This window comes from Amycolatopsis oliviviridis, from assembly GCF_014654365.1.
Lineage (GTDB): Bacteria > Actinomycetota > Actinomycetes > Mycobacteriales > Pseudonocardiaceae > Amycolatopsis > Amycolatopsis oliviviridis.
In genome coordinates this window covers 340,206-396,711 of sequence record NZ_BNAY01000004.1, presented here as the reverse complement: position 1 = coordinate 396,711, position 56,506 = coordinate 340,206, and the positions used below count along the sequence as shown (strand labels likewise).

Genomic DNA, 56,506 nt, shown 5'->3' with positions numbered 1-56,506 from the left:
CGTGCGCGGTGCCGACGGTCTTCGCGAAGCGTTCCTCGAAACGGCGGCACGCGGGGCCGGCACCGGCCAGCCAGCCGGACCGGAACACCTCCGCCACGGCGGCGAGTTCTTCGTCGCCGACGGTCGGTTGACCGAGGACCACAGGTTCCTGCGTAGACATACCTCTCCCATTGCGTGGGGACCCGGCGAAGTGTATAGACGCCATTCGGCCGATCTCGGGCGGGCTGGATCCACCCAGGTCAAACCACGGACACCACCGGACGCCCTAATCTGGCGGCATGCGATTCGGCGTTCTGGGGGCGACGGAGGTGCGCCGCGAAGACGGCACCGCCGTCGCGGTCGGCGGGCCCAGGGTCCGGACGCTGTTCGCGTTGCTCGCGCTGGAGGCGGGCCGGGTCGTCCCGGCGGAACGGCTCATCGACGGCCTCTACGGCGAGCAGCCACCCGAAGGGGTGACGAACGCGCTGCAATCCCAGGTCTCGCGGCTGCGCGGCGCGCTGAAGGATCTCGCACCCGTCGAGTTCAGCCCGGCGGGTTACCGGCTGGCCGTGGACCCCGGCGACGTCGACGTGCACCGCTTCGAACGGCTCGCTGCCGAAGGTCGGCGCACTCTCGCGGCGGGAGACGCCGCGAAGGCGTCTGACCTGCTTCGCGACGCTCTCGGTCTCTGGCGTGGGCCGGCGTTCGCGGACATCACCGACGCGCCGTTCCGCGATCCGCAGGTCACCAGGCTGAACGAGCTGAAGACGTCGGCGATCGAAGACCGCGTCGAGGCCGAACTCAAGCTGGGGAGCCACGAGGACGTCCTCGCCGCGCTCCGCGAGATCATCGACGACCAGCCGCTGAGGGAACGGCCACGCGCGTTGCTGATCCGCGCGCTGCACGCCGCCGGACGTCAGGCCGACGCGCTCACCGCTTTCGAGGACGCCCGCCGCGTCCTGGCGGACGAACTCGGCACCGACCCCGGACCGGAGCTCGCCGCCGCGCATCTGGCCGTGCTCCGCGGTGAGACGCCGCCCGTCAAGGCCACGACGACACCGCTCCCCGCGCAGCTCACCAGCTTCATCGGCCGCGAAGGCGACCTTCGGCACGTGCTCGGCCAGCTGGACCGCTCGCGGCTGGTGACGCTGACCGGGCCTGGCGGGGCGGGCAAGACCCGGCTGGCCATCGAGACCGCCGCCGCGTCGGACCTCCCGGCGGTCTTCGTCGAACTCGCGCCCTACAGCGAGCACGCCGACGTCGCCCACGCCGTGCTGACCGCGCTCGGCCTGCGAACGGTCCCGCTCGGCGGGGTCGCCGTCCCGGTGGAGACCGCGCCGCTGGACCGGCTGATCGACGCGCTGGCCGACCGGGCGGTGCTGCTGGTGCTCGACAACTGCGAGCATCTGGTCGAGGCCGCCGCGACGCTAGTCGCCCGGCTGCTCGGCGCGGCCGCCGCGCTGCGGGTACTGGCCACCAGCCGCGAACCGCTGGGCATCACCGGCGAGGTCGTCTCCCCCGTGCCGCGGCTCGCCGTGCCGCCGCCGGGCACGCCGCCTGCGCGGTCGCTGGAGTTCGCCGCCGTCCGGCTGTTCGCCGACCGCGCGCGGGCCAACGACCCTGGCTTCGCCGTCGACGACACCACGGCGGGCGACGTCCAGCGGGTGTGCGCCGCGCTCGACGGGCTGCCGCTGGCCATCGAGCTCGCCGCCGCGCGGGTGCGGACGCTGCCGGTCGGCGAGATCGCGTCACGGCTGGACGACCGGTTCCGCTTGCTCTCCAGGGGCAGCCGGGGCGCCGAAAGCAGGCATCGCACGCTGCGCGGCGTCGTCGAATGGAGCTGGGACCTCCTGGAGGAGGACGAACGCCTGCTCGGCAGGCGGCTGACCGTCTTCGCGGGCGGCACGACCCTCGCCGACGCCGAAGCGGTCTGCGCCGTCCCGGACGTCGAGGACCTGCTTCCGTCCCTTGTGGACAGATCACTGGTCGAACGCACCGGGGATCGGTACCGGATGCTTGAAACCATCCGGGCGTTCTTCGCCGAGAAGCTCGCCGAAGCCGGCGAAGCGGAACAGATGCGGCGCGCGCACGCTGAGCATTTCCTCGCCCTCGCCGAAGAAGCGGACCCGCTCCTGCGCACCGGCGAACAGCTGGTCTGGCTCGACCGGCTCGACGCCGCCTACGACGATCTCCTGGCAGCGTTGCGCTGGGCCACCGAAGCCGACGTACGGATCGCGCTCCGGCTCTCGGCGTCGCTGGTGACGTACTGGTGGATGCGCGGCCGCCGGTTCGAAGGTTCGACGCTGTGCGTGGAAGTGGTCAAGAACCTCGGCCCGAAGCCACCGGACGGCCTCGAAGAGGAGTACCAGCTCTGCGTGCTCAGCGCCGCCGCCGGACTCCGCGGCGGCGCTGAACATGAGGCCCTCGGCCGTCACTTTCCCGAGGTGGACGGCCTCGTGCGGACCATGGTCAGTGCGCCGAGGAACCCGGCGCTGCTGATGCTGATGGGGGTGGTGACCGGACCACCCGGTGACGACGACGAGCTGCTCAAGCGCGGTCAGGCCCTCTTGGCACACAGTGACGCGTGGAGCCTCGCGCTGGTGCCGACCGGCTACGGGCTGCGCATGCTGATGCAGGGCAAGCTCGAAACGGCGGAAGGACTGCTGCGCGAAGGGGAGGCCGCGTTCCGGGCGATCGGGGAACGCTGGGGCCTTTCGATGACGCTCGACCATCTGTCGCAGATCCTGATCTGGACGAACCGGCAGGCCGAAGCCCTCGAAATGATGGACGAGGCGCTCCGGCTGATGCGGGAACTCGGCGCGTCCGACGACAACGCGGACCTGCTGTGCCGCCGGGGCACCAGCAAGCTGCTCCACGGCGACGCGGCGGGAGCGCGGGCGGACTTCGAACTCGCCATCGAGATCGCGCGCCGCGCCGGGATGCCCGAAAGCCGGGCATTCGGGTACGTCGGCCTCGCCACCCTCGCGCGACACGGAGGTGACCTGGCCACGGCTCGCGCCTTGAGCGAACTCGCGCTTTCGGAGTGCACCGGTGGCTCTTTCACGTCCGAAGGGGGCCGCTCCGGGGCCCGGATCTCGCTCGCCTGGGTCGCGGCGGCCGAGGGCGACGCCGACCAGGCCGAGGAACTGCACCGGCGAGCGCTCGAGTCGGCGGATCAGTGGAACGACAGCACCACCTTGGCCTGCGCCGTCGAAGGTCTCGCCGGGGTCGCGCTGCTCCGGGGCGACGCCGAGCGGGCGGCGGTCCTGATCGGCGCCGCGGTGACCATCCGGGGCACCCCGTTCGCCGTCGATCTGGACGCCGCCCTGCTCCGGACATCCGCGCGGAAGGTGCTCGGCGACGACTTCGACCGGGCCTACCGCCGGGGACTCGGCCTGCGCGGCGCCGCTCAGCTGGCCGGGTTCCCGAGCGAGTCCTGAGCGCGGGTCAGCCGGATCCCCTGCGGCGCGAAGCGGCCGATGGCCTCGGTCAGCAGCCGCGGGTCGAGCTCGCTGTCCTGGACGGCGACGTACAGCGGTTCCGCGTTGACCGGGATCGCGCCGAGGCGGGTCATCCCGGGGCCGACCGGGTCGGTGGTGAGCCGGGTGACGTCACGCCAGGGCACGACCGTCCGCTCGACCCGGACGCCCACCGCGTCCAGTTCGAAGAGCACCCACTGCTGGTCGTGCAGCGACCGCACGTAGGCGATGGTGCCGACACCGCCGGCGATCAGGACGATCCGCAGCGGACCGGGCGCCCCGATCGACCCGAGCAGGGCGGCGATCCCGAAGAAGGCCACCAGGAGCCCGGTGAACTTCGCCGCGCCGACGAGGCCCGCGTTCGGCTTGTGGACCCGGAAGCGCACGTTGCGCATCAGGTGTTTGGTCAGCACGCCGCCACCGACCGCGGCCGCCGACGCGATCAGCGTCACCACCAGGGAGCCCGGGGTGAAGTCGACCAGCGCGTTGTATCCGGCGATCAGCGCGACGAAGCCGCCGATGACGGTCAGCGCCAGCGCGCCCTTGCCCTTGCGTGTCTCCCGCTCGCGGAGTTCGAGCGCGGCCTGATCCGGGGCGGCGAGGAAACCGCCGTCGATGTTCCTCATGTCGCTCTGCACCGCTTCCTCGTTGTCGTTTGCCGTGGTGAGAGCACTTTCGCGCGGGGCACATGACATTCGGATGACAAGCCGTCAGCGCGTGGTGCGCGGACGGTCAGCGACGGCGGACACGCTCCGGAACATGACTTACCTCGCGGGATCTCCCGAAGACTTCCTGGCCGTCCGGCACCTGACGCTGCGCGGCACCCAGGCCGAGATCGGCCACGCCCTCGGTGTCGAGACCAAAGAGCGTTCGAACTGGTCGCCGCCGCCGGTCGACCCGATCGTCGCCAAGGCGCGGCGCACCTGGTTCGCCCGGAACTGGCCGCAGTACGCCGAACGCACGGCCGGGTTCGCCGAGGCGTACGGGCTGCCGTCCGACGCGGCGGTCTCCTTCGATAACGCGTCGGCCCTGCCCGCCGGGTCCGGCTGTTCGGCGCTGTGGACGGGCAGCGAGCTCGGCCGGAACTACGACTTCTTCACCCTGAGCTGGACCCAGCTGGGCGCGGTGATGGCGGGCGCGGAGCCCGTCGACGACGGGACCGTTCCGATGGCGTCGCGGCCCTACGTCCTGACCACGATCCCCGACGACGGCATCGCCTCGACCTCGCTTTCGATGTCCACAGTGGACGGTGCGATGGAAGGTGTCAACGAGGCGGGGCTCGTCGTCGCGCTGCTGATGGCGGACCTCGAAGCGGCCACGCCGCTGGACCACGATCCCGGGCCGCAGGCGGGGCTTTCGGTACCCCAGGTCTGCCGATACCTGCTGGACACGTGCGAAACCGTCGACGAGGCCAAGGAAGCGCTGATGCTCGCCAAGCAGTACTCGCACGGCGCGCCCTGCCACTACATCGTCGCCGACGCCTCGGGCCGAGGCTTCGTCTACGAGCGCGGCGCGCACGACATCGAGTACTTCGTCGAGGTCGGCGACGGACCGCTGTGCGTCACGAACCACCTGCTGCACCGCCACCCGGACCTCGAAGCGCTGCCCGAGGACACGCCGGAGACCATGCTCACCTACCAGCGGCTGCGCACCCTCACCAAGGAAGCGGGGGCCGGGCCGCGCGACGCGCTCGACGCGGTGTCCGTCGCGATCGAGCCCGGTGCGCCGTGGCGGACGTTGTGGCGCAGCGTCCTCGATCCGGCCGCCCGCACGATGAGCACCCGGTTCTACCTGGGTGACGGCGAGAACGGCACCGCGCGGCACTCGCCGGAACTCACGTTCGGGATTTCGCGGTGACCATCGGCAAGGGCCGCAAGATCGGCACCGTCGCGGTCTGCGTGCTGGCGCAGCTGCTGATCGCGATCGACCTGACCGTGCTGCACCTGGTGCTGCCGTCGCTTTCGGAGCAGCTGCACCCGTCGACGACGGAACTGCTGTGGATCGCCGACGCGTACGGCTTCGCGCTCGCCGGGCTGCTGATCACGATGGGGAACATCGGCGACCGCGTCGGCCGGAAGAAACTGCTGCTGATCGGGGCGTCGCTGTTCGGTGCCGCCTCGGTGATCACGGCGTACGCGCCGTCGTCGGAACTCCTGATCGCCGCTCGCGCACTGCTCGGGGTCGCCGCCGCGACGCTCATGCCGTCCACGCTGTCGATCCTGCGGAACGTGTTCACCGGCAAGGAACGCGCGGCCGTGATCGGGGTTTCCAGCGGGCTGACGATCCTCGGTTTCGGCATGGGACCGCTCGTCGGCGGCTTCCTGCTCGACCATTTCTGGTGGGGTTCGGTGTTCCTGGTCAACGTGCCGGTGGTGGTGGTCATGGTGATCGCCGGCGCGCTGATCCTGCCCGAATCGAAGAACCCCTCACCGGGCCGGATCGATGTGCCCAGCGTGCTGCTGTCCGTCGCCGGCATGGTCGGGATCGTCTACACGATCAAGGAGATCGCGTACCAGGGCTGGGGGCACTGGGACATCGCGGTCGCCGCGGTGCTCGGGCTCGGCTGCCTGCTGGCGTTCGTCTTGCGGCAACCGCGGCTGGCCGAGCCGCTGATGGACCTGAAGCTGTTCGCGCAGCGGGCGTTCTCGGCGACCGTCGGCACCACGATCCTGGCGATGTTCGCGCAGCTGGCGGTGTCGCTGATGTTCGCGCAGTACCTGCAGCTGGTGGTGGGCTGGTCGCCGTTGAAGTCCGGGCTCGCCGGGCTGCCGGGGATGGGCGGCGCGATCCTCGGCGGCGTGCTCGCGCCACTGGCGATCAAGGCGTTCGGGCGGGCGGTCACCATCGCGCTGGGCTGTGCGTTGTCGGCGGTCGGGTTCGCGTTGTACTCGGGTATCGGCGTGACGATCGTGTACACCGACCTGCTGTTCGCGATGATCGTCTTCGGGGTGGGGCTGGCGCTGATCCTCTCCGTCGCGACGGACACGGTGCTCGGCGTCGTGCCGAAGGACCGGGCGGGAGCGGCGTCCGCGATCTCCGAGACGGCGACCGAACTCGGTGGGGCGCTGGGGATCGCGATCCTCGGCAGTGTGCTCGGCGCGCTGTACCGGAGGGAACTCGTCGTCCCGGACGGCGTGCCGCCCGAGGCCGCCGGGGCGATCTCGGACACCCTCGGCGGCGCCGTCCAGGTCGCTGCGCAGCTCCCGCCCGAACAGGGAGCTTTGGTCCTCACCACCGCGAAACTGGCGTTCGTCGACGGATTGCAGGTGACGATGCTGTGCTCGGCGGGGTTGATGGCGCTGCTGGCGGTGAGCGCGCTGTTCACGCTGCGCGGGGTACCGAAGGAGCTTGAGGACCCCGAAGAGACTTCGCCTGCTTCGCCTGTCGGTGCGGCCGTGTAAAAATGTCATGAACGGCCCTTTCCTGACGTTTTTCGTCAGGAAAGGGCCGTTCATGACATTCGTCAGCGGGGTTCGGCGACTTTCGCGTTTAGTCCTCTGGATGCGGTCGTCAGCGGGGTCCGGCGAGCGGGACGGCGCGACGGTCGCCTGACCGCACCATGGCCAGCAGCGGTTTCGTGGCCACCGCGAGCAATCGGGCCGCGAACGTGCGCCCGTTGCGACGCGCGATGTCCGGGCCGAAGGCGTCCATCAGCGTGACGATCCCGGGCAGCGGCCGCACGAACAGCGTCACCTCGGTGATGAGCCCGTCTTCGCCGAGTTTCAGCACCGCCGCCTCTTCGATCTCCTCCTCGCCGATGCGCGCGGTGTAGACGACCACCCGCGTCGACGCGTCGCCGGTGTCGGTGTGGAACCGCACGTCGCGCAGATGCGAGTAGGCGACTTCCAGCAGCGGCTTGAGTTCCGCGTGCCCGGTGAAGCGGACCCGGCTGGTCAGCGGGGAGTGCACGATCGCGTCCGGCGCGAAGGCGCTCAGCGCGAGTTCGACGTCCTTTGTCTCGAGTGCCCGGCGGTACCGCTCGGTGGTGTCGATGCTCATATGTCCTCCTGGATCAGGTTCCCCAGACCGCGCCACAGCAGATCCGCCGTGAGCGCGACGACTTGCTCCCGCGGGATGTCGCGGTTGCTCCACCACCAGGTGGCGATGGCGTTCAAGGCGCTCTTCGCCGCTTCGGCGAGCGCTTCGTTCGCGCGGTCGCGCGGCAGGTCCGCGGTCAGCGCCAGGCCGGGGACCCGGGCGAACACCTCGGTCAGCTGCCCGGTGGCCCTGGCCTGCCCGCGCCGGTGCACCTCGGCGACGCCCTCGTCGGACGGCGTCTCCGCGAAGATCATCCGCCAGCCGCGTTCGTTCGCCTCCATCCAGGCGAAGATCGCCGCGACCCGGCCATGCAGCAGTTCCTCGGCGGTGTCCGACGGCGGCAGCTCCGCCCAGCCCGCCAGCAGACTGTCCACTTCGGACTCCAGCAGACCGGCGTACAGCGCGGCCTTGGACGGGAAATGGTCGTAGAGCACGGGCGTGCTGATCCCGGCGGCCGTCGCGACCTCGCGCATCCCGGACGCGTCGTACCCGGACGCGGCGAACACGCGCGCCGCCGCGGCCAGGATCCGCTCCCGGCGTTCGTCCTTGCTCAACCGTTTACCTGACATCGGTCAGGTACGCTACCAGTCAACCTGACAACTGTCAGGTAGCGCTCCGGGTAACCTGGTCGATCGTGCGCACAGTCGTAGTCATCGGGGGCGGGATCGTCGGTCTCGCCACAGCCTGGGAACTGACCAAACGAGGCCTGGACGTCACGGTGCTCGAAAAGGAGGACCGCTGGGCCGCCCACCAGACCGGGCACAACTCGAACGTCGTGCACGCGGGGCTCTACTACAAACCGGGATCCTTCAAGGCGAGGATGTCCACCGCGGGCAATCGGTCCATTGTGGACTTCGCGCGGCAGTACGGGGTGCCGGTCGAGGTGTGCGGCAAACTGGTCGTCGCCACCTCCGAAGCCGAGCTCCCGGCACTGAAGGTGCTCGCCGAGCGGGCCGAGGCGAACGGCGTCCCGGCCAAGCTGATCACGCCGAGCGAGGCCCGCGAGTACGAGCCCGAGGTCTCGTGCGTCGCCGCGTTGCGCGTGGAGTCCACCGGCATCATCGACTTCCCCGCCGTCTGCGCCGCACTGGTGCGCCTGCTCGACGAGTCCGACGCCGACCTGCGGCTCGGCACCTCCGCGCTGGGGATCCGCCCTGGCCGCACCGGCGACGTCGAGGTGGCGACCGGCGACGAGGTGATCCGCGCGGACGCGCTCGTCAACTGCGCGGGCCTGCACGCGGATCGCGTCGCGCGGCTCGCCGGGCTCACCCCGAGCGCGCGGATCGTGCCCTTCCGCGGCGAGTACTACGAACTCAAGCCCGAACGCCGCCATCTGGTGCGCGGCCTGATCTACCCGGTCCCGGACGCGTCGCTGCCGTTCCTCGGCGTGCACCTGACCCGCATGCTCGACGGCAGCGTGCACGCCGGCCCCAACGCCGTCCTCGCGCTGCGCCGCGAGGGCTACACCTGGCGCGACGTCTCCGCGAAGGATCTCGCCGAGGTCGCCCGCTTCCCCGGCGTCTGGCGGCTCGCGCGGAAGTACGCGTACCCGACCGGGCTCGACGAGGTCCGCCGGTCGTTCTCCCGCCGCCGCTTCGCCGAAAGCCTCGCGCGGCTCGTGCCCGCCGTCACCGAGGACGACATCGTGCGGCACGGCTCCGGTGTCCGGGCGCAGGCGCTGCGCCCGGACGGCGCGCTCGTCGACGACTTCCTGATCGAGACCGCGCGGAACCAGGTGCACGTCCTCAACGCGCCCTCACCGGCGGCGACGAGCGCGCTGGAGATCGCGAAGCACATCGCAGACGAGGTGTCGGGCTAGGCGGCGGGCGCGTTCGCGGTCACGAGCGGCATGACGGCCTGCGGGATCTCGCAGGCCTTGGCGTTGTCACTGAGGTCACCGGTGTCGATCTTGATCGAGGACGTCTCCGTGATCGGGAAGAGCGCGACGCAGATCGGGCTGTCCGAGGCGGAGTAGACGATCCACTTCCGGCCGTTCACCATCTGCTCGGCGGGCGTCCCCTCCAAACCGGGGACGTCCGCGGTCTTGGTCGCCGTGTAGACCCAGAGGTCGAGCGCCTTCTTGCCCTTGTCGCCGTCCGTGTCGTCCCACTGGCAGCCGTTCTTGGGATCCCGCGACGAGCCGTTCATCGGCCGCGCGGCCACGAGGTTGAGCGAGGCCGCCTGATCCGGCTTGAGCAGGGAGCACGGGTCGACGTTCACCAGCGGACCGGACGCCTCGATCGGCTTCTGTCCCGGCGGCGCGGTGATCTCCGGGCTCGGCTGCCCGCCGGGCAGATGCGAGGCGACCGCGGGAAGGGCGGCCTTCGCCAGGTCGCAGGCCTTGCTGTTGTCGCCGGCGGGGGCGTCGCTGGAGACCTCGATGAACGTCTTCGCGTCCAGTTCGGTGGACAGGGAGCAGTAGCTCGGCCCGAGGATGGTCGCGTACCTGGTCCAGGTGAAGCCGCCGACGCCGAACTTCTCGCCGGGCTGGGCACCCGCGTAGTAGTCGACCGCCGAGAGGTCCTTGCTCTGCGAGACCTCCAGCGCGACCCCTTGCGGCGCGTCCTCCAACTCGGGGAAACGGCAGACCCCGGGGATCTTCCGCTCGGGGACCGCCGGACGTTCCTTGCCCGGGTACGTGACACCGAGGGCGTCCGCCTGCTCGGCCGTCAGCAGCGCGCACGGCTCGGCCTTCGTGATCACCGGTCCCTGTCCGGGCACCGGCGACGCCGTACCGCCGATCGTCGACGTGCAGCCGCCGAGCGCCAGCACCGCCAGCCCGATCGCGAGCGAATTCCGAAACCGCATGCGTCCCCTCCTCTTCGGCTCGCACACTACTTGTGCGCGGCCGTCGTTCACGAACCGGCGGGCAGCGCCGCGCTCACCGTCGGCAGCGCGGCCCGCAGCAGGTCACAGGCCTTCGCCTCGTCGTCCCAGTGGCCGCTGGAGACCTTCACGGTGGACGAACCGGTGATCGGCAGCGCCGCCGTGCAGTACTTCAGGGAAGCGTTGAACCGGACCGTCCACTTGCGACCGCCGAGGTCGCTCTCCTCGGGGGTGCCTTCGAGCCCGGCGACGTCGGCGACGGCCGTCGACGGGAAGAACGTCACGTTCAGCGGACGCTGCCCCTTGTCGCCGTCGGAGTCCTTCCACTCGCAGCCCTTGTCCTCGGGATTGGCCAGATCGGCCTGGTCGACGGGCATTCCCGCGGCGATGGCCAGCTTCGCGGCCTCGTCCGGCTTCAGCAACGCGCACGGGTCGACCTGGAGCAACGGTCCGGACGGCTCGGGTTTCTTCTGGCCCGGCGGCGCGACGATCTTCGGGTCCGGCTGCCCGCCGGGCAGCTTCGACGAGATCGCGGGGGCGGCGGCGAGCGCGAGGTCGCAGGCCGTCGCTTCGGGCGCGCCCGTCTGGGTCTCGCTGCCGAGTTCGACGAACGACGACGGCCCGAGTTCGGTGCTGAGCGAGCAGGCCGTCGGGCCGAGCGGGGACGGGTACCGCGTCCAGGTGAAGCCGCCGATGCCGAACTTCTCGCCGGGCTGGGCACCGGCGTAGAACTCGTTCAGCGGGATGTCGATGCTTCGCGTGATCGAAAGGGACACCCCGCGCGGTGAATCGTCGCGTTCGGACAGCAGGCACATCGGCGGGAGCTGCCGGGACTTGTCGCCCTTGGTCTCGATGCCGGGCCGCTTGAGCCCCAGCGCGTCCGCGTGTTCGGGGGTGAGCAACGAGCACGGCGCCGCCTTGGTGAGCACCGGCCCCTGGCCGGGCACCGGCGACGCCGTACCCGAGATCGTCTCGGAACACCCGCCGAGCAGGAGGACCGCCGCGAAAAGCGCGGTGATCGGCTTGCTGCGGCGGTTCATGCGGGTCCCTCCTCGACGCGGACCCTACTTCGATGTCGGCGTGAGCACCTCGGTTCCGCCGAGGAAGGGACGGAGCGCTTCCGGCACCCGGACCGAACCGTCTTCGAGCTGGTGGTTCTCCAGGATCGCGACGATCCACCTGGTGGTGGCGAGCGTGCCGTTCAGCGTGGCGACGGTCTGCGGGCGGCCGTCGTCGTCGCGGTAGCGGATGCCGAGGCGGCGGGCCTGGAACGTCGTGCAGTTCGACGTCGAGGTCAGCTCGCGGTAGGTGTCCTGCGACGGCACCCACGCCTCGCAGTCGAACTTCCGGTACGCGGAGGTGCCGAGGTCGCCGGTGGCGGTGTCGATCACCCGGTACGGGACCTCGATCTTGGCGAGCATCTGCTCTTCCCAGTCCAGCAGGCGCGCGTGCTCGGCCTCGGCGTCCTCGGGACGCGTGTAGACGAACATCTCGACCTTGTCGAACTGGTGGACGCGGATGATGCCGCGGGTGTCCTTGCCGTACGAACCGGCCTCGCGGCGGTAGCAGGACGACCAGCCCGCGTAGCGCTTCGCGCCGTCGCCGAGTTCGAGGATCTCGTCGGCGTGGTAGCCGGCGAGCGGGACCTCGGAGGTGCCGACGAGGTACAGGTCGTCGTCGCGCAGCCGGTAGACCTCCGACGAGTGCGCGCCGAGGAAGCCGGTGCCCGCCATGATCTCCGGCCGGACCAGGGTCGGCGTGATCATCGGGGTGAAGCCGTTCGCCGTCGCCTGCGCGATGGCCATGTTCAGCAGGCCGAGCTGGAGCTGGGCGCCGATGCCGGTGAGGAAGTAGAACCGCGAGCCCGAGACCTTCGCGCCGCGCTCCATGTCGAGCGCGCCGAGGCCCTCGCAGAGTTCGAGGTGGTCCTTCGGCGTGAAGTCGAACTTCTTCGGCTCGCCGACGTGCTTGAGCACGACGTAGTCGTCCTCGCCGCCTTCGGGCGCGTCGGGGTGGACGAGGTTCGGCACCACGCGGTGCAGCTGCTCGAACTCCTCCGACGCCTCGGTCTGCTCGACTTCGGCCGCCTTGACCTGGGCGGCGAGGTCCTTCGCCTTGGCGAGCAGCTCGGCCCGCTCGTCACCCTGGGCCTTGGGGATGAGCTTGCCCAGCGACTTCTGCTCGGCACGCAGCTTGTCGGCGGCGGCGATCGACGACCGGCGGCGGGAGTCGAGGGAGAGCAGCTTGTCGACCACTCCTTCGTCCTCGCCACGGGCGCGCTGCGAAGCGCGCACGACGTCCGGGTCATCGCGCAGAGTCCTGGGGTCAATCACGAGTGGAAAGGGTAGTCCGTGGCCTTCGCGCACTTCGAGGCAGTTTCCCCGTACACACTGTGCGGGCCGCCGCGGAGAACCCGACAGTCTGATCGTTGTCGCCCGTTTCGGGCCGTCCCCATACTGAGCCCGGCCCCGGATTCCCTGCTGCGGACGGAGAAACCCGATGACCGATGCGGACCTGCTGGCGCGGCACAAGGCGGTACTCCCGTCGTGGCTGGCGCTCTACTACGACGAGCCGATCGAGATCGTGCACGCGCAGGACCGCCGGGTCATCGACTCGACCGGGCGCGGCTATCTCGACTTCTTCGCGGGCATCCTGACGAACTCGATGGGCTACGACGTCTCGGCGATCAGCGACGCCGTGCGCAAGCAGCTCGACACCGGGATCCTGCACACCTCGACGCTGTACCTGATCCGCTCGCAGGTCGAACTGGCCGAGCGGATCGCGAAGCTGTCCGGCATCCCGGACGCGAAGGTGTTCTTCACCAACTCCGGCACCGAAGCCAACGACACCGCGCTGATGCTCGCCACCCAGTACCGGCGCAGCAACCAGGTGCTGGCGATGCGGAACTCGTACCACGGGCGGTCGTTCGCGACGGTCGGCATCACGGGCAACCGCGGCTGGTCGGCGTCGTCGCTCAGCCCGGTGAAGGTGAGCTACGTGCACGGCGGCTACCGGTACCGCAGCCCGTTCCGGGCGCTTTCGGACACGGAGTACATCGACGCGTGCGTCGCGGACCTGGTCGACGTGCTGGAGACGGGCACTTCGGGCGACGTCGCCTGCATGATCGCCGAGCCGATCCAGGGCGTCGGCGGATTCAGCTCGCCGCCGGACGGCCTGTTCAAGGCGATGAAGGAGGTCCTCGACCAGTACGGGATCCTGTTCATCTCCGACGAGGTCCAGACCGGCTGGGGCCGGACCGGGGAGCACTACTGGGGAATCCAGGCGCATGACGTCGTCCCCGACGCGATGACCTTCGCGAAGGGCCTCGGCAACGGGCTCGCGATCGGCGGTCTCGTCGCCCGCGGCGATCTCGTCGACTGCCTGACCGCGAACTCGATCTCGACCTTCGGCGGCAACCCGGTCGCGATGGCGGGCGCGGCCGCGGTACTCGACCACATCGCCGACCACGACCTCCAGGCCAACGCGCTCGCGCGGGGCAACGAACTGCTCGACGGCCTGCGCGCGGCGGGGAACCCGCTGATCGGGGACGTCCGAGGGAAGGGCCTGATGATCGGCGTCGAGCTGGTCCAGCCGGGCGGCATGGAGCCGAACCCGGGGGCCGCGGCGCGGATGATGGAGGAGACCAAGGCGCGCGGGCTGCTGATCGGCAAGGGCGGGCTGCACGGCAACGTGCTGCGGATCGCGCCGCCGATGACGCTGACCGCCGAGGAGGCCGCGGAGGGCCTGGGGATCATCGTGGACTCGCTGGCCGCGATCTCCTGACAAGCGACATGAAAGGCCCCTTCATTGCAAATTTTGCAATGAAGGGGCCTTTCATGTCATGCCCGGTCAGGAGGTGACGAAGCGGGCGATGACCTCGCCCAGCCGCACACCGGCGTCCTCCTGGAGGAAGTGGCCGGCGCCGGTGATGGTCGGATGCTCGAGTTCCCGGGCGCCGCGCATCGAGGCCCGCAGTTCGAGGCCCCACGGCGCGGTGATCGGGTCGCCGTCGGAGAACGAGACCAGGAACGGCTTGCCCAGCTCGGAAAGTACCTTCAGCGCGGCCCGGTTGGCGGCCGACGCCGGATCGTCCGGGGTGATCGGGACGAGTGACGGCATCGCGCGCGGCGCGGCCTTGTACATCTCGTTCGGGAAAGGCGCGTCGTAGGCGGCGCGCACCTCCTCGGACAGCTTGGTCTGGCAGCCCGACTGGACGAACCGCCCGACATCGATGACCTGGGCGTTCTCCATGGTGTCCCGGAACTTGTGCCAGATCTCCGGCATGTCGGTGTCGCCGGTGGGGAGGCCGGTGTTGGCCGCGACGACCCTGGCGAAGCGGTCGGGGTTCTCGGCGACCAGCCGGAGGCCGATCAGGCCGCCCCAGTCCTGGCCGACGAGGGTGACGTCGGTCAGGTCGAGGACGTCGAAGGCGAACGCGCGCATCCACTCGACGTGCCGCTGGTAGGTGTGGTCGACCATGTCGCCGGGTTTGTCGGAGCGGCCGAAGCCGACCAGGTCGGGCGCGATGGCGCGCAGCCCGGCGTCGGCGAGCACCGGGATGACCTTCCGGTAGAGGTAGGACCACGTCGGCTCGCCGTGCAGGAGGAGGACGGGCGGGCCGTCCTCGGGTCCGGCCTCCACGTAACCCACTCTGATCACGCCGCCGTGGAGGTCGACGAGTTCCGCGTAGCGCGGTTCGAAATCGAAATCGGGCAGGTCCGAGAACCGGTCTTCCGGTGTCCTTAAAAGGCGCACGAGTCCCACGTTAGTGGGAATCGTGCGCCTATGCCGGTTTCGGAAGTCAGAAGATCACGAGATGGCAACGGCCACGATCAGGCCGAGCGCCAGGTGCGCGGAGGCCACCACGACGCTGGCCGGGGCGAACTTCTCGCTCTCGATGGTCGAGCGGATGTCGATGCGGGTCGCCCACTCCAGCAGCCGGACCGCGAGCACCTGCACGATGATGCCGAGCAGGCCGTAAACCAGCGACGTGATGAGGCCCTCGGTCAGATCGCTGGCGGAGTTCGCGATCGCCACGACGATGATGAAGGCCATCGACAGCAGGCCGGACGCGGTGACGATGACCGCGTTCGGCAGGCCGCGGGTGACCAGCTGGGACAGCTTGCCGGGCGTGGTCCAGTCGATCGCCCAGAACCCGGCGAACATCATCAGCAGGCCGACGACGCCGTACAGCAGGATCGCGCCGATCCCTCGCACGAGGTCGGAGCCGAACGTGTCGGACAGCGCAAGGGTGGTGGTCACAGGGTGCTCCCAGAGGTACGAATGTCAGGTTTGTGCGGTTGCTTCTATCACGACTCGACGATGCGGTGCGGGACGAACGCCGCACCGTCGTCTGTGACAAGTCCTGCCGTCTCGCGAATACCGAGACCGGCGGCCTGGTCCCCGACGATCCACGCGCCCAGCGCGGGCCGGTACCCCTGGAACTCCGGAAGCGGGTCGAACGCCTGGTAGACGTAGCCTTCCGCGCCGTAGACACCGTCGGTCTGCGTCTCGTACCCGGTGGCGACGATCTGCACGTTCGCGCCTTCGCGGCCGAGTTTCGGCTTGCGGACGTACTCGGTCAGCAGACCGGGGTCGTCGGCGAAGGCGGGCAGCAGGTTCGGATGCCCCGGGTAGTTCTCCCACAGGATCGCGAGCAGCGTCTTGTTGGAGAGGATCATCTTCCACAGCGGCTCGACCCACAGCGTGCGAGGCATTGTCTCGACGGCGAAGCGGCCGAACTCCTCGTCGACCACCCATTCCCACGGGTAGAGCTTCACCACGGTCGCCATCTGCGCCTCTTCGAGGTCGACGAACCGCTTGAGCACCGGGTCCCAGCCGATCTCCTCGATCGACAGGCCGACGGTGTCGAGCCCGGCCTCGGCCGCGGTCTCCTGGAGGTACGCCGTCGTCACGTGGTCCTCGCCGGACGGATCGGCCGAAGACCAGGTGAAATGCAACTCGTTGGAGGGCAGCTTCTCGGCGAGTTCGCCCCAGCGCTCGACCAGTTTCTCGTGGATCGAGTTCCACTGGTCGTCGTCGGGGAAGACCGAGGTCTTCCAGTGCCACTGCAGCACCGCGGCTTCGAGCAGCGAGGTCGGGGTGTCGGCGTTGTATTCGAGCAGCTTCGCCGGGCTCTTGCCGTCGTAGCGGAGGTCGAACCGGCCGTAGACGTGCGGATCCTGCCGCTTCCACGACTCCGCGATATGCGGCCAGACCCACTCGGGGATGCCGAAGCGGTGGTACTGCTCGGTGGTGATCACATTGTCGACGGCTTCGAGGCACATCGAGTGCAGCAGTTCGACGTCCGCCTCGACGGACAGGATCTCGTCCATGTCGAAGACGTAGTGGACCGACTCGTCCCAGTACGGCCTGGACTTGCCGGCGCCGTCACGGGCGGGGGTGCCGAAGACCAGGCCCTGTTCCTCGACGATGTTCTGCCAGTCCCGCCGGGGCGGCTTGGAATCCCGATACAACTACGAGCCCCCGCTCTTGCCGGTACCGCCGGAGGTACCGCTCTTACCGCTGATGCCGAACCCGCCGCGCTGGACGGACTTGCCTGATTTGGTGGTGACGTTCGCGTTCGACGGCGCGGTGTACGAGCCGCCGGACACGCGCTGCCCGATCGCGCCGGTGCCGCCGTAGTTGTAGCGGTAGCTGTTGTATCCGCCGCCGCCCGGGATCGGGATGAAGAAGAACCCGCCGCTGACGTGACCGCCGTGCGACCGTACGTAGTTCTCGTCGCAGTTCTGGTCGTTGTCGACGATGTCGTCGCGTACGCAGGTCGCCGTGACGTTCTCGGGCTTCGCGACGGTGTAGAACGTCGCGACCAGGCCGACCAGCCCGACGGTCACCCCGGTCCCGATCAGGAGTTTCTTCTTGGTCGAAGACTTCTTCTCGGCGGCTCGGGCCTGTTCGGCCTGGAGCGCCTCTTGTCGTTCCTGCTCCGCCAGCGCCTGCTGCCGTGCCCGCTGCTCGGCCAGCGACGGCTGCCGCGCCTGCGTGTTGCCGTCCTGGAACCGCATCGTGCCGCGCTTCGGCGGCTCCTGAGGCGCCTGTGCCCCCTGGCTGTCATCCTGCGTCATCGAAGCTCCGTAATCGCCCGCCGGCCCGAACCCGTGTCCAACACTAACCACCCGGTACGCGCACCTTACGTGCGGCGCGGGCATCATGGAGTGGATGTCTCAACAGGCCGAGCGGTTCCGTGATCCGCGAAACGCGCTGAGCACCCTGCGCACCCGGCTCGTCATGGCCGGTGTGTTCGTGGGCGCGATCATCGCGCTTTCGCTGAGTGTGGCTTTCTCGTGGAACGTAGGCCCGGAGGGCGGTGCGGGCGGAGGCGCCCCCAAACTGTCGCCCGCCGCGGCCGAAGCGTTCCAGTCTCCCCCTGGCACTTGCCTGACCTGGAACAACCCGGACGCCACCGACGCGAAGCGTGTGTCGTGCGCGGAGTCCCATCTGTTCGAGGTCACCAGCATCGTCGACATCGGCGCGCAGTACCCGGCGGGCGTGCCGAGCCCGAACCTGGAGCAGTGGCAGGAGATCTCCCGGTCACGCTGCACGGTCGACGTCAAGCCGTACCTCGGCCGCACGCTGGATCCGTACGGCAAGCTGAGCATGAACCTGCTCCGGCCGACGCCCGCGCAGTGGGAAGACGGCGACAGGCAGCTCCGATGCGGCCTGCAGTGGGCGGGCCAGGGCGGCAAGCTCCAGCCGACCAAGGGACAGGCGAAGGAGCAGAACCAGTCGGCGGTGTGGGAGCCGGGCACCTGCCTCGCGCTGCTCAACAACAGCTTCGGCGACCCGATCGACTGCGCCCAGCCGCATTCGTACGAGATGATCGCGACGATCGACCTCAAGACGAAGTTCAAGGACGCCTACCCGTCGCAGGAGCAGCAGAACACCTGGCTGGACACCGAATGCTCGACCGCCGCGCAGGAGTACACCGGCAACGCGGACCTGGCGGCGAAGAAGGTCATCCTCAGCTGGGACGTCCGTGAGCAGGAGAGCTGGGACGCCGGGTCGACGCTGGTGAACTGCAAGGTGGCGGCGGTCCTGCCGGACAACAAGGGGCTCGCCCCGGTCACCGGGAGCGTCAAGGTCGGCAACGGGGACGCCCCGCCCTCGGACGGCGGCGGCCCGCCGGCGTCGTCCTCGGCGCCGAAGACCGGCGGGTGATCCCGTGCCCGTCGAGATGACCCGGCAGCGCTTCGAAGAGCTGGTGTCGGAGGCGCTGGACGAGCTCCCGCCCGAGTTCGCGGACGCCATGGACAACGTCGTCGTCCTCGTCGAGGAGTTCAACGAGGAGTCGCCCACGATCCTCGGGCTCTACCACGGTGTCGCACTGACGGAACGGACACACGAGTACGGCGGGGTGCTGCCGGACCGGATCTCGATCTACCGGCGCCCGCTGCTGCAGATGTGCGACACCGAGGAGGACGTCGTCGAGGAGGTGCTGATCACCGTGGTCCACGAGGTCGGCCATCATTTCGGCATCGACGACGCGCGGCTGCACGAACTCGGCTGGGGCTGAGCCGCCGAACGGGCGATAGCAAAGGTCCCCTGCTCCCCCGCCGACGGATTCCGCGCCGGAGGCGGCATGGTGGGAGATTATTGTGCGTCGGGCACCAAGGGTTCTCCGGATTCTTAACTGGACGTAACAACCCAGCCACTTTGAGCGACAGCCCCGCTAAACTTTCGACCACGTTGTCGTCGGCCGGCGCCGGCGAATGCCTGGGGAGGCGGTGCATGGCCGAGTCGACGGTGCGCGGGCGCGGGGACCGGCGGTTGCGCTGGCTGCTCGCGTCGAGCGCGGCGTCGAATCTCGGCGACGGGATCGGCAAGGTCGCGTTCCCGTTGCTTGCGGTCACCCTGACCCGCGACCCGCTGCTCATCGCCGGTCTTTCGGCGACCCAGTTCCTGCCGTGGCTGCTGTTCGCGCTCCCGGCGGGCGCGCTCCTGGACCGGATCGACCGGCGGCGCGCGATGATCCTTGCGAACAGCGCCCGCGCCGTGGTCGTCGGCGGGACGGCCGCCCTGGTCGCGACCGGCGGGGCGACGATCTGGCTGGTCTACGCCGCCGCCCTGCTCATCGGCTTCGCCGAGGTGGTCGCCGACAGCGCCGCGAACGTGCTCATCCCGGCCGTCGTCGGCGAGGGTTCGCTCGACGGCGCGAACAGCAAGCTCCAGGCCTGCGAGATCGTCGGCCAGACCTTCCTCGGCGGGCCGATCGGCAGCGCCACCTTCGCGCTCTTCGCGGCCTTCCCGTTCTTGCTCAACTCAGCGGGCTTCGCGATCGCCGCGGTCGTGCTGATCGGCCTCGCCGGGAGCTACCGGGCTCGTCCTTCGACGACAGCCGCCGAGAACTCGCGTACCGCGCTTCGCGCCGAGCTGGCGGAGGGTTTCCGCTGGTTGAAGCACAGTGGACTGGTGCTGCGCCTGGTCGTCGTCGCCGGGCTGATCAGCCTGGTCAGCGAACTCGCGCAGGCGCAGCTGGTGCTGTACGCGATCGACTACCTGCGTCTCAGCGAAGCGGCCTTCGGGGTCTTCGCGTTCGTCGGCGGCATCGGCGGTTTGCTGGGCGCGGCGGTGGCTCCGCGGCTGGTGAAGGTGTCCAGCCGTCGCGCGGTGCTCCTCGGGGGCACCGCTTGCTGCGGCGCGGCGTTCACCGGCATGGGCCTGACCGGCTCGCCGGTGGCGGGGGCGGCACTGTTCGGCCTGTTCGCGGCGGCCGTCGTCGCGGTGAACATCGTGCTGGGGACGGCGAGGCACACGCTGGTCCCCGGCGAACTGCTCGGCCGGATCCTCGGCGTGTGGCGCACCGTCGTCTGGGGCGCGATCCCGATCGGCGCGCTGCTCGGCGGGCTTCTCACCCACGTCCTCGGCTCCCCGGCCCGGACGTTCCTGGCGTCCGGGCTGCTGCTGTTCGGAGTAGCCGGTTTCGCGTTCGTCTCGTTACGGCGAGGCGCCTTCGATGACGAAACGGCCACGGAGGTCCCGGTTCTCCACCAAGACCAGTGAAAACCCGGCCCTTTGGTGCTGAAATATCCATCACCGCCAGCTGGTGACGGGAGGTCCGCGATGCAGCAGACACTGGTGCCGGAGGGCGACGTGGGGACGACGGAACCTTCCAGACGCCCGCAAGTGCTCACCGCCGTCGCCGGTTTCGTAATCGGCGGTGGCGTGATCGGCATGCTTTGGGCGCTCTCGGGCGTCAACGCGGGGGCGCTCGAAGACGCCCAAGACGCGTGCAACGCCCTGGCCAGGGTCGGCACGATCCCGGACACCACCGACTCCCCCGGCGACCGGACCGTGGCCGTGCTGGCCCCCGAGATCCTGCACCGGATGACGGCCGCGCGCGAACTCTCCGCCGCGGCGGCCGCCGCCAACGAGACCTACCGGCCGCTGGCCGAGCACATCGACGGTGTCAGCCGCATGGTGTTCAGCCTGCACTTCAACGAGATCGCCGGCCAGCGGCACCTGACGCAGGCCGAACAGCTCTGCACGCAGCTCTAGGCGTCAGCCCTTCTGGACCGTCTTGACGGTCAGCTGGTTGCCGGGGATCTTCCCCGAGCAGCCGAGCCCCTGCATCGCCACGAAGTTCGACGCCGTCTCCTGCGGCAGGTACACCCGCAGCCCCCGGGTCTCGGTGGGTTTGCAGACCGCCTCGTCGTAGTTGCGGACGTTCACGAAACCGATGTCGGTGGACGCGCTCTCGCCGTTGTTCAGCTGGACCGGCCCGCCCTTGTCACCGGCACGGAACGCGGCCTCACCGACCTGGTGACCGTCCGCGCCCGTCACGTAAGAGACGCCGGGGAAACCCTGGATGGTGCACTGGTGCCCGCTCGTGTTGGTGATGACGAGCTTGCGGTACACCGTGCCCGCGGCCGCGTCGCCGCCCCCGACGGACAGCTTGACGTCGCCCGCCTTGCAGAGCCCGTCGTTCTTCGGCGCCGGGGCGGGCGCCTGGGCGGGCTGCGAGGCCGGTGCCGGGCTCGACGAGCTCGCGCTGGGCGCGGCCGAGGTGTCGGGCGCCGAACTGGACGGTGCCGCGGACGAACTCTGCGCGACCGGTGCGGTTTCCGAACCGCAGGCACTGAGCAGCAGCAACCCGGCGGTGCCCGCGACGAGACCGCCGATGGAGAGCATCTTCGAACGAACCATGGTCATTCGCCTCCCTGTAGCCGGGTGACCCACCGTTCAGTAGACGTGTTGTCCGCCGCGGGGGTTGCGCTCAGCCCGGTTAATTCCCCACAAGGTGTTAATCGATCTTGTGGGGCGTATTCCCCGTCGGAGGCGGGGGCAAACGTCCCTGGTCAGCGTTCAACGGGAACGTCCGCCCAGGTGAGACAGGTCCAGCCGGTGGGGTTCGCGACGAGTTCGACGACGCCGGTGTTCGGGATGAGGCCCTGGTTGGCGATCTCGGCGGTCACGTTCCCGGCGAGCCATTCGCCGCCCAGCCGGATGGCGCCGCCGTGGCTGACCAAGACCACCGTGCCGTCCGCGTCGGCCTGTTCGTGCTTGGCGCGCAGCCGGGCGACCGCGTCGAGCATCCGGGCGCGGACCTGCGTGCCGGTCTCGCCGCCGGGGATCGGCGGGTCGAGCTCGCCGAGCGTCCACTGGCGCACGACGCTCATGTAGGTCGTGATCGAGTCCTTGTCGGTCTTGCCTTCGAGATCGCCCGCGGCGACCTCGTGCACGCCGTCGACGACCTGGACGTCGAAGCCGAACTTGGCGGCCAGCGGCGCGGCGGTCTGCTGGGCGCGGACGGCCTGCGAGGCGTAGACCGCGACGATGGGCTCGCCGCCGAGCCTCACCGCGAGGTCGCGGGCCTGCTCGCGACCCAGTTCGGTGAGCGGCGGTCCGGGCAGCGCGGTGTCGAGCGCGCCGCGCACGTTGCCGTCGGTCTGGCCGTGGCGGACGAGGAGAAGTTTCACGCCTGTGCTCCCTTCCGTACCGACTCGACCCAGCCGATCGCGTCGGTGAAATCCTCGTTGGCGGCGCCCGGCTCGATCTCGGTCGTGCCGTTGTCCGCGCGCGGGTGGGAGCCGAGGAACCGGACGTTGCGGCACCGGCGGCGCAACGCGGCCAGCGCGTCGCCGATCCGGGGCTCGGCCACGTGGCCCTCGAAGTCGATGAAGAAGCGGTACTCGCCGAAGTTGTTCCTGGTCGGGCGGGCGTCCAGCTTGGTCAGGTTGATCCCGCGGACCGCCAGTTCGGTGAGCAGTTCCGCCAGGGCACCGGTCCGGTTCGTCGCGGCGGCGACGATCGACGTGCGGTCGGCCCCGGTCGGCGCCGGCAGCTCACCGGGCGCGCGGACCAGCAGGAACCGGGTCTTGGCGTCGCGGACGTCGGCGACCTCGGTGGCCAGCACCTGGAGCGGGTAGTGCTCGACGGCGACCGGCGCGGTGACGGCGGCGTCGAACTCTCCCGCGTCTACCGCGACCGCGGCCGCGGCGGTGGACGACGTCGCGACCGGATGGGCGCCGGGCAGGTTCGCCTCGACCCAGTGCCGGACCTGGGCGAGCGCGTGCGGATGGCTCGCCACGGTGCGGATCTCGGTCGTGCCCGGACGCGTCAGCACGCTGAAGTGGACCGGCAGCAGCGCCTCCGCCACCGCGACGAGCGGTTCGGCCTCGCTCAGGCTGTCAAGGGTGGCGGTGACCGCGCCCTCCACGGAGTTCTCGATCGGGACGCAGGCCGCGTCGGCCGCGCCCGAGCGCACCGCGGCCAGTGCCGCCGGGATGGTCTCGGCCGGGATCAGCTCCTCGCCGGGGGCGAGCCGGCGCGCGGCCTGTTCGGTGAAGGTTCCCTGGGGGCCGAAGTAGGCGATCCGTGACACCCCGCCAGATTACGCACGCCGCGGGTGGCGACTTTCACTCGGACAGCCGGTACGCGCACCGGTTACGCCGGGTGGCTTTTTTTGCCATGCTTAGGGCGTGACCGCCGAACCGGGCACGCACACCGGCCGAGAGGATGTCGGCTCCGCTTTCGCTCCCCTGCCGGACCGTCCCACTCCGGAGCTGGTGCTGTGCGCCGTCGATGACCTGCTCGCCGAAGCCTGGACCACCGTCGCGGACACTGTGGACGGCCGGGTCTTCGTGCACCGCGGGTCCGTTCTCGACGTCGTCGCCCAGGCCGTCGTCAGCCCCGCGAACTCCTACGGCTGGATGCGCGGCGGCATCGACGCCGTCTACGCCCGCGCCTACCCCGACGTCGAGCAGAACGTGCGCAGCGCCGTCCTCGCCTACCACGGCGGGGAACTCCCGATCGGCGAAGCGGTGATCGTGCCCACCGGCGAGGCGGAACCCGCTTGGCTGATCAGCGCGCCGACGATGCGCGAACCCGGCGAAAGCCTCCCGCGCGACACCGTGCACCCGTACCTGGCCGCCAGGGCGGTCTTCCAGCAGTGGCGCGACGGCCGGGTCGACCAGGGCCGGATCCGGGATCTGGTGCACACGATCGCGATGCCCGGACTCGGTACCGGCGTCGGCGGGGTCGCGCCCGCCTCCTGCGCCCGGCAGGTCGCCGCCGCGTGGGACGAGGTCTTCACCCCCGGCCGCCCTCGTAACGGACGGTAACGCCCCGAAGCGGGGTACATCACATCGAAGCGCGTTCACGAGCCGTAAGCCCTACCGTTAAAGCGGCTTCATCCGGTTCGCGGCACGTTCACCCGCCGAGAACTCGTCAACACGGTTTTGTACGGCGCCAGCGCAGGCGACGGGCGAGGAGTGTGCGATGCCGCGGGTCCGTGAGCTCAGTCCCTACGTCGAGCTGCACCGTGAGCAGTGGCGCGAGCTGCGCAGGTCGACTCCCCTGCCACTGACGGCCGCGGAACTGCTGCGGCTGCGCGGTCTCGGCGAACAGGTCGACCTGGCCGAGGTCGCGGAGGTCTACCTGCCGCTCTCCCGGCTGATCAATCTCCAGGTCGCCGCCCGGCAACGATTGTACGAAGCCACCACCACCTTTCTCGGTGAAGACAGTCGGGGCACCAAGGTGCCGTACATCATCGGAATCGCCGGCAGCGTCGCCGTCGGCAAGTCGACCACCGCGCGCATCCTGCGCACCCTGCTCGCCCGCTGGCCGGATCACCCCAGGGTCGATCTGGTCACCACCGACGGGTTCCTCCACCCGCGGGCCGAACTGGTCCGGCGCGGGATCATGCACCGCAAAGGCTTCCCGGAGAGCTACGACCGCCGGGCGCTGCTGCGGTTCGTCACCGAGGTCAAGTCCGGGGCGGAACGGGTCAGCGCGCCGGTGTACTCGCACCTCGCCTACGACATCCTTCCCGACGAGGAACAGGTCGTTCAGCAACCCGACATCCTGATCCTCGAAGGTCTGAACGTCCTCCAGCCCGGCCCCCGGCTCAGCGTCTCCGATCTGTTCGACTTCTCGATCTACGTGGACGCGGCGACGACCGACATCGAACGCTGGTACGTCGAGCGCTTCCTCAAGTTGCGGCACACCGCGTTCGCGGACCCTGCGTCACACTTCCACCACTTCGCCGGGCTTCCGGACGACGAGGCCCGGGCCGAGGCGCGCCACCTGTGGCGCACGATCAACGAGCCGAACCTGATGGAGAACATCAAGCCGACGCGGCCCCGGGCGACCCTCGTCCTCCGCAAGGACGCCGACCACGCGATCAACCGGGTCCGGCTGCGCAAGCTCTGAACGGGGACGCTGAGTAGCCGGGCACGCACGGAATCTCTACTCACGGCGAGCGTTCACGGCGACATCCAAGATCACTTCACCGGAACCCGATCACACGGGCGATTTCCGGCGGTTCCCTCACAAGGACCAGCCATCGCACCACCGGCGAGCTCCGGTCACCGGTCTGTCGCGCACCGCGACCGGCGGACGGCTTTCCTCGGCCGATCGGCCGATCCACGCTCAGTACGTGTAACCGGTTGGCCGATACCGGCTACAGCCCCCTGCGGTGACCCTTGTGTCAGGGGTTCAAGAGGTCTCGAAAGGGACCTTGAGCAGGGAGGAGGCTCACGATGTTCTCGATCATCCTGACCTGGGTCGGCTCGATTCTCGGACTCGCGCTCCTGGTGGCCATGGCCGCCGGCACCTTTTTCGTCGACTTCGACGACGCCCGCGGGGACCGTCGCCGGAAAAAGCCGCAAGTCACGGAGAGCAAGGGCACTCCCGCGGCTCCACTGGGTTGAACAGGGGCGGGGTTGAACAGGGACAGGGTTGAACAGGTGCAGGGCTGAAACAAGGCTGGGCTGAAACAAGGCTGGGCTGAAAGCACGGCCGGGCTGAGCACGGCCCCGCCGGACCTGTCCGATCAAGCCGTCCGGACGTCTTGATCCGTTCTTCGGCACGGCGACGCACCAGGGACTAGTCGAACGGGTTGTGCACCTGGGCCCCGAGGCCCGCCATGTCGGCGAGGTTCCGGGTGACCAGGGTGAGCTCGTGGACCCGGGCGGTCGCGGCGATCAGCCCGTCGATGGACGGCACTTTCCGCGGCGCGTACTGCCTGCCCCATTCGGCCGCGATCTCTGCGGTCACCGGAAGGATCCGTTCCGAGAACTGCGCGGTGAGCCCGGCCAGCCAGCCGGCCAGCGCGTCCGCACGTTCCCTGTCCCGCTCTCCTCGATGCCTGAGCTTGCTTATCCCCCTCTCGATCTCTCCCACGGTCAGCGCGCTCAAATAGAGCCTGCTCGACGACACCCCGCCCCACCACCGGGCGAAACCCGGGTTCTGGGTGCGGCGCCGGGCCTCGGACACGATGTTCGTGTCCAGCAGAAAGCTCACCCGCTCACCTCCGCGACATCCCTCGGCAGATCCTCCGCGCGTTCGGCGGCGATCTCCTCCAGCACGTCGGCCAGCGCCTCCCCGTATTCGGGATGGTGCTGCTCACCGGACAGCACGAGTTTGAAATCGACGGCTTCACCGCCTCCGGCCAGCCTGCGGTAGTCCGCGATGTCCAGCACCACGGCCACCTCCTCTCCATGTTTGGTGACGAACTGCGGCCCTTCGGCCGCGGCCCGGCGCAACAGCTCGCTCAGCCGCTGCTTGGCGTCCTGCACTTGCCAGGTTGCTGCTTCCATCTAGACAGACTAGACGGATTGGGTGGGGTTGGCAAGATCAAGAGAGGGGTGACCGGCGGGAACGGGGGCGTCAGGACAGCTCGTCGAGCGCCTTCCGGTAGTCGTCGACGTCGTAGTCCATCTCGTGTTCGCCGGCCTCGGTCAGCTGGGCGGCCAAGGCGTCGACGAGGCGGTCGAAGACGTCGTCGCGCTCCAGCCCGGTCTCGCTCAGCCGGCGCGCGGCCTGCCAGACCTCGGCGGGCTCGTCGGCCCAGAGCTGGTCGACGATCGTGGTCTTGAGCGCGAGCCGCATCCTCGGCTCACCGTCGAAGGTCTCCTCGGCCAGCGCCTCGTGGTACTCGGGGTGCTCGCCGATCACCAGCAGGCGGCGCTGTTCGGGATCGGCGGGTTCGAGCTCCAGCTCCTCGTCGCCGATCTCGGTGTAGACCGTCGGCACGGCGAACATCCGGCGCGCGAGCGCCTCCGCGAGTTCCGCCGGGTCTTCGATCCCCTCGGAACCGTCGAAGTAGACGTCGAGCGCGGAGTCCTCGTCCTGCGCGAACTCCTCCAGGAACTCGGTCGCGCTCTCCAGCAGCGCCACGCGCGCGGCCTCGGGGAGCCCGGCGCGGTCGGCGGCCCAGGTGACCCAGCCGAGCAGCGCGGGCTCCAGCGCGTCCTCGTACGCCTCGTCGACCTCGAACTCGCCGTCCAGCAGCGATTCGAGGAACCGGGCGAGCTTCTCGGGGCCGACGCGCAGCGGGCTGCCCGGCTCGGTCTCGCAGCCGTGGTCGACGAGCAGGCGCGCGTAGAACCGCGTCGCGTCCGTGTCCTCCACGAGCCCGGACCCGATGAAGTCGGCGACGACCTCTTCGCGGACCTGCTCGGGCCATTCGGTGATCTCGGGCGAAGGCTCGGGGGCGGGAAGCGTCCGGATCCAAGCCAGCGCGAGCGCGTGGAACCGCGCGTAGTCCTCGCTGACGTCGGGCTCCTCGACGACGTCCGTCGCGGCCAGCCCGTCCGCGAGCAACTGGTGGGCACGCTCGGGCAGCACCCGCTCCAGCGTGACCAGGTCCGGGTCGTCGGCGGCCTGCTGCCGCATCTCGGCCAGGACGTCCTGCGGCTTGTCGACAACGACGACGTCGCGGATCCGGCCACCCTCGGTGAAGTCGACCAGCGCGAGCAGGCCGTGCTCGACGCCGCCGCGGGAGAAGACACAGAGCAGGGAGGATTCGTCGCCGAAGACGTCACCGGTCCGCCAGCAGTCCCCGACGGTCACCGCGGCCAGGTCCGCGGCCCACTCCGGCTCCGGGATCCCGCGGCCCAGCACGGTGTTCAGCGCGGCGGCCGCCGCCTCGCGCTCCTCTTCGGTCTCGGCGAAGACCCGCAGCCCGGCGAGCAGCGCGGCCGCGGCCGGGGTGATCTTCCGCTCGGCGAACGCGATGAGCTCCATGCCCAGCGGCGTCTCGTCCTCTTCGACCTCGATCTCCCACCACTGACCGAGCACCTCGGAGGTCAGCAACTCGACGTCGAGCACCCCGGGTTCGGCACCGAGGGTCGAGAAGTCCCGGAGGACGTCCTTGAAAAGGCCCGTCACACTCGGGGTGGAGGGCTGAGCTGCCTTCTTGCGGGCACGACTGACCGGACTCATGGCGACATGTTTGCACGCGGACCCGATCGGGCTCGTCGCGGTGGTCCTGGGCGCGTAACACGGGGTCCAGGTCGCGGGGAGGGCGCGGGCGGACACCGGTTCAGGACCACCGCGACTTCGACGGCCCGCCCGTATGGCTCGACCTTTTCAGTCCGATTTTCCTCGGTTCGCTTCGAATAACGACCGGCGCCGGAAGCGGTTACGCCTTGACCGGTTTCGGAATCGCGATTCTCGCCGCCTTGACCTCGGCGATCAGCCGCGTCTTGCGTTTGTGTATTTCCACCAGGTTGCCGAGGTAGGAGCTGAATTCTTCAGCCGTACCGGCCTTTTTGTGGACCGTGCGCAGTTTGCGCAGCTGCCGGGCAGCTTCGCGATAGGAGTTCGGATCCCTGTGCGTGATCAATTCTTCGACATGGTCCCGATAGACGGGAATTGTTTCCGCCGGATGGGCGACGGAACGCGAATCCGCGAGTTCGACGCGCACCGCCAAAGAGGCCTCGAAACGGACCGCCGCTCGCCAGGCCTCGTCGGCGCGGTCCTCGCCGAGCAACGCCCGGACGAGTTCGTCGGCGGCCTCCGTGCCCCCGGCGGCGAGCTCCCGCAACCGGGCCAGCGCGGTCTTCCGCTGCGCGACCCACCGCCCCGTTTCCCGTGTCTCCTCGCGCAGGGCGAGATAGGTCGCGGCCCCGGGCTTCTCGTCGAACTCCTTGCGCGACAAGGGAACCGGCTCCTCCTCGACCGGCGGCGCCTCCTCCTTCTTGTCGTGCGTGAGCGCCCGCGCCGCGTGCGCGATGGCCTCGCTGTGCCGTCCCGCCGCGCGCAGCACGCGCACGATCTTGAGGCTCACGTCGACCCGCGGCGGTTTGGCGGCGAGGATCGCGACGAGCGCGTCGACGTCGCCGGACACCTCCGCCAGCTCCTCGCGCAACCGCTCGGCCGTCTCGCGTTTCACACCGGACGGCTGCTCCGCCAGCACGGTGTCCACAGTGGACTTTATCCGCGCGATACCCTTGTCCCCCAAGGCGGAGGCGAAGTCCGCCAGCTCGATGGCCGGCCAGCCGGGGCCGTCGAACTCGACTTCGAGGATCCAGTTCGCCAGGCTCTCCGGATCCGGCGGGCGCGCGACACAGGCCCGCGCGTACAGCTCGACGGCCCGGTCCAGCCGGTCGGCGACCTCGCCCGAGGCGTCGTCGATCTGCTCCAGCATCTCGCTGATGTCGTCCACGGTCCGGCGGGCGAGCGGGGCGAGATCGGCCCGGCTGCCGGCGTCGAGAAGGCGCTGCAGCGTGTCGAGAACGGAGCCGACCTTCGCGGCGTACTCGACGTTGCCCGCCAGTACGGCGGTGTCGAGGAGGCGGTGCGCCTCGGCGAGGTCACTCCCCTGGGTGACGAAGCGGTTCTCCAGGGACTGTCGTAACACAGGGTCACGCTCAGCCTGGGCGTGCAGCAGGTCCGCCAGCGTCTCCGCGTCCAAGGTGCGCAGGTAGGGGCGCAGATCCGTCGTGGAACTCACCTGGACAAGTCTGCCCGACCGCTTCGCCGACTCGTGTGGGCCAACAGCGTGCTCTTTTCGGCGTAATCGCTCACCAGGTGTGACCAGGTCAGCGGCGTCGGTTCGACGCGCGCGGGGCAGCGGACGACCGGGATCGGGAGCCGCCGCGCGAGCTGCATGACGATCGCCATCGCCACCCCCGCGAGCAGCGCGATCGCCGCGGCGGCGGCGAGGGCACCGCTCAGTACCCGGCGTCCGCCGTCGATCGCGATCTGCGCCGAGTACTCGATCTGGCGGGCGGCGATGTCGCCGAGGGAGCGGCCGACGACGCCGGCCGCGACGCGCCACGCGTCCTGCCCGACGGGCGGCGGCGTGGCCGCGCTCAACGCGGTTTCGACCGCGCCGAAACGGCTCCAGTCCACACTCGCGACGAGATTCCGGTACACCTGGCGATTACTTTCCGTCAGCTTTCCGGAGACGGCGTCGAGCCTGGACCGATAGGCACCGACGGCGGCGGCGTAGTCGCGCCGTCCCTCGTCGTCGATCCCGGCGACCGCGAGCGAGTCACTGCGGTCCATCCCTTCGACGGCGGTGAGCACTTCGACGGCGATCGTCTGCTGATAACCGACTTCGGCGTCGGGAGCCACCCTCGCGATCTCGCGCAGGGACGAAAGCGAGGTGTCGATGCGATCGGCGTACGCGAGGTAGGTGGCGGAACGGCTGCCCGGTGCCTTCAGCGCGACGGCCCGTTCTCGTTGCAGCGCCGCGATTCCCCGGCTCGCCCCGGCCATGGTGACCGCTCCGTTCTCGGCGTCGTCGCGATCGTGGATGGCCTGGTGCACGAGGAATCCGCCGACGGACAACGCCACGAGCAGCAGGGCCGCGCACGGAACGAACGCGATGGAGAGCATGCGAGAGCGAAGGCTTCGCTGGTACGTCAAGACTTTCCTTCCGGATCGGTTTCCCGACGGCCAGGGACGTTAGGCAAATCGAGAATTGCCCGTCAACGCTCGTCCGCCATACGGCCGTTAGCGCACCGTGACGATCTGGTAGGCACGGCATGTGACTCTCGACGACCTTCACCAGCGCCTCCGCGACTTCGCCGCCGCACGCGACTGGGAGCCTTTCCACACGCCGAAGAACCTGGTCATGGCACTGTCCGGGGAAGTCGGCGAGCTGACTTCGCTGTTCCAGTGGCTCACGCCGGAGGAGTCCGCGAAGTGGCGTTCCGATCCTGAACTGGCGCACAACGTCGTCGACGAGATCGCCGACGTCACGCTGTACCTCCTCCAGCTGGCGAACAGCCTCGGCGTGGACCTGATCGAGGCGGCCAACGCCAAGATCGACCGGAACGAGGACCGATTCCCGGCGCCCTCCGAGAAGAAGTAGAGCCCCGCGTCCGTTTAGCCGCCTTTCGGAGCTTGTGGGGCGTTCGATCGGTGGAAACACTGGGCCGACGTCCCTGGAGGTGGCCCTTGTCGCGTTCGGCTCGCACCGTGGTCCTGGCCTTGATGCTTTCCCTGAGCGCGGTCGCCGCGCCGGCGTACGCGGCGCCACCGCCGACGGCACCGCACCGGGACCCCGGCAACGGGCCGGAGCGCAACGACGTCGCCGCGGCCGACCCGCCGCTGGGCGCCACGCGGGCGGCGGCGGGCGAGAACGTCGCGGGCGACCGTTCCGGTTACCCGCGCAAGACCAAGCTGCGTTCGTTCCCGGAGGACACGGCCGACAAGTCGATCAAGCTCGGGCTCGCGCCGTATCACGCGCTCGCGCCGAAGCTGAACGCGTTGCAGGCGCGCAGCGACCGGATCTCGGTCGAGATCGCCGGGCAGTCCGGCCTCGGCCGCGACCTCTACCTGGTCACGGTCACCGCGCCCGAAAGCCCGTTCGAGACGCGACGGCAGGACGCGTGGCGGTCGCTGATCGAGAACGACCCGGCCCGCGCCGCGCGCGATCCGTTCCTGCGCCACGGGTACAAGGCGCCGGTGTGGATCAACAACAACATCCACGGCAACGAATGGGAAGGCACCGACGGCGCGCTCCGCGTCATCGAAAAGCTGGTGACGTCGAACGATCCCAGGACCGCCGAACTGCTGAAGCGGAACCGCTTCTACTTCAACGTGACGGCCAATCCGGACGGCCGGGTCGCCGGGACGCGGCAGACGTCGCAGGGTTTCGATCCCAACCGCGACTTCGTCACCGCGTCGCAGCCGGAAGTGCGGGCCATGCGCGCGATCGCGATCGGCAAACAGCCGCTGATGATGCTGGACGAACACGGTTACGTCCAGAACACGCTCATCGAACCGACCACGCCGCCACACGGCCAGAACTACGACTTCGACCTCTACATCAAGCACGGGTACGCCAACGGTCTCGGCATGGAGCGGGCGGTCAAGGCCCTGGGACGGCCGGAGACGGCGAAGCCCGAGATCCCGTTCCGCGACTACGAACCCGGCAGCTGGGACGGCTGGGCACCGATCTACACCGCCCAGTACGCGATGTACCACGGCGCGGTGTCGTTCACCGTCGAGATCCCGATGCGGGTGAACAACGCGGACTACGAAACGCAACCGGTGGCGGAACTCCGGCGGCGCGCGGTGATCAACACCGAGGTCGTCGAGGCCACCATCGGCAGCACGCTGGACTACGTCGACCGCAACCGCGGCGAGCTGATCGCGAACCAGATCGAGATGTTCCGCCGCGGCAGCGCGGGCGAGGCGCAGCGTGAGATCCCCGACGGGTTCGTGCCCGGCTTCGGGCCGGAAGACCGCTACCGCACGGAGTTCCCGCGCGCGTACGTCATCCCCGCCGGCGCGGACCAGCGCTCGGCCGTCGCCGCTTCGCGTCTCGTCGATCACCTGGTGGCCAACGACGTCCGGGTGCGGCAGGCCGATCGCCCGTTCTCCCTGGCCGGGCGCCGGTATCCGGCCGGTTCGTACCTGGTCGACATGCACCAGCCGAAACGCGGCCTGGCGAACGTGATGCTGGAGCGCGGCAGCGACATCTCGGCGAAAGTGCCGGTCATGTACGACATCTCCGGCTGGAGCCATCGCCTGCTGTGGGGTGCTTCGGTCGACATCGTGCGGAAGGGCAGGCTCGACGTCCGGACGCACGACGTCGTCGCGGCCTCACCCACCGGCGGCATCGACGCCGCGCCCGGCCGTGACCTGGCGCTGAAGCTCGTCGACGGCAAGGACGTCAGCGCCGTCAACGACCTGCTGAACCGCGGTCTCGCGCTGGGCCGCGTGGACGACGGCACGATCGTCGTGCCCGCGTCGGCGCGCCAGGCCGCCGCCGAGGTGGCCGGCCGCTACGGCGTCCGGTTCACCGATGCGGCCGGGACGGCGACCCCGTTGACCCGCAAGACGATCGCGGGTGCCGTCGGGCCGGACGAGCTGAAGGCGTTGCGCGACATGGGCTTCGACGTCCGGCCGGTGTCGGCGGCGGTGCTGAACGCGGGCTTCGACTGGTCGCGGATCGACCTGCTGTTCGTCTCTTCGGGACTGCGGTACACCGATCTCACCCCGGCCGCGAAGGACGCTTTGCGCGCGTTCCTCGCGCGCGGCGGCGTGGTCACCCGAGGCGCCACGGGCGCGCGTTTCAACACCGACGCAGGGCTTCTCGAAGCGCGTCCGGTGGCGGGCTGGGAGGACGGGAACGGGGTCGTCTCGGTGACGGGCGGGAGCGGCCCGGTGGGTGGCGGCGCACTGCCGGACTCGTTCGTCTACGGACCGTTCTGGTTCACCGATCTCGGCTCTTCAGTTCAGGTCGAGCAGCGCTACGCGAGCGGGAATCCGCTGGTCGCCGGGCATTGGCGGACGCGGGACGACGGGACAGGCGGGCCGCTGGAGGCCGCGGGGCAGGCGGCCGTCGTCTCCGGGACGTCGGGGCTCGGCGGACGGGCGGTGCTGTTCGGCACGGAGCCGCTGTTCCGTGATCACCCGAAGGGCTTGTATTCGCAGGTGGCCAGGGCGGTCTACTGGGCCGCATCGAAGTAACGTGGGGGCATGCCCGTATCCCGTGGCCGAAAGCCGAAGAAGAACAAGCAGGCGGCAAGGGCGCAGAAAGCGCAGCCCCTGGAGTCAGCGGCTCTGCCGGCTTGGATGCGCGAATCGATCGAGAACGTGCTGGACGGCGCCGGTGTTCTCCTGAAGGCGGAGAGCCCTCGCGAACTCGAGCAGGCGACAGCCTCGCTGCTCGGTGCCGAACTGCACCGCGCACTGCAGGGCGAGAACGGCGGCCTCGATTTCGACCTGTTCTTCGAAGCCGTCGTACTCGCGGCGTCGAACGCGGAGCCGCGCCAAGAACTTTGGCTGCTGCTGCAGGGGATGAGCTCGATCTCCCCGCCGGGCTTCGAGTCGTTCGTGCGCTCCGGCGTGAGCAGGCTGCGGAAGGCCTTGCGGTCGGAGATCCTGCCCGACTGGCCTCAGCTGGCCTCGAAGAACAAGGTCACCGGCGACGTCTGGGAGATCCAGGACGTCTACGGAACACGGCTCGGCGTGCTCGCGACCTTCGGCTATCCCGGTGGTGCCGCCCCGACGGTCTACCTGTTCGAGATCGACATTTCGTGGATCCCCCGCCTCGGCGGAGGTGCCGTCTACGACTCGCTCGATCAGGCTGTCGAAGCCTGGCGACAACGCTTCGGCGAGCAGGCCGCCCCCGTGCCGGTGACCGACCCGCGACGGCTGGAAGGTCTCGTCAACCGCTCGCTGGACATCATCGGTGACGAGTCCCGCGCGACCCTCGACAACTGGTATCGCGCCGAGCGCCGGTACTTGGACCTCGACACCGCACTGAAGAACCGCGGTCTGCGGTTGCCGCCGAGCAGCCACTACCTAGATTTCGATACGGCGGTGATGACCGGTCCGTTCAACGCCTGGCACCTCGAGACCTTCGGCAACGAACCCGACGACCTGGTCGTCGAGGACCTGGCCGCCGAATGGATGGAGGGCATCGTCCCGGCCACCTGGTTCGCGGTGTCGCCGGACCGGCTCGAACACATCGGCGCGCTGATCGGCGACTGGCCGGACGACACCGTCCGCCCCGCCGCTCAGGCTCTGCTGCCGAAGTGGGTGCGGTGGCTGGGTGAACGATCCGGCCTGCCGTCCCCGCTGGTGGAAGCGATGGTCACCCAGACGACGAAGTAACGTGGGGGTATGCCGATCCAGGTGCTGCTCATCGACGACCACGAGGTGGTGAGGCGTGGTCTGCGCGACCTCCTCACCGACGAGCCCGACATCGAGGTCGTCGCCGAGGCGAGCGGGGTCGACGAGGCCCTTGCCGTGGCGATGCACGTCGAGCCGGACGTCGCGGTGGTCGACGTGCGGCTCGGCGACGGCGACGGCATCGCGCTCTGCCGCGAACTGCGCTCGAAGGCGAACCCGCCGCAGTGCCTGATGCTGACCGCGTTCGACGACGAGGAGGCCATGGTCGGCGCGATCATGGCGGGCGCGGCCGGCTATCTGCTGAAACAGGTCCGCGGGCAGGACGTCGTCAACGCGGTCCGGGAGGTCGCGGCGGGCCGGTCGTTGCTCGACCCGGTGTCGACGGCGCGAGTGCTGGACAAGCTGCGTCATCCGCCCGAGGACGAGCTCGGCTCCCTCACCGAACGCGAGCGCGAGGTGCTGGAGCTGATCGGGCAGGGCATGTCCAACCGGGAGATCGCGGAAAGGCTGTTCCTCGCCGAGAAGACGGTGAAGAACTACGTGACGTCCGTCCTGGCGAAGCTGGGCATGCAGCGGCGCACGCAGGCCGCGGCGTGGATCGCACGCCGCGACCGCTAGCGCTTAGGCGTGCACGGTGTCCCGCTGGTCCGGGATGACCGTGCCGTCGTCGCGCAGCACCGGGCCGTGCGTGCCGTCGGCGTTCTCGTACGCCGTCGTCGAGCACGGGTAGGTGCGGTTCAGCGCGGGGAAGGGCTCGATGAACATCGGGTTCACCGCCCACTTCCCGTCCGCGTTGTCGTAGGCGCGGCACATCAGCTCGTCCTTGTTGCGATTGAGCGTGACCCGGACCCCGGTGGCGTCGCGCAGCATCGTGACGTCGGTGGTCGCGTCGCCGCCGGCGAGTGCCTGCCGCTTGTCCGCCGGTGCCGCTTCCATCGCCTTCGCGCCGCGGATGCCGAGGATCCGCTCGTTGATGTAGCAGCGTTTGCCGTCGATGTAGGTCATGATCTCGTCGGCGCCGTCGGCGTGCCCGCCGCAGCCTTCGAGGTGCCCGTTGATCCGGCCGTTCGTGGTCTGCGAGTAGATCCCGAGCGTGCGGCTCGGCGGGATGCCGATCGCGGAGCCCCAGACGTCCGCGAACTCCTTGGGCGACGCGGAGACGACCCAGGTCGAGAAGCCCGCCTTGTTCAGCGTCGCGATCAGGTCCTTGATCTCCGGGTAGTACCGGATCCACGCGACCTGGGTGCTCGAACCGACCTTCTGGGTCGCCCCGATCGGGGCGAGCAGCGCCGCCGCCCTGGCCTGCCGGGCGATCGCGCGGACCTCGTCGGGCCGGTATCCGGCGTTGATCTGAGCGACCCAGGCGTAAGCCGCCTCCATGTACCGACGGTTGTTGCCTTCGAAGACCTCTTCGCCGGTGGTCGTCTTCGCGTTCTTGCGCACCGAAAGGAGTTCATCGGCGCACGCGACGTTCTTGCTGGTCGGAAGCGGTTTCCCGGCCGGGGTCGCGGTGCCGCACGCCTTGCTCAGCGCGTTCGCGCCTGCCTCGGTCATGAACCGGCTGGTGGTGCGCCAGTCCTGGTTCCTCGGCTGCAGGACCTTGTCGTGCCGGATCATCCAGAAGACGGTCTGATCGGAGATGTCGTTCTTGATGACCGTGTTGTCCCAGTCGAACACCGCGACCGGACGCTCGCCGTGTTTCGCGCCGCAGCGGCCGCGTTCGTCGATGACCTGCTGGATCTTCGCCGCGTTGTCGCCGTACCAGTGGTCGGCCAGCCGCAGCTGCGGGCAGCGCGACTTGTTCGAAGCAGCGTCGGTCGAGGCGGCGGACGTGCCGGGCATGGCCACCGGTACGACCGCCACGGCGGCGGCGAGGGCCACGGCTCGCAGGAACCTCGGCATGTCATCTCCCAACATCATCGTCGACAGTCCGGGGAGATCCTGTCATTTCCCGGCGAGAGTCACGACCTGCCGGTTGTGAAAGTAATCGTCTTCACGGAGCACCGTGACGCTGCCGGGTGAGCCGCGGAAGTCGACGTACCCGGCCGAGGCGAGCGGCATCCGGATCCACGCCGCGATGACGAAGGTGAGCGCGCCGCCGTGCGTCACGACGATCTGGTGCTCGCAGCGGCTTTCCAGGATCGACTCCATCGCCGCGTACACCCTCGCGGCCATCGCGCCCTTGGTTTCGGCGCCGGGGATCCCTTCGTCGTGCCCCAGCCGCTCGCCGACGGCGGGCGGCGGGATAAACCGGCTGTCCAGCCACTCCTGCGGTTTGCCCCCGGCCTCCCCGTACGACTTCTCGCGCAGCCGCCGGTCCAGAACCGGCTTCACGCCGAACCGTTCGCCGATCACTTCCGCCGTCCGCGCGGTGCGGCGCAGATCCGAGGAGTAGATCTCGACGTCGTCCGGCACCTTCGCGCGCAGTGACTCGGCGACGGCGGCGGCCGCGCGCTCGCCGTCGGGGGTGAGCTCGGAATCGAACCACCCGCCCACCACGCGATCGACGTGATGGGTGGCCTCTGGATGCGTGACGACGTGGACGGTGCGCATCCTCCGAATCTACGTGCGGGTCAGCCTCGCGAAGGCGACGACGTTGTCGAGGTAGTTGCCGGTCGAAGAGTCGAAATCCCCGCCGCAGGTGATCAGGCGCAGCTCCGGCGCGGTCGTGTCGCCGTAGACCCGCTGCGTCGGGAAGGACGTCTTCGGATGCCGTTCGACGGCGTACACGGTGAACACCGCCGTGACCCCGTCCTCACGGTGGACGAGGGCTTCGTCTCCGGTCCTGAGTTCCTTGAGCCTGCCGAAGATCCCGGGGGTCTTCCGGTAGTCGACGTGCCCGGCGAGGACGGCGGGCCCGATCTCGCCGGGTGCCGGGCCGCCGGAGAACCAGCCGGTGGTGATCGCGTCGCGCGGCACCTGCAGGCTGCCGTCACCGGCCAGGCCGAGGTCGACGATCTCGCCGGTGCGGACCCCGATCGCCGGGATCTCGAGTGTCGCCGGTTTCGCGGGCGCGAGCGGCGGGGTGGCGGTGGGCGTCGGCGCCACCGCGGTCACCGTCGAGGGCGTTGTCGGCGCTGTCGGCACCGCCGGCGAGGTGATCCTGCCCGTCGACGGGACGGCGCACGCGGTCAGCGCCATCGCGAGCCCCACGCCGATGAACGTGCCGATGACCAGCGGAAACGGCCATCGGCACCAGGAGACCCGGGTCATCGTTCGACACGCCGCCGGAGCACCAGGGACGCGCCCGCGGCCGACACGGTCAGCAAGGCCGTGCCGGTCAGCGCGACGGCGCCGATCTCCAGGAGACCGCCGTTGGGTTCGTCGGGTTCCCCGCCGCCGGTCGCGACGCCGCCGACGGGCTTGATCTTCACCTGGTCGGCTCTCGCGGGTCCGCCGAAGCGGGACTCGCAGGCGTATCCGTCGTGGTCACCGTCGAGCTTGTGCGGATCACGCGGGTTCTTCTTGAGTTCGGCCTGCGCGGCGGCCTGCGAGGGGAAATCGGCGCAATCCTTGTCCGTGAATTGCGCCGGACCCGTTTCGCAAGCGATTCCGTCGAACCGGAAGCCCTCGCAGCTCTGCTCGGCGACGGCGGGCAGTTCCAGCGCGAATGCGACGGAAACCGGACCGAACAACGAGAATCCGGCGAGTATCACGGCCGTGCCGATGGCTCGACGAACCGAGGACATGCGGAGTCCTTTCGCTGGGAATTTCCCTTACAATCGCGCCTCGGACCCCACCGTTACGGATTAATCCAAAATCCCGAATTGTCAACTCGAAGGAACGAAAAGACCGTGAATTTCACACGGTTTGATCGAGGGGAACGTCGAAGGCGACCAGGGTCCCCAGGCTCGGCGAAGAATTGATCGAAAAGCGCCCGCCGGACGTCGTCGCGCGTTCGGCGAGGTGACGGAGACCGCGTTTGGCGACCCCCTGCGGGACACCGGATCCGTTGTCCCGCACCCGGAGTTTGACGCCTTCCGCGTCGCGGCTCAGCGTCACGCGGGTCTCGCTCGCCCCGGAGTGCCTGACCACATTGGACAGTGCTTCGCGGAGCGCGGCGCGGATGTGGTCCGCCTGGTCGGCGGGGATGTCGGCGAGTTCCCCCGACAGTTCGAGGGTCGGCGGGTAGCCGAGCAGTTCGCCCGCGATGCGCACCTCGCCCCGCGCGGATTCGGCGAGGTCGGTCGCGGTGACCGTCTCGTTCGCCGGTTCCGGGCTGCGCAGGGCGCGCACGGTGCCGCGGATCTCTTCGATGGTCTGGTCGAGCTGGTCGATCGCCTCGGAGAGCCGCGCCCCGTCGGCCTGCGCGAACCGCTTCCGCATGTTCTTGCGGACGCGGTCGAGCTGCATCCCGGCGCCGTAGAGACGCTGCACGATGACGTCGTGCAGCTCGCGCGCGATGCGTTCGCGCTCCTGGTACAGGGTCACGCGATGCCGCGCGTTGGCGCCTTCCGCCAGAGCGAGCACCACACCGGCCTGCGCCGCGAAAGCGGTCAGCACTTCGACGGTGCTGGCGGAGAAGGGATCCCCGCCGTGGCGGCGGTACACGGTGAGCGCGCCGAGGACCCGCCCGCCCGCACCGAACGCCGAGGCCGCGAACGGCCCGAAGCCCTGCAGCTCCGGCGGCACGAACGGCGCGGTGCGGGGATCGACGGTGAAGTCCTCGCTGACGACCGGTTCTCCGCCGCGGGCGACCTGCCCGGCGGCCGAATCGGCGGAAAAGGCCAGTCCTCGAAGTCCTCGGATGTCGGCCCCGTGCGCGGCTTCGGCGACCACCTGGCCGTCGTCCGCGCGCACCATGACAAGACCGAGGTCGGCCTCGGCCAGTTCGACGGCGCGGGCGACCACGGTCTCCAGCACGTCACCGGGGTCGTCGCCGGACAGGGCGGTGCCGGTGATCTCGGTGGCGGCGGACAGTGCGCGCGCGGCAAGCGTGGGATCCATGAGCAGTATCGACATTAGTCGGCTCCGGCCAGTACGCGCGTTGTGACGCGGCCCTCTCGCACCTCCAGGACGACGTCCGCGTCGCCCGCTTCGGCGGCGTTGTGCGTGACGTGCACGACGGTTTTCCCGGCGAGTGCCTCACCGAGTCGTTCGCGGACGGTCCTCGCCGTGGGCTCGTCGAGATGCGCGGTCGGTTCGTCGAGCAGGACGAGATCGGCTTGAGCCGCGCCGAGCACGGCACGCGCCAGCGCGACCCGCTGCGCCTGCCCGCCGGACAGCCCGGCGCCCGCGCTGTCCAGCATCGTGGCGAGCTCGACGTCCTCAAGAACGGCCTGGTACAAGGCTTTCCGCAGGTCGGCCTCGGAGGCCGTGGGCTTGGCAAGGCGCAGGTTCTCGGCGACGGTGGTCGAGACGAGCATCGGTTCCTGTGGTGCCCAAGCGACGTTCTCGGGAACGGCGACGTCACCCTTGCTCGGCTTGAGGAAACCGAGCAGGGCCGCGACGAGCGTCGACTTCCCGGCGCCGCTAGGACCGACGACGGCGACGTGCGTGCCGGGCGCGATGTCGAGGTCGACACCGGTGAGGACCGGGTGCACCGTGTCGGGCCAGCCGAGGTCGGCGTTGCGGATCCGCACCCCGCCGGTGTCAGGAAAGTGGCTTTCCTGACGTTTTTCGTCCTGAACGGCCCTTTCCCGACATTCGGCGAGGCGCAGACGGGCCTGACGCAGGGTGTCCCAGTGCTGCGCGGCCGGCGGAAGAAGGGAGAAGACCTCCGCCAGCGCGAGCGGCACCAGGGCGACCACCGGCGCGAGAACCGGGTCCAGCGCGCCGGCGGCGACGGCGCGCACGGCGAACCCGGTGCTCACGACGGTGGCGGCCCCCGTCGCCAGGATGATCAGGGCGTCGGCCGCGCCAGCGCCGAAAGCCTGTCGCCGCGCTTCGGCGGTCAGCGCGGCGTCGGTCGTGGCGATCCGTCGACGTCGGTCTTTATCGGCTCCGTACGCGATCAGCTCGGCCGCGGCTTCGAACAGGCTCAGCACCTGCGCCGACACCGAACGCCGTCCGGCGGCCAGCGCGCTGGTCGCGCGGCGTTCGGCCCGGAGCGCGAGCAGTGGGGCGAACGCGCTCACCAGCACGGCCGCGGCCAGCACGAGTCCCGCAGCGGGCAGCACGGCGGTCTGGACCGCGACGGCACCGGCGGCCACCAGCGTGACCACGATCAGCGGCGTGATCACCCGGGGCAGCAGGTCGCGCACGGTGTCGGTGTCGCCGACCAGCCGCCGCTGTTCCTCACCGGCCCGGAGCGCCCGCGCCGGGCCGAGCCGCACCAGCGATTCCCACAGCCGGACGCGCAGGCTCCCGGCGATCCGGAACGCGGCGTCGTGCGTGACCAGCCGTTCGAGGTAGCGCAGCCCCGCGCGGCCGAGGCCGAAGGTCCGCACGCCGACGATCATCACCGTCAGGGTCAGGATCGGCGGCTGCTGCGACGCCTTGGCGATCAGCCAGCCCGAAAGCGCGGTCAGCGCGACCCCGGCGAGCAGGGCGGCGGCACCGAGCAGCGCGCCACCGAAGAACCTGGGCTGGAGCAGGTCGCGCCACGGCACCGGTCTGGTCGCCGTCCGCTCGTCCGTCGTGACGACCTCGTTCACCACGCCAGTCGACATATCGATGCCGGAGGTGCGTTCGTGTGCGGCGATGATCGCGGCGGCGCCGTCGTCGACGGCCCTGCGGACAGCGGCCATGACCAGTCCGGCGTTGACCTCGTCGAGGTGCGCGGTGGGCTCGTCGAGCAGGAGGAGCCACGCGCCCGACCGGACGCGCACCAGTGCCCGCGCCACCGCGACGCGCTGACGTTGTCCCTGCGACAGCTTCGAAACCGGCCGATCGGCCAGTCCGGTCAGGCCGAGTTCGCCGAGGATGTCGTCGTCACCGACCTCATCGCGGACCGTGCCGCCGCCGAACACCGGCGACTGCGGCACCCAGGCGACGTTCTCGCGCCAGCGGTCTAGGTCGGCGTCGGCGAGGTCGGTGCCGCCGACGGTGATCGATCCGTCGTGGGCCTGCACGAAGCCGAGCAGGACGGCCAGCGTCGTCGACTTGCCGCCGCCGCTGGGCGCGCGCAGCCAGGTCAGCTCACCGGGCCGGACGGAGAACGTCTCGCCGTCGGGCGCGAACCCGTCGCGCCTGGAGACACGCAGCCCGCCGACGTGCACCTCGCCCTTGCCCGGCGTCTCGGAACCCTGGGACGGCAAGGGTTCCGCGAGCACGTCCGCGACCCGGCGCACGGCCTCGACGCCGTCCTCGCTGGCGTGGAACGCGGCTCCGACCGCGCGCAGCGGCTGGTAGCACTCCGGTACGAGGATCAGGACGCCGAGCCCGATGGCGAGCGGCAGGTCGCCGGAGACCAGCCGGACACCGATGACGACCGCGACCAGCGCGACCGAAAGCGTCGCGATCAGTTCCAGCGCGAACGCCGACGCGAACGCGACCTTCAGGGTCTTGAGCGTCGCGCGGCGATGCCGTTCGGAGATCTTCCGTACCGTCTCGGCCTGCGCCTCGGCGCGGCGGAACGCGCTGAGGATCGGCAGCGCGCGGACGAGTTCCAGCAGATGTCCCGACAGCCGTTGCTCGGCGTCGGCGGCTTCGGCGACCCGCTCGGCGGTGTGCTTGCCGATCAGGATGGCGAACAGCGGCACCAGCGGCACGGTGATCACGACGAGCGCGGCCGAAGGCCAGTCGGCGAACAGGATCGCGGCACCGGCGGCGAGGGGCACGATCGCCGCTGTCACCAGCGCCGGGAGGTATTGGGTGAAGTAGGCGTCGAGCGCGTCGAGTCCCTTGGTGGTCAACGAGGTCAGCTCGCCGTGCCCGCGGCGCGCGATCCATTCCGGGCCGAGTTTCAAGGCGTGGTCGAGGGCCTTGGCACGCAGTTCCTCCTTCGCGCGGGCCGCGGCGCGAACGGAGACGATCCGCACCGCCCAGCCGGTCAACGCGCGCCCTGCGACGAGCGCGAGCAGCACGGCCAGCTGGGCGGTGCGGTCCCCCATGGTTCCGCGGACGACCGCGGAGAGGACGTCGGCCAGCAGGAAAGCCTGGCCCACCAGGAGTACGGCGTTGCAGAAGGACAGGATCGCGCTGAGGATCAACGCCCGGCGCGCCGCGCTCGAAAACGGAGCCAGCGCGCCGAGCGGACCCTTCCCCGGTCGCGCTGGGTCCATTGTGGACTCCGTGGCGGAAAGGGTGTCGCGGCCGGGAAGTTCGGTCATGGTGCGTGCACCGGTGGGATGTGCCGGGTGCCGATGCGCTTGCGGAACACCCAGTACGTCCAGCCTTGGTAGATCAGGACGGCGGGGGCGCCGAAGAGCGCGACCCAGGTCATCACGGTCAGCGTGTACGGGCTCGACGCCTCGCCCGCGATGGTGAGCGTGTTCGCCGGGTCCAAAGTGGACGGAAGGACGTTCGGGTACAGGGCGACGAAGATCGCGACCGCGGCGGCTCCGATGACCCCGCCGAGCGCGGCGAACGCCTGCCCTTCCCGGCCCTCGCGGATCCGGAACCAGGCGAGCACCGCGGCGACGACGGCGATGCCGATGAGCAGCAGCGTCCACAGGTCGCCCGAGCGCAGCTGCACGACGATGAGGAACGCGAGCAGCGGCAGGAGCGCGACCGGGAGCAGGCGCGTGGCCAGGTTCCGCGCGCGGTGCCGGAGGTCGCCCTCGGTCTTGAGGGCGAGGAACGCGGCGCCGTGGACCAGCGAGAACCCGACGACCGCGATCGCGCCGAGCAGCGCTTCGAGGCTCAGGGCGGCGAACGGGCCGCCGACGCGGTTGCCGTCGGCGTCGAGCGGGAGGCCGAGGGTGGTGGTCGCGAGGAGGAGGCCGACGCCGAACGGCGGGATCCACGAGCCGATGCCGATGACGCGGTCCCAGTTGCGGCGCCAGCGGTCGGAGTCGACCTTGCCGCGGTATTCGAACGCGACGCCGCGGCCGATGAGCGCGAGCAGGACGACCAGGAGCGGGAGGTACGCGGCCGAGAACAGCGACGCGTACCAGCCGGGGAACGCGGCGAACATCGCGCCGCCGGCGACGATCAGCCAGACCTCGTTTCCGTCCCAGACCGGGCCGATCGTGTTGACCATGACGCGGCGCTCGGTGTTGTCCTTCGCGAGGACCGGCATGAGCATGCCGACGCCGAAGTCGAAGCCTTCGAGGAAGAGGTAGCCGAGCCAGAACAGGGCGATGACGCAGAACCAGATCGTTTCGAGGGTCATCGGGTGCTCACTTTCCTGGCTTCCCGGGGCTTCCTGGGCTGAAGGGGACTTTCGCCGCATGCGACGCGGCGAAGGGAGCCTTCGGTGCTTGCGATGCGGTGAAGGGCCCCTTCAGCCCGCCCGGCCCGCTCGGCCCCTTCGGCCCGCCCGGCCCCGTGCCCGGCCGTCTGTCCGCTCCGGACGTTGTGAAAGCCACTTTCGCAACGTTCAAGGTTGCGAAAGTGGCTTTCACAACCCGCCGCTACCACGCCTGCCCGCCCGATCCGGCTCTCCGGCCCTTGCTTGCCCTGAGTTATCCACAACCGCTCAAGTTGTCCACAGATCGGCTGTGGGTAACCCTCCTGAGCGATACCCCCGATACGCTGGGTGCGGGGCCGTCCCCCGGGAAGGGCGGGGGGCTGGGTAGGTGACGTAAAGAGGCGATCAGTAGGCGAAGGCCAGCGCGTCGTCATCGCTGTCACCGCCTTCGGAGTCGCCGTTCTTGCTGGTCGAGGTCGGTTTCTTGGGTGGCATGACGGCGTCGACGCCGCCGCGGACGTACTTGCGCATCAGGTAGACCTCGACGACGCCGAGCACCGCGTAGACGGTCGTCAGGGCGATCAGCGACGTCCAGACCTCGCCTGTGGACAACTTCGAGACCGCCTGCGCGGTGAACATCCACACCCCGTCCACCCCGGTCGGGTTCGGCACCACCACGAACGGCTGACGGCCCATCTCGGTGAAGATCCAGCCGGCGCTGTTCCCGATGAACGGTGTCGCGATCCCGCCGAGCACGAGCCACGGGAACCAGCGTTGCCCGGGGATCCGGCCGCGCCGGGTCAGCCACAGCGCGAGCAAGCCGATCCCGGCCGAGATCGCGCCGAAGCCGATCATCGCGCGGAAACCCCAGTAGGTCACCGGCAGGTTGGGCACGTAGTCGATCGGCTTCCCCGCGAGCGAACCGAGCTGCGGATCGTCCGGGTAGTTCGTGCCGTACTTCGCCTGGTACTCGGTCACCAGGTTCTCGACGCCCTTGACCTCGGTCGTGAAGTCGTTGTGCGCCAAGAAGGAGAGCAGCGCCGGCACGTTGAACGTCTTGACGTCCTCGCAGTTCGAGCCGCTCACGTCGCCGATCGCGATGATCGAGAAGCTCGCCGGTTTCTCCGTGTGGCACAACGCCTCCGCCGAGGCCATCTTCATCGGCTGCTGCTCGAACATCAGCTTGCCCTGCATGTCGCCGGTGATCGCCAGCACCGCGAAGGCCACCACGCCGGTCCAGCCGCCGAGACGCAACGACGAACGCCACACCGCGCGGTGCTCGTCGTCCTCCGAACGCTTGCGCCACAACTGCCAGCCCGCGACCCCGACCAGGAACGCCGCCGCCACCGAGAAGGCGCCCGCCAGCGTGTGCGGGATCGCGGCCAGCGCGGTGTTGTTGGTCAGCACCGCCCAGATCGAGTTCATCGTCGGCTTCCCGTCGACGAACTCGACGCCGACCGGATGCTGCATCCACGAGTTCGCCGCCAGGATGAAGTACGCGGACGCCACGGTCGCCAGCGAATACGCCCACGCGCACGCCAGGTGGACCTTCTTCGGCAGCTTGTCCCAGCCGAAGATCCACAGCCCCAGGAAGGTCGACTCGACGAAGAACGCGACGAGCCCTTCCATCGCCAGCGGCGCGCCGAACACGTCGCCGACGAACCGCGAGTACGCGCTCCAGTTCATCCCGAACTGGAACTCCTGCACGATCCCGGTGACCACGCCCATCGCGAAGTTGACCAGCAGGAGTTTCCCCCAGAACTTGGTCATCTTCAGGTACCGCTGATCACCCGTGCGGACCCAGGCCGTCTGCATCCCGGCGACCAGGACCGAAAGCCCGATGGTCAGCGGGACCATCAGGAAGTGATAGACGGTGGTTATGCCGAACTGCCACCTAGCGAGATCGAGAACCTCCACGCCTCAAGCCTGCTGAACCCGGGGAGGACCCGCCAGTTCAAGTGGTCCTGACCTAGGCGGGACGTAGGTCCCGCGCCCGGCTTCAGCCGAGACCGGCGAGTGCCAGCCGCGCCTCGTCGGCGACCTGCCGCCGCACGCCGGAATCCCCCAGTGTCAGCACGTGTTCCAGGGCCAACGCGTACGCGGCGTCGAAAGCGGCCTCCGCGTCGACGGCGATGTCGGGCCGGACGCCGACGCCTTCCCAGTTGGTCCCCGTGACCGGGTTCACGGCACGTCCACCCGGGACGGTGACGTCCAAATGGGTGTCCACTTTGTACTGCCGCCGCGGGTTCGCCCCACCGCCGGTGACCGCGCCGACCGTCTTCGCCCGGCCCAGCTGCTGCAGCGAGTAGCTGAGGTCCTCGGCACCGGAGAACGTCGTCGGCCCGGTCAGCACCCACACCGGCTTGTCCGCGCCGAATTTGCGGCCCGGTACGTACGGCAGCGTCCAGAACTGGTTCGTCACGTCGCCGTCGCGCAGATAGATGCTGTTGAAGTGCACCGGCTCGTCGACCAGGTAGCTGATCAGCAGCGCGACCGTCGTCGGATCCCCGCCCCGGTTCTCCCGGACGTCGACGAGCAGCGCGTCGGTGGTCGCGAGCAGCGTCATCGCCGCGGAGAGGGCCTCACCGGCGATGCCGGGCCCGTAGAACAGCTTGGTCTCCAGGTAGCCGACGTTCCCCGCCAGCCGCCGCGCCGACGCGATGCCGTGGCAGTTCAGTTCCGCCTCGCGCCGGAACTCCTCGCGATCGAAGGACTCCCCGTCCACCTCGGGCAGCGGGTCGACGTGGTGCCGCAGCCGCAGATGCTTGTCCCCGTTGACCGACTGCAGGTCCTGGGTCACGGCGACGGCGAACGCCTGGTCGTCGAGCCCCGCGTACGCACCTTCCCCCAGCCTCGCCCGCAGGAACACCGTCAACTTTTCGGCGACGTCGGGGAACACGTAGTGGTCCCTCAGCCGGCCGCACACGTCCTCGATCCGCGCTCGCTCGTCCACGAGCGAAGACGCTACCAGCGAAGCCTGAAAAAAGAATTCGGTTCGCCGAAATCTCCTTTCCGCTCCGCCGAGGAAAACAATTCGCCCGCACATGCCGCCCGATTCGGAAAAGCGATCAGCTTGCCTTTCTCTGAATCGCCCCTTTATCGTTGCAGTGAAAGGGGTGCGAATTCATCATGTCTGGCTCGATGCTGGCGCTGATCAGCGCGTTCGGCCTGGTACTGGCCGTGGAACTGCCGGACAAGACCCTCGTCGCCACCCTGGTTCTCACCACCCGTTTCCGGGCATGGCCGGTATTCGCCGGAGTCACCGCGGCGTTCGCAGTGCAATGCGCGATCGCCGCCACCTTCGGCAGTGTGCTCACTTTGCTGCCGGAGACACTGGTGACCGCGATCGTCGCCGCGATGTTCGGTATCGGCGCGTACATGCTCCTGCGCGAAGGGTTCTCTCCCGGCCAGGACGGCGGCGAAGACGCGTCGCGCTCCGGAGCGGGTCCCGTGTCCTTCCTCCGCTCCGCGCTGACGTCGTTCGGCGTGCTGTTCGCCGCGGAGTGGGGTGACGCCTCCCAGCTCGCGACGGCCAGTCTCACGGCCCGCTTCGGCAACCCGTTCGCGGTCGCGCTCGGCTCCTTCGTCGCGCTGGTCGCCGTCGCCGGGCTCGCCGTCTTCATCGGCGCGAAGGTCCGCAGCCGCATCCGCCCGAAGCTGATCCAGCGGGTGGCGGGCTTCGTCTTCGCCGGGTTCTCGCTGTTCGCGCTGGCCCAGCTCGCCTTCTGAGGCCCACGGCTTTTTCACAGGTTCGCCGGGTAACCTTTCGGGAACGAAAAGGTGAACACCCGCCCCGACGTGCCTGGAGAAACCGGTCGTGACCTCGCCCAAGATCCTCGCGGCCCGTGCCGTCTCCCCGGTGCACGGCAGGCTCGCGATCTTGGGCATGGCGGTCGCCGTCGCGATCTCGATCGACCTGCATCTGCGGCTGTCCAGCCAGGTCAGCCCGATCTGGCAGACGCTGTCCGAGTACGTCTACGGCTACCTCTCGCCCGGTTCGACTGCGGCCCCGCTGTTCGGCGCGATGTGCCTGGCGCTGGGGCTCGGCTCGCTCGCCCTGCTCGGCGGGATCGCGAAGGCGCACCGCAGCGGGTACGAGTCCGTTCTCGTCCTGCTCGGCGTCTGGTGCGCGGGGCTGTTCGTCCTCGCGCTGGTCCCCGTCGACCCCGAGGGCCAGGCCCGTTCGCTGGCCGGGCAGATCCACAACTACGCCGCGCTGACGGCCTTCCTCGCGCTTCCCGCGGCCGCCTGGGTGCTGACCCGCCCCGGCCGGGCACGCTGTCCGTGGGAGCCGCGCCGCACGACGATCCGGCGGCTCGCGGTGGCGAGCTTCGCCGCCGTGGTGATCGTGCTCGGCGGTTTCGTGTGGACGATGCTCACCGGACCGTCGCACCAGGAGGTCACGCTCGGCTTGTTCGAGCGGCTCCTGTTCGCCGTGGACCTCACCCTGCTGGCGACGATGGTCCGCCCGCTGCTCAGCACCCGCTGACGCGCTACTCGGGCTGCTTCAGCACCTCGGCCAGCCGGACGGCGGCGTTCACGACCGCGGGCCCCACCACGGAGGCGTCCAGCGGCTCCAGCGATACGACGCCAAGGCTGGCCTTCAACCCCGGCACCCCGCGCACGGGCGCGGCGACGCCGGACGCGCCCGCCTCGAGCTCACCGGACGAGGTCACCCAGCCTTCGCCGCCGCCGGGGCGCAGTGACATCGCCTTGCCCGCCGCGCCGGCGGACAGCGGATGGCGCGTGCCGACGCGGTAGGCGACGTGGAAGCTCGTCCAGGACGGTTCGACGACCGCGACGGCCTGCGCCTGGTCCCCCTGCGCGACCGACAGATGCGCCGTCGCGCCGACCTTCTCCGCCAGCTCCCGCAGCACCGGCCTGGCCGCCTCGCGCAGCTGCGGGAGGACCTGCCCGGCGAGCCGGAGCAGGCCGACGCCCAGCCGCACCTTGTTCCCGTCGCGCCACACCAGGCCGCGCTCGGACAGCGGGACGAGCAGCCGGTAGACGGCCGCCCGGCTCGCGCCGATGGCGACGGCGAGCTCGGAGATCGTCGCCGCCTCGCCACCGGCGTCTGCCACCGCCTGCAGCAGCGCGAGCCCTCTGTCCAGGGTCAGCGACCCTTCGCGACTCACAACAGCCCGAGTTCCCCGAGGTCGGCGACCGGCTCGTCGAACGAGGCCGCCGCGTACGAGGCGAAGAGCCCGCGAACGGCCTTCGCGGCCGGCTCCGACATCCCCTTGGCCTCGGCCGCCAGCGCGGCGCCGTCGGTCGATTCGAGGGCGGCGCGGACGTCGCCACCCGAAAGGCACCGTGCGGACGCCACGATCAGGTTCAGGAACCCGTGATGGGTGAAGCCGCTCGACTCCTCGGTGTGCCGGACGGCGCGGTGCAGGCTGTTCGTCGCCTTGAACGACGCCCCGGTCGAGCCGCTGACCACCGCGAGGAAGTCGGCGACCTCGTCGACGCTGGGGAAGTTCTCGCCCGCCTTGCCGCCGCAGCGGATCTTCGGCCAGCTGCCGTGCTCGATCACCTTCCGCACGCCGTCCAGCCAGCCGACGCCGCGCCGCGGCTCGACCACGCGGATGACGTCCTCGGGCACGAATTCGGAGACGCGCTCCAGCCAGACCTCGTCGACGTCCGAGGGGGCGGGCATCTCCACCATGCGCAGCGCGAGGATCTCGCTGCGCGATTCGACGATCGAGATCGCCTTCGGGACCCCTCCGAGGCCGGTGTCGATGATCAGCGACAGCGGCAGCGGCTCCTTCGGTTTGATCTTGATGAGCTCGGTGATGAGCTCGGGCAGCCGCGACGCCTGGCACAGGAACACACCGAGGACGCCGGAGTGTTCACCGGCCCTCGACGCGAAGTGCGCACGCAGCGCTTCGGGCATGGACGCCTCACCGGGCGGGAACAACGCCGAGTCGTCGACGAGCCGCGCGAACAGGGGAGGGATTCCTCGGGGGCCGGGTGGCGTGAGTTCCACAGCGCTTGACACGACTGACACGCTAGTAGCGTACGACATCAGGACAAAATCGTTCGCACAACGGACACGTTCCGGGGAGATTCCGATGCCTTACTACCGGCAGGTAGGCGAGATCCCGCACAAGCGCCACACGGCGTTCCGCAAGCCCGACGGAGGCCTGTACGCCGAGGAACTGATGGGTGTCGAGGGCTTCTCGGCGGACTCGGCACTGCTCTATCACCGCGGCCTGCCCACCGCGATCGTCGACGCCGTCGCGATCGAGGACGAGCGCGGCCCGATCACCCCGAACCACCCGCTCAAGCCCCGCGCGTTCAAGACCCACGACCTCAAGTTCGGCGACGCCGACGCGGTCACCGACCGGCGGCGGCTGTTCGGCAACGCCGACGTCACCATCGGCTTCGTCCACGCGAACCGGCCTTCGCCGCTGTACCGCAACGCGGCGGGCGACGAGCTGTTCTACGTCCAGGGCGGCAGCGCGACCGTCGAGACGATCTACGGCTCGCTCGAAGTCGGTGACGGCGACTACCTCGTCATCCCGACGTCGTGCACCTATCGCGTGCTCCCGCACGCCGACGGAGTCAAACTGCTGACCATCGAGGCGCGCGGCCACATCGGACCGCCGAAGCGGTACCTGTCGGCGAAGGGCCAGTTCCTGGAGCACTCGCCGTACTGCGAGCGCGACATCCGGGGCCCGTCCGAACCGCTGGTCGTCGACGGCACCGACGTCGAGGTCCTCGTGCGGCACCGCGCCGGGCTGACGCGCTACACCTACGCGACCCACCCGTTCGACGTCGTCGGCTGGGACGGCTGCCTGTACCCGTGGGTGTTCAACATCGACGACTTCGAGCCGATCACCGGCCGCGTGCACCAGCCGCCGCCGGTGCACCAGACGTTCGAGGGCCCGAACTTCGTGGTCTGCTCGTTCTGCCCGCGCAAGGTCGACTACCACCCCGAGTCGATCCCGGTGCCGTACAACCACGCGAACGTCGACTCCGACGAGCTGATGTTCTACGTCCGCGGCAACTACGAGGCGCGCAAGGGCTCCGGGATCGAGGTCGGCTCGCTTTCGCTGCACCCGTCCGGTTTCACGCACGGGCCGCAGCCCGGGGCGGCGGAGGCGTCGATCGGCGCCCAGTTCTTCGACGAGACCGCGGTCATGGTGGACACCTTCGCGCCGCTGGATCTCGGCGAGGCGGCCGACGCGTCGGAGGACCACGGGTACGCGTGGACCTGGTCCGGCCGGGGTCCGGGCGCTTGATGGCATGCATTTAGTCCTCTGAATGCGGAGTTCGAAGACCGGCGCGAGCGGGTGCCCACGCATTCAGAGGACTAAATGCGGAAAAGATGGCGGGATAAGTACCGCCACGGCCGCAACGGTTCGGCAACGCCGACCCGGCCGAGGCGAAACCTCCGGATAATCGGTCTTCCCACCGGCGGAGGTTCTCCATGGTCGTGAATCCTCAGCAGTCCCGCGGCGGCCGCAAGGTCCTGGCGTTCGCGGCCGCGGCGGTGGTCGCCGTCGGCCTGATCATCGGGTTGCGCGCGATCACGAGCGACTCCGGCGAGGAGGCCGCGGAAGCGAAGTGCACGACGGGCGACGCGGTCAAGTTGCAGGTGTCGTCTTCGCCGGAGAAGGCGGGCGTGGTCGCCGAGATCGCGAAGGGCTACAGCGGCCGCACGGTGGCCGGACGCTGCGTCGACGTCCTCGTGCAGTCGAAGTCCTCCGGGACCGCGATGCAGGCGCTGTCGCGCGGCTGGAACGAGGCCGTGGACGGACCGCGGCCGGACGTCTGGACGCCGGCGGCGTCCGGCTGGGTGAACCTGCTGCGCCAGAACCTCACCGGCACCGACCACCCCGCCCTGGTGCCCGAGGGCGACCCGGAATCGGTCGCGAACGCGCCGCTGGTCGTCGCCATGCCGAAACCGATGGCCGAGGCGCTCGGCTGGCCGGACAAGGGCATCGGCTGGAAGGACCTCGCGGCGCTCGCCACGGATCCGCAGGGCTGGGCGAAGTACGGGCATCCGGAATGGGGGAAGTTCCGGCTGGGCAAGACGAATCCGAACATCTCGACGTCCGGTCTCAACGCCACCATCGGCGCCTACTACGCGGCGACGGGCACCTCTTCGGACCTCACCGCGAACGCGCTCGCGAAACCGGAGGCGCGGACGTTCGTGCAGAACGTCGAGCAGGCCATCGTCCACTACGGCGACAACACGCTGACGTTCCTGACGAACCTGCAGAAGGCCGACGACCGCGGCGCCGCGATGTCGTACATCTCGGCGGTGACGGTCGAGGAGAACTCGCTCGTCGGCTACAACCAGGGCAATCCCACCAACGACCCGGCGAAACGCGGCCAGCACGCGCCGCCGAAGGTGCCGCTCGCCGGGATCTACCCGAGCGACGGCACGCTCAACTCCGATCACCCGTTCACCGTGCTGAACTGGGCCGACGACCTCCACAAGCAGGTCGCGGCGGATTTCCTCGCGCATCTGCGCGGCGCCGAAGCGCAGCAGAAGTTCAGCGACATCGGCTTCCGCACGTTCGACGGGAAACCCGGCTCGCAGACCACGAAGGAGAACGGCGCCCAGCCCGACGGGAAGCTCAACCTGATCCGCCCGCCGAGCCCGCCGGTGCTGACCGAGGTGCTGAAGTCGTGGAAGGACCTGCGGAAGAAGGCGAACGTGCTGCTGGTCGTCGACGTCTCCGGTTCGATGGGCGACGGCGTCAGCGGGACCGGGAAGAACAAGATGGATCTCGCGAAGCAGGCGGCCGTGGCGTCGTTGCCGCAGTTCAGCGACGCGGACAAGGTCGGGCTGTGGATGTTCTCGACGAAACTGAGCGGCGACAAGGACTACGTCGAGCTCCGGCCGGTGTCGCCGATCGGCGGTGAGCCGGGCAGGCAGGAGCTGGCGTCGCGGCTGAACGGGCTGACGCCGCAGAACGGGACGGGGCTCTACGACTCGTCGCTCGCGGCCTACGAATTCATGAAGCAGCGGCTGGACCCGAACGCGATCAACGCCGTCGTCGTGCTCACCGACGGCCGGAACGAGGATCCGGGCGGGATCGATCTGCCGAACCTCGTCGGGCAGCTGCGGACCGAGGGCGGCGGCGAGGCGGTGCGGATGTTCACCATCGCCTACGGCTCCGACGCGGACTTGGACGTGCTCAAGGAGATCGCCGAGACCACCCAGGGCGTGGGGTACGACTCGTCCAAACCGGACTCGATCGACCAGGTCTTCACCGCCGTGATCTCGAATTTCTGAGATCCTCGGATATGCGCTTCGTCCGTGAGCTAGCCGAACCGTGGGGACTGCTCCTCGCGGCGACGTCGGCGGGTGCGGCTTGGGCGGTGCAACTGCCGGTGGTCGCCGCGCTCGGGGTCGGCGCCGCCGTGCTCGCCGCCCGCGCCGGGGTCGCCGCCGCCACGCGGCCGAAACCCGCGCCGGAGCTCGAAGAACGGGCTCTCCCCGACGTCGAACCGGGTTCGCCCGAGGCGGGCTGGCTGCGGCGCGCGGAAGCGGCGGCCGACGGCTTCTCCTCGATTTCCGGCTCGCTCGAAGCCGGACCGCTCGCCGACCGGGTGTCCGACATGGAACCGGTGGTGGCGGAAACCATCGACACCTTGCGGCGGCTGGCGGGCCGGACGTCCGCCACCGGGAAGGCTTTGGCGCGGGTGGATCCGGTCGCGGTGTCCGCCGAGAAAGCCCGGCTGCGCAAGGAACTGAAGACGGCCGACGACGACATCCGCGGCGACCTGACGCAGTCGCTCGAAGCCGTGCAGGCGCAGGAAGACGTGCACGCGCGGCTTTCGAGCGCGCAGCGGAAGCTGCTGGCGCAGCTGCGATCCGGCGCGCTCGGCCTCGACGGCCTGGTCGCCAGGGCAGCGGAGTTGTCGGCCGCCACCGGCGATTCACTGCTCGACACCACCACGATCGGCGAGCTGGGCGAGCGGCTGGAAGGGATCCGGCGGGGCGTCGTGGAGACCGAGGAAGCGACGCGGCGCTCGCTCAGCTGAACTTGACGCGGCCCAGGACGGCGTGTCCGGGGACGCCCGCGAACGTGGTCGCGCCGCGGAAGGGTTCACCGATGATCCACAGCCGTTGCGTGGCCCAGATGTTCGCCACCAATGCCGGGTCTACTTTGGACAGATAGACGTCACTCCACCAGCCGTTCGGCCACTGCACCCGGCAGGCGAGGGTCGCCAGCCCCGAGGCACCGACCAGGGGCGGGCGGTGCGGGACCGCGACCAGCTCGGTCCATCCGCCCAGCGGCAGGGGCTTCAGCATCCCTTTGACCGCGTCGAACGCCAGGATCGGAAGGACCATCGAGGCGACCCCCACGAGGATGATTCCCGCCGCGTCGTTGATGCTTCCTTCGCTGATCGCGACAATCTGCAGTGCCATGAACAGCGTCAGGGTGACCGCGACGGCCACGAACCAGGAGCGGATCCCGCCGACCACCCGCCGCCGGTGCGCGCGCAGGACCACGTCCTCCTCGAGCGGAACCCTCCGCTGTTCGACGGCGTCCAGCCGAGCCGCGCCGCCGGGCAGGGCCGATACCGTCCGCACCCGATGCGGCCAGAGCACCCCGGGCAACTGAAGGAATCGGCGGCCCTTCTCGTCGGGGCCGAGGAGCCAGACCCGTCGCTGCGCCGTGAGCTGGAGCCGGGCGGGCTTGGGCAGCCGCGTCTCGGCCCACGACACTTCGGCACCGGGCAGCCTGAAGTACACCTTCGCCCCGACGGCGAACAAACCTTCCGGTGGCAAGGACAGCTCACGGAAAGGTTCCTTGCGCGCGAGTTCGGCCAGGGCCTTCCAGGGGATCGACCACGGCGCACGCCAAGCCAGCACGCCCATCACGAGGAGCACGAGCACGAGCGCCGGGACGGCGCTGACACCGCCACTCGCGAAGGCGCCGGTGGTCCCGGGCACGGTGAACGGCACGACGAACCACAGGCCGCGAGCCCCCCGCATGGTCCCCAGCAGGGCACCGAAGACCGGCATCTCGACCGCCGGGCTATCGCGGATCGGCTCGAGAACGCGGACAGACGAGATTTCCGGATCGTGCATGACTCCCCCAAGCCCAGGTTGCCGGTTGATCGCCGGGACGCGAGGGTTCGTTACCGGCCGAACTTGACCGGCCCGAAAACCGCGTGACCTGGCACTCCGGCCTTCGCCGTCTTCCCGGCCATCGGCACTCCGAGCACCCACAGCCGTCCGGTCGCGGCGATGTTCGCGGCCAGGGACAGATCCGAACCACCGGCCCGGACGGTGACCTCGCGGCCGTCGGGCAGCACCGTCCGTCCCTGCATGGTGACCATGCCGACGAGGTTGACCGACGCCGGTCCGGAGATGACGGCGAGTTCGGTCCACGTCGGCTCCGGGGACGGCTTCGTCATCACGACGGCCGTGATGACGAGGCCGATCGTCGCGACGAGGCAGAGGGCGGCCAGTACCTGCGCGTCCGGCACCAGGACGCTGTGGCGGTCCGGGAAATCGATCGCGACCCAGATCGAGAAGGCGGCCGCCACCAGCGCGATACCGGCGGTGAGCAGGTAGTACGACGCCAGGAGCCGTCGTTGCAGGGTGAGCATCCGTCCCGGCGAGACCGGCTGGGTCGTCAGCGGCACCGAGCCCTTCACGGGGGCGTCCCGGAACTTGCCGTTCCGCGGGACGATCACACCAGGAAGCAGGAAGAACGGCCCCAGCACCCACAGCCGCCGCTGAGCCGCGAGTTGTGCGCGGAGCGGGGCGGGGAGCCGGACGACGAACCAGCGGCCGTCGAGCGGAACGCTCACCCACGCACCGGCGATGACGGCGTCGTCGAGCCCGCTCACCAGGCGGAACGGCTTGCGGGTGAGCTTCCGCATCGGCGAGCATCCGACGAGCAGGACGTACCCGAAGTAGACCGCGACCGGTGTCATGAAGGAGATCAGGAACGCGGGCACGGCGACCCCGTACCGCCCCGAAAACGCCAGGTAGACGCCCAGCACGACGATCATCCCGGCGGTGAAGAGCATCGTCCCGTACGTCACGATGAGCCGGTCGAGCAAGGGCGCCAGGACCGGCATGTTGACGGCCGGAACCCCTTCGGGTGGTTCGACACCCCGGATTCTGTGCTCTTCCACCTGGTCAACCTATACGCGCGCGGCGAGAAGTGATCCAGGCTACTTCCATCCCGCTCGCAAATCAGGTTAGGCTCACCTAACTAGGAGGTGAGCCGTGACCACACCGACGTCCATCCGCCGCCCGCCGGCGCCGAACCCCGCGGAACGCGCGAAGACGATCGCCACCCGCAACGGACCGGCGACGCTGATGCCGACCGCCGAACAGCGCGACCTGCCAGGACAGTACGGCCGAGTCATCCCCGAGCTGCACCACGTGCACACGAGCGGCAGCGTCAGCGTCCTGCTGCCGGACGAGCACCACCTGGTGAAACGCGCGCACGAAGCGCAACGCGGCGAGCTCGCGGTGATGGTCGAACTGACCGATCAGGCGCCGGTCGACCTGCGCGAACCCATCCGCGGGCTGCTGTGGATCACCGGCTGGCTCCGCCCGCTCTCCGAGGTGTCGGCGCGCGCCCGCGCGGTGTCCATCGCCGAAACCCGGCCGGACGAGCGG

General features: G+C 69.7%; 54 protein-coding genes (2 of these 54 only partly in view). 22 read left to right on the top strand and 32 right to left on the bottom strand.

The annotated features are described in order from the left end of the window. On the bottom strand, positions 1-160 hold the start of the coding sequence (locus IE302_RS19680) for a DegT/DnrJ/EryC1/StrS family aminotransferase (RefSeq protein WP_191255956.1). The gene continues 971 nt to the left of window position 1, outside the view; only the first 160 of its 1,131 coding nucleotides appear in the window; its start codon is at positions 158-160; the stop codon falls past the left edge of the window. Positions 161-278: 118 nt separating this feature from the next. Between IE302_RS19680 and IE302_RS19675 the strand changes: the two genes are divergently transcribed. After that, entirely contained in the window at positions 279-3,419 is a 3,141-nt protein-coding gene (locus IE302_RS19675; protein ID WP_191255955.1) for an AfsR/SARP family transcriptional regulator, read from the top strand. Here IE302_RS19675 and IE302_RS19670 read toward each other — a convergent pair. Further along, positions 3,389-4,084, bottom strand: a complete 696-nt coding sequence (locus IE302_RS19670) for a hypothetical protein (protein WP_191255954.1) — start codon at positions 4,082-4,084, stop codon at positions 3,389-3,391. The two genes, IE302_RS19675 and IE302_RS19670, sit on opposite strands and share 31 nt — an antisense overlap. Before the next feature lie 133 nt (positions 4,085-4,217). Here IE302_RS19670 and IE302_RS19665 point away from each other — a divergent pair, with 133 nt between their 5' ends. Together IE302_RS19665 and IE302_RS19660 are read left to right on the top strand one after the other, a co-directional pair. Beyond that, positions 4,218-5,315 (top strand): C45 family autoproteolytic acyltransferase/hydrolase, encoded by a 1,098-nt coding sequence (locus tag IE302_RS19665; protein ID WP_191255953.1) that lies wholly within the window; start codon positions 4,218-4,220, stop codon positions 5,313-5,315. Next, the gene (locus IE302_RS19660; protein ID WP_191255952.1) at positions 5,312-6,859 is read left to right on the top strand and encodes an MFS transporter; all 1,548 of its coding nucleotides are present in this window, start codon (positions 5,312-5,314) and stop codon (positions 6,857-6,859) included. Before IE302_RS19665 ends, IE302_RS19660 begins: the two co-directional genes overlap by 4 nt. Positions 6,860-6,968: 109 nt before the next feature. Here IE302_RS19660 and IE302_RS19655 read toward each other — a convergent pair whose 3' ends face one another. Both IE302_RS19655 and IE302_RS19650 read right to left on the bottom strand, forming a co-directional pair. After that, on the bottom strand, positions 6,969-7,457 hold the full coding sequence (locus IE302_RS19655; RefSeq protein WP_191255951.1) for a nuclear transport factor 2 family protein: 489 nt from the start codon (positions 7,455-7,457) through the stop codon (positions 6,969-6,971). Further along, positions 7,454-8,050, bottom strand: a complete 597-nt coding sequence (locus IE302_RS19650) for a TetR/AcrR family transcriptional regulator (protein ID WP_191255950.1) — start codon at positions 8,048-8,050, stop codon at positions 7,454-7,456. The genes IE302_RS19655 and IE302_RS19650 overlap by 4 nt, the downstream gene beginning before the upstream one ends. A gap of 8 nt (positions 8,051-8,058) precedes the next feature. Between IE302_RS19650 and lhgD the strand changes: the two genes are divergently transcribed. Continuing rightward, positions 8,059-9,315, top strand: coding sequence for an L-2-hydroxyglutarate dehydrogenase (lhgD, locus tag IE302_RS19645; protein WP_373308010.1), 1,257 nt, complete (start codon positions 8,059-8,061; stop codon positions 9,313-9,315). Here the strand turns inward: lhgD and IE302_RS19640 are convergent. From IE302_RS19640 to serS, 3 genes are read right to left on the bottom strand one after another with little or no spacing between them, the layout of a single operon-like run. Beyond that, positions 9,312-10,304 (bottom strand): DUF3558 family protein, encoded by a 993-nt coding sequence (locus IE302_RS19640; RefSeq protein ID WP_191255948.1) that lies wholly within the window; start codon positions 10,302-10,304, stop codon positions 9,312-9,314. The two genes, lhgD and IE302_RS19640, sit on opposite strands and share 4 nt — an antisense overlap. Before the next feature lie 47 nt (positions 10,305-10,351). Continuing rightward, complete coding sequence (locus IE302_RS19635) at positions 10,352-11,362, bottom strand: DUF3558 family protein (protein ID WP_191255947.1); 1,011 nt, start codon at positions 11,360-11,362, stop codon at positions 10,352-10,354. A 24-nt stretch (positions 11,363-11,386) separates the two neighbouring features. After that, complete coding sequence (gene serS, locus IE302_RS19630) at positions 11,387-12,655, bottom strand: serine--tRNA ligase (RefSeq protein WP_191255946.1); 1,269 nt, start codon at positions 12,653-12,655, stop codon at positions 11,387-11,389. Positions 12,656-12,821: 166 nt separating this feature from the next. Here serS and IE302_RS19625 point away from each other — a divergent pair, with 166 nt between their 5' ends. Next, positions 12,822-14,105, top strand: a complete 1,284-nt coding sequence (locus tag IE302_RS19625; protein ID WP_191255945.1) for an aspartate aminotransferase family protein — start codon at positions 12,822-12,824, stop codon at positions 14,103-14,105. A 66-nt stretch (positions 14,106-14,171) separates the two neighbouring features. Here IE302_RS19625 and IE302_RS19620 read toward each other — a convergent pair whose 3' ends face one another. From IE302_RS19620 to IE302_RS19605, 4 genes are read right to left on the bottom strand one after another with little or no spacing between them, the layout of a single operon-like run. Beyond that, positions 14,172-15,077: a haloalkane dehalogenase gene (locus IE302_RS19620; protein WP_191255944.1), complete on the bottom strand. Its 906-nt coding sequence runs from the start codon at positions 15,075-15,077 to the stop codon at positions 14,172-14,174. Between the two features lie 54 nt (positions 15,078-15,131). Beyond that, complete coding sequence (locus IE302_RS19615) at positions 15,132-15,584, bottom strand: DUF350 domain-containing protein (protein ID WP_005149563.1); 453 nt, start codon at positions 15,582-15,584, stop codon at positions 15,132-15,134. Between the two features lie 47 nt (positions 15,585-15,631). Beyond that, positions 15,632-16,798: a glutathionylspermidine synthase family protein gene (locus tag IE302_RS19610; RefSeq protein WP_191255943.1), complete on the bottom strand. Its 1,167-nt coding sequence runs from the start codon at positions 16,796-16,798 to the stop codon at positions 15,632-15,634. Then, positions 16,799-17,407 carry a hypothetical protein gene (locus tag IE302_RS19605; protein ID WP_229907853.1) on the bottom strand — a complete coding sequence of 203 codons (609 nt, stop codon included), beginning with the start codon at positions 17,405-17,407 and terminating at the stop codon, positions 16,799-16,801. A gap of 94 nt (positions 17,408-17,501) precedes the next feature. Between IE302_RS19605 and IE302_RS19600 the strand changes: the two genes are divergently transcribed. The 4 genes from IE302_RS19600 (at position 17,502) to IE302_RS19585 (ending at position 20,837) form a co-directional block, all read left to right on the top strand. Further along, entirely contained in the window at positions 17,502-18,500 is a 999-nt protein-coding gene (locus IE302_RS19600) for a septum formation family protein (RefSeq protein WP_191255942.1), read from the top strand. 4 nt (positions 18,501-18,504) lie between these two features. After that, positions 18,505-18,855 carry a metallopeptidase family protein gene (locus tag IE302_RS19595; RefSeq protein WP_020632845.1) on the top strand — a complete coding sequence of 117 codons (351 nt, stop codon included), beginning with the start codon at positions 18,505-18,507 and terminating at the stop codon, positions 18,853-18,855. A gap of 215 nt (positions 18,856-19,070) precedes the next feature. Continuing rightward, positions 19,071-20,342 (top strand): MFS transporter, encoded by a 1,272-nt coding sequence (locus IE302_RS19590; RefSeq protein ID WP_191255941.1) that lies wholly within the window; start codon positions 19,071-19,073, stop codon positions 20,340-20,342. A 60-nt stretch (positions 20,343-20,402) separates the two neighbouring features. Continuing rightward, complete coding sequence (locus IE302_RS19585) at positions 20,403-20,837, top strand: hypothetical protein (protein WP_191255940.1); 435 nt, start codon at positions 20,403-20,405, stop codon at positions 20,835-20,837. 3 nt (positions 20,838-20,840) lie between these two features. Here the strand turns inward: IE302_RS19585 and IE302_RS19580 are convergent, their stop codons facing one another. The 3 genes from IE302_RS19580 to pheA all read right to left on the bottom strand — a co-directional run bounded on the left by IE302_RS19580 (position 20,841) and on the right by pheA (position 23,163). Continuing rightward, positions 20,841-21,491 (bottom strand): DUF4232 domain-containing protein, encoded by a 651-nt coding sequence (locus IE302_RS19580; protein WP_191255939.1) that lies wholly within the window; start codon positions 21,489-21,491, stop codon positions 20,841-20,843. Positions 21,492-21,637: 146 nt separating this feature from the next. Further along, positions 21,638-22,258: a histidine phosphatase family protein gene (locus IE302_RS19575; RefSeq protein WP_191255938.1), complete on the bottom strand. Its 621-nt coding sequence runs from the start codon at positions 22,256-22,258 to the stop codon at positions 21,638-21,640. Beyond that, entirely contained in the window at positions 22,255-23,163 is a 909-nt protein-coding gene (gene pheA, locus IE302_RS19570) for a prephenate dehydratase (RefSeq protein ID WP_191255937.1), read from the bottom strand. The genes IE302_RS19575 and pheA overlap by 4 nt, the downstream gene beginning before the upstream one ends. Before the next feature lie 97 nt (positions 23,164-23,260). Here pheA and IE302_RS19565 point away from each other — a divergent pair, with 97 nt between their 5' ends. The 3 genes from IE302_RS19565 (at position 23,261) to IE302_RS19555 (ending at position 25,492) form a co-directional block, all read left to right on the top strand. Next, entirely contained in the window at positions 23,261-23,902 is a 642-nt protein-coding gene (locus tag IE302_RS19565; RefSeq protein ID WP_191255936.1) for a macro domain-containing protein, read from the top strand. A gap of 157 nt (positions 23,903-24,059) precedes the next feature. Next, complete coding sequence (coaA, locus tag IE302_RS19560) at positions 24,060-24,992, top strand: type I pantothenate kinase (RefSeq protein ID WP_005149547.1); 933 nt, start codon at positions 24,060-24,062, stop codon at positions 24,990-24,992. A gap of 329 nt (positions 24,993-25,321) precedes the next feature. Continuing rightward, positions 25,322-25,492, top strand: coding sequence for a hypothetical protein (locus tag IE302_RS19555; RefSeq protein ID WP_005149546.1), 171 nt, complete (start codon positions 25,322-25,324; stop codon positions 25,490-25,492). Positions 25,493-25,667: 175 nt separating this feature from the next. Here IE302_RS19555 and IE302_RS19550 read toward each other — a convergent pair whose 3' ends face one another. From IE302_RS19550 to IE302_RS19530, 5 genes are all read right to left on the bottom strand, one after another. After that, on the bottom strand, positions 25,668-26,084 hold the full coding sequence (locus tag IE302_RS19550; protein WP_191255935.1) for a type II toxin-antitoxin system VapC family toxin: 417 nt from the start codon (positions 26,082-26,084) through the stop codon (positions 25,668-25,670). Beyond that, positions 26,081-26,380 carry a type II toxin-antitoxin system Phd/YefM family antitoxin gene (locus tag IE302_RS19545; RefSeq protein ID WP_229907852.1) on the bottom strand — a complete coding sequence of 100 codons (300 nt, stop codon included), beginning with the start codon at positions 26,378-26,380 and terminating at the stop codon, positions 26,081-26,083. Before IE302_RS19545 ends, IE302_RS19550 begins: the two co-directional genes overlap by 4 nt. A gap of 70 nt (positions 26,381-26,450) precedes the next feature. After that, on the bottom strand, positions 26,451-28,007 hold the full coding sequence (locus IE302_RS19540; RefSeq protein ID WP_191255934.1) for a DUF1841 family protein: 1,557 nt from the start codon (positions 28,005-28,007) through the stop codon (positions 26,451-26,453). Positions 28,008-28,206: 199 nt separating this feature from the next. Next, a complete protein-coding gene (locus IE302_RS19535; protein ID WP_191255933.1) occupies positions 28,207-29,520 on the bottom strand; it encodes a DUF6880 family protein in 1,314 nt (437 codons plus the stop codon). Then, on the bottom strand, positions 29,517-30,440 hold the full coding sequence (locus IE302_RS19530) for a nitrate- and nitrite sensing domain-containing protein (RefSeq protein WP_229907851.1): 924 nt from the start codon (positions 30,438-30,440) through the stop codon (positions 29,517-29,519). Before IE302_RS19530 ends, IE302_RS19535 begins: the two co-directional genes overlap by 4 nt. A 121-nt stretch (positions 30,441-30,561) precedes the next feature. Here IE302_RS19530 and IE302_RS19525 point away from each other — a divergent pair, with 121 nt between their 5' ends. From IE302_RS19525 to IE302_RS19510, 4 genes are all read left to right on the top strand, one after another. Next, a complete protein-coding gene (locus IE302_RS19525) occupies positions 30,562-30,888 on the top strand; it encodes a nucleotide pyrophosphohydrolase (protein WP_191255932.1) in 327 nt (108 codons plus the stop codon). A gap of 86 nt (positions 30,889-30,974) precedes the next feature. Next, positions 30,975-33,497, top strand: coding sequence for a M14 family zinc carboxypeptidase (locus IE302_RS19520; RefSeq protein WP_229907850.1), 2,523 nt, complete (start codon positions 30,975-30,977; stop codon positions 33,495-33,497). A 9-nt stretch (positions 33,498-33,506) separates the two neighbouring features. Beyond that, a complete protein-coding gene (locus IE302_RS19515) occupies positions 33,507-34,646 on the top strand; it encodes a hypothetical protein (RefSeq protein ID WP_191255931.1) in 1,140 nt (379 codons plus the stop codon). 9 nt (positions 34,647-34,655) lie between these two features. Beyond that, entirely contained in the window at positions 34,656-35,282 is a 627-nt protein-coding gene (locus IE302_RS19510; protein ID WP_005149535.1) for a response regulator, read from the top strand. A 3-nt stretch (positions 35,283-35,285) separates the two neighbouring features. Here the strand turns inward: IE302_RS19510 and IE302_RS19505 are convergent, their stop codons facing one another. The 9 genes from IE302_RS19505 to IE302_RS19465 form a co-directional block, all read right to left on the bottom strand. Next, positions 35,286-36,566: an HAD family hydrolase gene (locus IE302_RS19505; RefSeq protein WP_191255930.1), complete on the bottom strand. Its 1,281-nt coding sequence runs from the start codon at positions 36,564-36,566 to the stop codon at positions 35,286-35,288. 42 nt (positions 36,567-36,608) lie between these two features. Beyond that, entirely contained in the window at positions 36,609-37,217 is a 609-nt protein-coding gene (locus IE302_RS19500; RefSeq protein WP_191255929.1) for a histidine phosphatase family protein, read from the bottom strand. Positions 37,218-37,226: 9 nt separating this feature from the next. Further along, positions 37,227-37,877 carry a class F sortase gene (locus IE302_RS19495; protein ID WP_191255928.1) on the bottom strand — a complete coding sequence of 217 codons (651 nt, stop codon included), beginning with the start codon at positions 37,875-37,877 and terminating at the stop codon, positions 37,227-37,229. After that, positions 37,874-38,353: an excalibur calcium-binding domain-containing protein gene (locus IE302_RS19490; RefSeq protein WP_191255927.1), complete on the bottom strand. Its 480-nt coding sequence runs from the start codon at positions 38,351-38,353 to the stop codon at positions 37,874-37,876. The genes IE302_RS19495 and IE302_RS19490 overlap by 4 nt, the downstream gene beginning before the upstream one ends. Before the next feature lie 112 nt (positions 38,354-38,465). After that, positions 38,466-39,611, bottom strand: coding sequence for a GAF domain-containing sensor histidine kinase (locus IE302_RS19485; protein ID WP_191255926.1), 1,146 nt, complete (start codon positions 39,609-39,611; stop codon positions 38,466-38,468). A gap of 14 nt (positions 39,612-39,625) precedes the next feature. Continuing rightward, positions 39,626-42,877, bottom strand: coding sequence for a thiol reductant ABC exporter subunit CydC (cydC, locus tag IE302_RS19480; protein ID WP_191255925.1), 3,252 nt, complete (start codon positions 42,875-42,877; stop codon positions 39,626-39,628). After that, positions 42,874-43,881, bottom strand: a complete 1,008-nt coding sequence (gene cydB, locus IE302_RS19475; RefSeq protein ID WP_191255924.1) for a cytochrome d ubiquinol oxidase subunit II — start codon at positions 43,879-43,881, stop codon at positions 42,874-42,876. The genes cydC and cydB overlap by 4 nt, the downstream gene beginning before the upstream one ends. A 423-nt stretch (positions 43,882-44,304) precedes the next feature. After that, entirely contained in the window at positions 44,305-45,816 is a 1,512-nt protein-coding gene (locus tag IE302_RS19470; RefSeq protein WP_191255923.1) for a cytochrome ubiquinol oxidase subunit I, read from the bottom strand. An 82-nt stretch (positions 45,817-45,898) separates the two neighbouring features. Continuing rightward, positions 45,899-46,852 carry a S41 family peptidase gene (locus IE302_RS19465; protein ID WP_191255922.1) on the bottom strand — a complete coding sequence of 318 codons (954 nt, stop codon included), beginning with the start codon at positions 46,850-46,852 and terminating at the stop codon, positions 45,899-45,901. A 188-nt stretch (positions 46,853-47,040) separates the two neighbouring features. Between IE302_RS19465 and IE302_RS19460 the strand changes: the two genes are divergently transcribed. Both IE302_RS19460 and IE302_RS19455 read left to right on the top strand, forming a co-directional pair. Further along, positions 47,041-47,628, top strand: coding sequence for a TMEM165/GDT1 family protein (locus IE302_RS19460; RefSeq protein ID WP_039914838.1), 588 nt, complete (start codon positions 47,041-47,043; stop codon positions 47,626-47,628). 88 nt (positions 47,629-47,716) lie between these two features. Continuing rightward, a complete protein-coding gene (locus IE302_RS19455) occupies positions 47,717-48,388 on the top strand; it encodes a DUF998 domain-containing protein (protein WP_191255921.1) in 672 nt (223 codons plus the stop codon). 4 nt (positions 48,389-48,392) lie between these two features. On the opposite strand, the gene IE302_RS19450 is transcribed toward IE302_RS19455, so the two are convergent. Together IE302_RS19450 and IE302_RS19445 are read right to left on the bottom strand one after the other, a co-directional pair. Next, positions 48,393-49,034, bottom strand: a complete 642-nt coding sequence (locus IE302_RS19450) for an IclR family transcriptional regulator (protein WP_191255920.1) — start codon at positions 49,032-49,034, stop codon at positions 48,393-48,395. After that, positions 49,031-49,885, bottom strand: a complete 855-nt coding sequence (locus IE302_RS19445; RefSeq protein WP_005149519.1) for a hypothetical protein — start codon at positions 49,883-49,885, stop codon at positions 49,031-49,033. The genes IE302_RS19450 and IE302_RS19445 overlap by 4 nt, the downstream gene beginning before the upstream one ends. 85 nt (positions 49,886-49,970) lie before the next feature. Between IE302_RS19445 and IE302_RS19440 the strand changes: the two genes are divergently transcribed. From IE302_RS19440 to IE302_RS19430, 3 genes are all read left to right on the top strand, one after another. Continuing rightward, positions 49,971-51,143: a homogentisate 1,2-dioxygenase gene (locus tag IE302_RS19440; protein ID WP_191255919.1), complete on the top strand. Its 1,173-nt coding sequence runs from the start codon at positions 49,971-49,973 to the stop codon at positions 51,141-51,143. A 188-nt stretch (positions 51,144-51,331) separates the two neighbouring features. Then, positions 51,332-53,149 carry a substrate-binding and vWA domain-containing protein gene (locus IE302_RS19435; RefSeq protein ID WP_191255918.1) on the top strand — a complete coding sequence of 606 codons (1,818 nt, stop codon included), beginning with the start codon at positions 51,332-51,334 and terminating at the stop codon, positions 53,147-53,149. 11 nt (positions 53,150-53,160) lie between these two features. Beyond that, the gene (locus IE302_RS19430; protein WP_191255917.1) at positions 53,161-53,901 is read left to right on the top strand and encodes a hypothetical protein; all 741 of its coding nucleotides are present in this window, start codon (positions 53,161-53,163) and stop codon (positions 53,899-53,901) included. Here IE302_RS19430 and IE302_RS19425 read toward each other — a convergent pair. Next, positions 53,894-54,955, bottom strand: coding sequence for a hypothetical protein (locus IE302_RS19425; protein ID WP_191255916.1), 1,062 nt, complete (start codon positions 54,953-54,955; stop codon positions 53,894-53,896). The two genes, IE302_RS19430 and IE302_RS19425, sit on opposite strands and share 8 nt — an antisense overlap. Before the next feature lie 50 nt (positions 54,956-55,005). Continuing rightward, complete coding sequence (locus tag IE302_RS19420; protein WP_191255915.1) at positions 55,006-56,013, bottom strand: hypothetical protein; 1,008 nt, start codon at positions 56,011-56,013, stop codon at positions 55,006-55,008. 94 nt (positions 56,014-56,107) lie between these two features. Between IE302_RS19420 and IE302_RS19415 the strand changes: the two genes are divergently transcribed. After that, positions 56,108-56,506: the 5' portion of a DUF2470 domain-containing protein gene (locus IE302_RS19415; RefSeq protein WP_191255914.1), read on the top strand. It continues 390 nt past the right edge of the window; the window shows 399 of its 789 coding nt (coding positions 1-399); it begins with the start codon at positions 56,108-56,110; its stop codon lies beyond the right edge, outside the window.

What these genes read in the sequence shown, in the direction of transcription:
- IE302_RS19675 (WP_191255955.1), top strand. Translation starts at nt 279, where the DNA reads ATGCGATTCGGCGTTCTGGGGGCGACGGAGGTGCGCCGCGAAGACGGC.
- IE302_RS19670 (WP_191255954.1), bottom strand. Translation starts at nt 4,084, where the DNA reads ATGAGGAACATCGACGGCGGTTTCCTCGCCGCCCCGGATCAGGCCGCG.
- IE302_RS19665 (WP_191255953.1), top strand. Translation starts at nt 4,218, where the DNA reads ATGACTTACCTCGCGGGATCTCCCGAAGACTTCCTGGCCGTCCGGCAC.
- IE302_RS19655 (WP_191255951.1), bottom strand. Translation starts at nt 7,457, where the DNA reads ATGAGCATCGACACCACCGAGCGGTACCGCCGGGCACTCGAGACAAAG.
- IE302_RS19640 (WP_191255948.1), bottom strand. Translation starts at nt 10,304, where the DNA reads ATGCGGTTTCGGAATTCGCTCGCGATCGGGCTGGCGGTGCTGGCGCTC.
- IE302_RS19635 (WP_191255947.1), bottom strand. Translation starts at nt 11,362, where the DNA reads ATGAACCGCCGCAGCAAGCCGATCACCGCGCTTTTCGCGGCGGTCCTC.
- IE302_RS19625 (WP_191255945.1), top strand. Translation starts at nt 12,822, where the DNA reads ATGACCGATGCGGACCTGCTGGCGCGGCACAAGGCGGTACTCCCGTCG.
- IE302_RS19605 (WP_229907853.1), bottom strand. Translation starts at nt 17,407, where the DNA reads ATGACGCAGGATGACAGCCAGGGGGCACAGGCGCCTCAGGAGCCGCCG.
- IE302_RS19600 (WP_191255942.1), top strand. Translation starts at nt 17,502, where the DNA reads ATGTCTCAACAGGCCGAGCGGTTCCGTGATCCGCGAAACGCGCTGAGC.
- IE302_RS19590 (WP_191255941.1), top strand. Translation starts at nt 19,071, where the DNA reads ATGGCCGAGTCGACGGTGCGCGGGCGCGGGGACCGGCGGTTGCGCTGG.
- IE302_RS19585 (WP_191255940.1), top strand. Translation starts at nt 20,403, where the DNA reads ATGCAGCAGACACTGGTGCCGGAGGGCGACGTGGGGACGACGGAACCT.
- IE302_RS19580 (WP_191255939.1), bottom strand. Translation starts at nt 21,491, where the DNA reads ATGACCATGGTTCGTTCGAAGATGCTCTCCATCGGCGGTCTCGTCGCG.
- coaA (WP_005149547.1), top strand. Translation starts at nt 24,060, where the DNA reads ATGCCGCGGGTCCGTGAGCTCAGTCCCTACGTCGAGCTGCACCGTGAG.
- IE302_RS19555 (WP_005149546.1), top strand. Translation starts at nt 25,322, where the DNA reads ATGTTCTCGATCATCCTGACCTGGGTCGGCTCGATTCTCGGACTCGCG.
- IE302_RS19545 (WP_229907852.1), bottom strand. Translation starts at nt 26,380, where the DNA reads ATGGAAGCAGCAACCTGGCAAGTGCAGGACGCCAAGCAGCGGCTGAGC.
- IE302_RS19540 (WP_191255934.1), bottom strand. Translation starts at nt 28,007, where the DNA reads ATGAGTCCGGTCAGTCGTGCCCGCAAGAAGGCAGCTCAGCCCTCCACC.
- IE302_RS19515 (WP_191255931.1), top strand. Translation starts at nt 33,507, where the DNA reads ATGCCCGTATCCCGTGGCCGAAAGCCGAAGAAGAACAAGCAGGCGGCA.
- IE302_RS19510 (WP_005149535.1), top strand. Translation starts at nt 34,656, where the DNA reads ATGCCGATCCAGGTGCTGCTCATCGACGACCACGAGGTGGTGAGGCGT.
- IE302_RS19505 (WP_191255930.1), bottom strand. Translation starts at nt 36,566, where the DNA reads ATGCCGAGGTTCCTGCGAGCCGTGGCCCTCGCCGCCGCCGTGGCGGTC.
- IE302_RS19500 (WP_191255929.1), bottom strand. Translation starts at nt 37,217, where the DNA reads ATGCGCACCGTCCACGTCGTCACGCATCCAGAGGCCACCCATCACGTC.
- IE302_RS19495 (WP_191255928.1), bottom strand. Translation starts at nt 37,877, where the DNA reads ATGACCCGGGTCTCCTGGTGCCGATGGCCGTTTCCGCTGGTCATCGGC.
- IE302_RS19490 (WP_191255927.1), bottom strand. Translation starts at nt 38,353, where the DNA reads ATGTCCTCGGTTCGTCGAGCCATCGGCACGGCCGTGATACTCGCCGGA.
- IE302_RS19485 (WP_191255926.1), bottom strand. Translation starts at nt 39,611, where the DNA reads ATGGATCCCACGCTTGCCGCGCGCGCACTGTCCGCCGCCACCGAGATC.
- cydC (WP_191255925.1), bottom strand. Translation starts at nt 42,877, where the DNA reads ATGACCGAACTTCCCGGCCGCGACACCCTTTCCGCCACGGAGTCCACA.
- cydB (WP_191255924.1), bottom strand. Translation starts at nt 43,881, where the DNA reads ATGACCCTCGAAACGATCTGGTTCTGCGTCATCGCCCTGTTCTGGCTC.
- IE302_RS19460 (WP_039914838.1), top strand. Translation starts at nt 47,041, where the DNA reads ATGCTGGCGCTGATCAGCGCGTTCGGCCTGGTACTGGCCGTGGAACTG.
- IE302_RS19440 (WP_191255919.1), top strand. Translation starts at nt 49,971, where the DNA reads ATGCCTTACTACCGGCAGGTAGGCGAGATCCCGCACAAGCGCCACACG.
- IE302_RS19435 (WP_191255918.1), top strand. Translation starts at nt 51,332, where the DNA reads ATGGTCGTGAATCCTCAGCAGTCCCGCGGCGGCCGCAAGGTCCTGGCG.
- IE302_RS19430 (WP_191255917.1), top strand. Translation starts at nt 53,161, where the DNA reads ATGCGCTTCGTCCGTGAGCTAGCCGAACCGTGGGGACTGCTCCTCGCG.
- IE302_RS19425 (WP_191255916.1), bottom strand. Translation starts at nt 54,955, where the DNA reads ATGCACGATCCGGAAATCTCGTCTGTCCGCGTTCTCGAGCCGATCCGC.